The following is a 57,671-nucleotide window of genomic DNA, read 5'->3' on the forward strand; positions in this document are numbered from 1 at the left end:
AGGGCAGCAAAGCGTTCGGCGATGCGTTGAGCGGCAGCGAGATTCGGCGTGGAAGCGGGCATGGTCGGCTGTGTCTTCGAAGAAATGACCCAGGCACGCGAGACACGTGACTGGACATATCCAAGACGAAAGCCGGGGGCTGGTGTTTAGGGCTCGATGACTTTCAGGGGCAGCGCTAAAGCGTGGGCAGCCGCCGGAGCGAGCCAGGGATCGACGCAGGAGAACGGCCCGGTTTCGGCGGGACCCGACGCGGCCGATTCGCCGCCATCGGAGCTGACGGGATGTCGGCAACGCAGCGGCTGCTGTCATTCGGTTCTGCATCTCGCATGCCTGCTCACGCTGCAGAGCTGCCTTCCAGCTTGCGGCCGGTAGTTCCCTACGGCCGGGCGCAGGCGCGGCCAGCATTTCCTCCAAGCAAGCGTTGTGCACTCTCCAGCGAATATGCGCTGCGGCGACTAGTATTGCCTCCGCCGCGCCGTAAGAGCCAGAACTCGCCAGCCGGTGAGTCTTCAAGAACATCAAGGAGGTCTCGTGGGCAGAAAGTCAAGAGAGAAGCGCGAGCGTCGACTTGCCAAGAACGCGGAGGATCCTGATTTCCGACTTCGCCAGATGACCAGCTTGGGCGACCGGTTTGGCGAACGCAGACAGGTGCAGGACACCTTCCTCGCCCAAGTGAGGGAGGCCCGCGCCCTCTTCTGCCAGTACGACGCCGCAGACGTAGCGCGTGCGATCGGCGTGTCCGAGCTCTGGCCGGCAAATGCCGGCAGTCACGTCAAACATGCGTTCGCCTGGTGCGTGTTCCTGGACACCCCGCTCGAAGGACGCGGCGGTAGAAGAATCGAGAGCTATGCCGACTTTCAACAGTTTGCCGAAATACTTTATGCAGCCTGGCCCCACTTTCCTACCCTTGAAGACTTCTCTCCTGAGGCGGATTGGGGACAGACCAAGGTGAGCCTCGGCGGCCGGTTCGTACCGATCTTCTACGGCAGCAGCATCGAGCGAGTGCCGGACTTCATGGAGGCCTTTCGAATCACCTACGCCGATGTGCCAGACGCCTTGGCCCAGATGGACTTGGTCGTCGCGCTGCAGGCACTGATCATTGAAGCCATTCCACACCTCACGCAGTCCCCTGTTGTCGATGCGGAACCTGGCCATGTCGAGCTTCCCCCGGAAGATTTCTGGCTTTCTTGCAGGGACGTGCTGCAGAACATCGGTCAACAGAGCGCTTCCTGGCGCCAGCGCGCCGGAACCTCTCTCGACGGGGAAGTCGGTGGCTACAAGGCGCCACTGACCTGGGAATCGTTCGGCAACGCAGCATTCACTGGCGATGCCGTTCCCTTCTTGGGCGTCAGCGTCGGAGGGACCTGGTACCCGATAGCGGTACGAAGCGTTCCGGGGACGGTCGTCGACCACTGGGCAAAGAAGAACACGTCGGGCGTCAGCCTTCAGGTACACCAGAGGCTAGGACAGTTTGTATTCGAGCGCTTTGGCGGCACGCTGCCAGGACCGGTGATGCTGATTCTCGGCGGCGAGATATGCAAAGAGCTGCCCATCAGTAGCGTGACCTCCGCACCGACAGGTGTGTACCTTATTTGCGCTTGCGATCACGAACTGCTCGACAAGCAGTCGGCGGTTGCCGCCGCCGTTCTGGCCAAGGCCCGGCAGGCAAAGAACATTCGCTTCAAGATCGTTGGAGGTCCAGAGGTCCTGCTTTCGGAGGATGGGGTCAACGGCCCGTCAGCCGACGATCTCCACATCATCCTCGCGCCTACTTTGGCGGCCACCTCCGCAGGGCTCCTCAACCTTCCGGACGAACCGTTGCGCCTCCTACCGCTTGCGGATCTCATCACCATCTTCGACAGCCTCACGGATCTGGAGGATCTGCAGCGCTATTGGGTTTTTTGCGATGGGCAGCGGTCGGCCCTGACTCCGTTCTCTCGCGGTCCTGCCGATCTATTCGCTTCGTTCAAAGACACCGACGAAGTTCTGGTTGATGGCGCCGTCGAGCCCACGATGATCAGCCTCGACCCGAGTTGGGGCACCTCTTGGCGCTTCAAGGTGCTCGCTAAATTTTGGGCACGGGCTCCTCGCGTCTTTCCCGATCAAACACCTAGCTGGCAATTGAGCGAAGGGACCGAAGGCGTCATCGAAATGAGTTCGCGCGGCCGCGAGGTCATCGCCTACTCCACTCTCGTCGGCGATTGCACCGTTCAAGCCTTGCTGGAAATCAAGGACGACCTGGACTTGGAAGACGGGCGCATGGTCGACCTGTTCATCCAGATCCTCGCCGACAGCTCTTTCAGGTGCCGTGGGCTGCTTGCTGCCGCGCCACTGTTCCAGCTGGACCATGTTCTGTTCGTCTGCGAAAGCAGCGCGTCCAGCACCATCGTTGGCGATGGCGAAGCAGACTCGGGCACTGCTAAGAGGGCGCTCACGGTCGTAAGTGCTGCCGAAGGAAGCTTCGGCCGAGCCGCAGTCATTCACCTTGATGTCGATGTCCGTGCGGTGCTCGCAGGATTGACCGACGCTACCGACGGGAGTTTCGAGGTGCAGTGCCTTGCGGAAGCGATTCGCAAGAGCCACGACGCCCTGGGCATGGCGCTGCCGGAGCGGCTGGAGGGAACAGTTCTTTCAACGGCAGGTAAGCTCGCTCGATACACGCTGCGAGTTGCCACTCGGCGCGTCGACGTCCCCGACCACCCATCGGTGATCATGCCGAGGATGTCGGACTACAAACTGGCTCGCAAGCAACTCGCTGAGGTGATCCGAGACCTGGGCTTGGCACCTGGCCGATACGCGCTGTCAGAGGCCAAAGAGAAAATTGACCTGGCCGGCGCCCAATTCAGGCTTCGCATCGAAGGGCAGCTCGCTCAGCTCGACCGGCTTCAGCTGATTCGAGCTTGCATCGAACAGCACGATGCGCTTCTAGCCACCGAGCGAGGGCGGATTGAAAGAGCCCGCCAGAGCCTGTCTCACGAGGTGGACTACGACCGAGTTGACGCTGTTGAAGAAGCGCGCAAGCAGTACGGCACTTTAGCTCGTCACTATCGATACCTGTTGGAGAAGGCCGTCAGCAGCCAGGCATCTGGACCCGGCAAAGCCACTCCCGATGTGTTGCGCGAACTGGTGGGCAAAGTTGACTGGCTCATGTCGCTTGCAGGAGCAAGCGACATCCTCCACAACGGGGTCGACGTTGCAGGCATCACCATCAACGATTCGTTCATCCCGGGGGTCTTCTACTCCGACGGTTCCAACGACCGGGAGATTCGGTTCGCGCGTGAGTACGCCAAGACACGACTTGGTCTAGGCGAAAACCGCAAGGACGAAGTCGAGGGTGAGTCGGAGGCACTGTTGGAGTCAGCCGATTTCAACAACGCTTTTGAGACCGACCTTGCATTCAACCTGTCGGACCTGTTCACGTCCATATCCGTGCTGGCCCAAGCCCAGCACCACGGTTTCGCCGAGGAGCTGTCGCTTTCCTACGGCGCCAGCTCAGACAAACTGGCAGAGAAGCTTGCCTCCGAGATCAAGGACCTTGGACAGGAGAAGGCAGAGCGCATCGTTGCCTTCCTGACCCTCTCAGAGACCGGGCTTCTGCGGCTCGCCGGCCGGGACATCCAAGAGGAGGAGGTGCCCTACTGGGAGCATAGCAAGCGTGTTCACCGATACGCCATCCGTCCACTGGTGCAGGTCGGTGATGAATTGCGCTGGGGCGCGGAGGCGGCAAGTCGCTGCATGTTCAATTGGATGTCGTCGGTGCGCGATGGCTACCTGCCCGCCGATTTCGGTTGGCCCAACATCGAACCCGCCGTTCGGCAGGTGAAGGCAAGCATCGAGAAGCGGCTTGAGCTCCGCGGTGAAGAGATTTTCCGCCGGCATACCCCGTATGTCGCGCGGGGCATCGACTTCTACCGGAAGTTTCGAGCCGAAGGATTCGAAGATGTTGGCGACTTCGACGTTCTCGCGTATTGGCCCGACCACAATCTCTTGGTCGCGGTCGAGTGCAAGTACAACCAGCCGGCCTACACAATGAAGGACGGTCGCCGGATTCGCGACAAGATCTTTGGGCGCAAGGAGGACGACAAGGGTCAGATCGGAAAGGTGCTCCGCAGAGGAGCCTTCTTGAAGCAGCACCGGACCCGGATGCTTGAGCTCCTAGGGTGGCCGAAGCCCGCCAATGCTTCGGAGGGCTATGTCGAGCTATACGTCAGCAGGGACATCTACTACTGGATGGTTCACCCGCCGTACTCGGTGCCGACCCACTTTGTGAGAATTTCGACGTTGGATTCTTGGCTAAAGACCGAGCTCTTCACGGTCGCCTGCCTTGAGCCTGGCAAATCAAGCAACCCCATCGTGCCCTGACCACAAAGGCTGCTTCCATATGACTCGTCGATTCAACATGGCGACGCTCAAGGCACTCGCGCAGGCTCCAACTGACGACGCCACCAACTGGCTCGTCGGCGCGGAAGATTCGGTCGCGTTCCTCAAGGCGAATGCGCAGGGCGAGGAAATCGTCATCTACGCGAGCGGGCCGGCCGTCCTGATGCACGGCGTGCTCGCGCCCGTTAAGCAGGTGACGCCTGCGGACCAGGAAGATCTGATGCGCGGCTTTGTCCAGACTGACGAGAGCTGGGTAATCCAGAAGAGCTACGGAGGCGGTGAAGGGCACAAGGTCTACCTTGAGCCGCCGCTGAGGCACGCGGGCAAGTCACTCTCTGGCGGCGAGAAGCTGATCTTCCGCCGATCGTTCGAAGGCGTGCAGAAGGGCGAAAGCCCTGTCGAGTTGAACCAGAAGCTGGTGCACTCGCTCGGCCTGCACTTCGTGCCCGAGCGCAATGCCTACAGCCGGCTCGATGAGCGCGGCGACATCGAAGACGTGATCCGCGTCCTGCGTGCCGAGCTCGAAAACGGCCGCGAAACCCTCACGGCCGTAACAATCCTCGCCAGAGATCTTTCGACGTACATGACGCTGGCGGATATGGCGCTGGTGTTCCTGTTCGACTTCACACGCTTTGCCCCGGGCAGCTTCAACGGCTGGGGCGATCACGACCGAATTGACCGAAGGGCTCCTGACCTCTTCTATCACGGTGGTGGCATCGCCAATGCCAGCTACGTGAACGGCCGGATGATTGTCCGCTCCGCCATCCCGCTGCAGCAGCTGATCGACGATTGGAAAGAAGAGTCGAACCCGACCAAGCGCGAGTACGCGACTTTCAAGATCTTCGACCGCAAGAACGGCGTCGAGGTCGAAACGTCCTGCGCTCCCGAGTTCCTCTCCAACTACTTCCAGGAATCAGACCTTCCATGGGAGATATCGCCGGCCTTCTTCCGGCCGGATGTCCTGCACCGCTTCAAGTCCGACCCCGAGAAGTACACCCTTGATGACCGCACGATCAGCTGTCGAAACGCGTGGTATCTGAAGGGCTACGACATCAACGAAGCGGGACAAGTGCATGCGTATATTGGCGATCTCGCACGCCTGCCGATTGAAGAGCAGCGTTACTGGCAATCGTTCAATGAATGGCCAAAGGGCCCGATCTCAAAGCGCGCGCACGAAAACGACATCATGGGCGAGTTCAGCTCGGAGTACGACCCGCTCCACCTCCTGAAATACAAGATCGGAAAGCTCAACGACACGCCGCCCACATGGTGGCTGCCACGGAGTTCCGAGCATCTCGATGCCTCCCGCTATCCGGCAACCGATTCGACGTTTGAGTGGGCCAACGAGATCATGGCTCTTGACCAACTGGTCGTCGAAGGGTTCCAGCTCAAGCCACTGCGCAAGGTTCTCGAAGACAAGGGCGCGAAAGCAGAATCCAGCTGGGCGTCGCTCCGGGTTCTGGGCGCGATTCTGGTCGCCGCCGGAATGACCGAGGACCAGGCCAAGACCACGCTCTCGCCGCTTTCAAGGCTGCACGGACTGCGGAGCACGCTGAGGGCTCACAGCTCGGTCACTGAGAAGGACAAAGAGGAAAGGCTAGCGCGGTCCACCCACGGGACGCTGCGCGCTCACTTTAAGTGGTTAGCCGGGGGGTGCGACAAGGCTTTCGACGCGGCCCTGCTCGCTCTAGATGTGGGAGATCTCAATACCTGAAAGTCCGCGCATTGCTGCGCCTGCCCGGAGGCGCGGCTGCGAACAAGTGGGAGCGCTTCGTATCCTCCAGCTTTGGCCACTCGCGGCCGGCTGGCGGTGGGCCGCCCGGTCGAGTCCCCGCTAGTGGGGGTGATCGTCGAATGACCCGTGACAGCCGATGCCGACGTTCAACGAGCTAGGCCTGAGTGACTCAGATCAGCCTAGTCCGGCCCGTCCTGACTCAGTCAACTTGGACCGGCACAGGTGGTGTCGGGACAGAACATGCTGGTAACTTGTGTCTGGTCCCATTGGACGGCGCCGAAAGGGGACGAACCCGATCTATTGTCCTTTGCGTTCGTGACGGATGTACCGCCTCAGGAGCTAGCCGATGCGGGCCACGACAGGTGCATCATCCCGATCCGCCGGTAAAACGTGATGAAGTAGCTCAAACCTGATCCGAAGGACTTGGCTGCGCAATACGCGATCCTTGATGATAGGGAACGCCCGTATTACGAGCATCGCTTGGCAGCCTGAGCAGACTTATGTTGTTGCGCTGTGCGGTCGATAACTTCTATTTTTCACTCAAGGGGAGCTTTTGCATCGTATGTCTACTCTTCCTCATTGGAGGCAGTACCAAGAGGACGTGGCGTCCTTCTTTCGTCAGTTTGGGTTTGACGCAGGGACGGATGTAGCCCTGAAGGGCGTCCGGACGTCTCACGACGTTGACGTTGTTGTTCGTTCTAAGCATGTCGGATTTCCGTTGTTCTGGCTCATCGAATGCAAAGATTGGAAGTCGGCAGTACCGAAGGGGCACGTATTGCAGCTAAGAACAATCGTTGAAGACGTTGGTGCTGACCGCGGAATCATGATGTCTGAGTCAAGCTTCCAGAGTGGTGCGGTTGAGGCGGCGTACAGCTCAAATATTCAACTTTCGTCGTTAGCGCAGTTGAAGCTAATTACCGCCGACGCGATGGAGTCACAGAAGCTCTCCCATCTCTACGCCCGTTATGGAGCGGCGAAGGAGCTGTTCTGGGAGATTCCAAAATATGCGCGAATCGCGCACCTCCTGCGTACGGACGCCTTTAGAAAGGATGAGGTTCCTGGACTGGCGATTTTGAACTTTGCAGATGAAGTCCTTGCGAAGGCCCATCGATCGGCTTATCCGATTTCTGCAGTTCTCTTGAATGGGCTGGAGACCTTCAACAACAATTCGGAGGTCTTGACCAAGTTGGAGTCGCTCATGGGCAGCCTCGAAGCTAGGCTCACTTGGTGCATGACGGAACGTCAGAACTGGCCCAAAGATGAGGACGAAGCGTATGAGCAAGCCTTCGCTGCTATGAAGACCTCGCTGGGCCGTCCCTGAATCGCGACCGAGAATTCGAGCTATGTGCGTAGGCGCTGGCCACGATTGACCAGCACGCTTGCCAGCGCTAACTACTGCACCGGTACTGACCGGAGGACTTCTATGCAGCGACAGCGGTCGCCGGAAGCACAAACCCAGCGACTGCGGCCAGCCTGACGCAGCCGTTCAAGCCAGACTATCCAAAAACGCATCCATCGCGGCCAGCGCCTGATCGGCATCTCGTCCTTGCCTGCTCGCGGCAGTTCGCAGGCCATCCAGGTGCGCAGCCAGGTCCTGCAGCACCGGCAGCCGGAACACGTCCTTCAGCGCCACGTCTGCATGGCCGTCTTGCTGCAGGCGCGCGACGAGTTGCACGGCCAGCAGCGAATGGCCGCCAAGCGAGAAGAAATGATCACGGCGGCCCACGCGAGGGCGACCCAGCAGGTCTTGCCAGAGCGTGGCCAGCGCCTGTTCGGTGTCGCCTTCGGGTGCCTCGTGGGCAGCGGCGTCGAGCGCAGCGCCGGGTTCGGGCAAGGCGTGGCGGTCGACCTTGCCGTTGGCGTTCAGCGGGAGCGTGGGCAGTTGCACCAGGGCCGAGGGCAGCATGTATTCGGGCAGCACGCGGGCCAGAGCCGTGCGCAGCATCGCGTCGCCCAGCGGCTCGCCGCCATGCGCGATGTAGGCCACCAGGCGCAGGCCGGTGGGGCCTGTGCGGGCCATGACCACTGCGGCGCGCACGCCGGGTTGGGCCAGCAGTTGGGCTTCGATCTCGCCCAGCTCGATGCGGAAGCCGCGCAGCTTGACCTGTTGGTCGCTGCGGCCGAGGTAGGCGAGCCGGCCATCGGCGCTGGCGCGCACCAGGTCGCCGGTGCGGTAGAGGCGCGCGCCATGGTGGCCAGAGGGATCGGCGATGAAACGCTCGGCGCTGAGGCCGGGGCGCTGCAGGTAGCCGCGGGCCAGGCCCACGCCGCCGATGTACAGCTCGCCGGCGGCGCCCAGCGGCACGGGCTGCAGGTCCGCATCGAGCACCTGCAGTGTGGTGCCGGCAATGGCGTGGCCGATGCCGGGTTCGCCACCCGGCGGCACGGCCTCGGCGCTGGACCAGATCGTCGTTTCGGTCGGCCCGTAGAGGTTCCACAGCGACACGCCCAGCGCCTGCAGCGAAGCGACCAGGTCCGGCGGCAGCGCCTCGCCGCCGCACAAGGCTCTCAGCCTGGCCTGGCCACTCGCGGGCCAGCCGGCGGCCAGCAGCAGGCGCCAGCCCGAAGGCGTGGCCTGGACCACGGTGGCGCCGCTGGCTTCCACCAGCTGCGCCAGCGCGCGGCCATCGCTCAAGGTGTCGGCATCGGCCAGCACGACTTGCGCGCCGCTGATCAGCGGCAGCCAGAGTTCCAGCGCGGCAATGTCGAAGGACAGCGCGGTCAGCGCCAGCACCACGTCCTGCGGCCCCAGGCCGGGTGCCTCGTCGCGCATGCTGAGCAGGAAGTGCGACAGCGCGTGATGCCGCACCATCACGCCCTTGGGCTGGCCGGTGGAGCCGGAGGTGTAGAGCACGTAGGCGAGTTGCTCGCCATGCACAGTCTGAGCCGGCGCTTGAGCGGGACCGTGCGTGAGGTCCAGGTCCTGCAGCATCAAGACGGGCAGGTTCGCGCCCGGTGGTGCCGGCTGAGTGGCCAGCAGCAGCGCGGCGCCGCTGTCGCGCAGCATCAGCGCCAGGCGCTCGGGCGGCAGGCCAGGGTCCAGCGGCAGGTAGGCGGCGCCGGTCTTCACGATCGCGAGCAGGCCCACGACCATCTCGATGGACCGCGGCAAGGCAATGGCCACCAGTGTTTCGCGGCCGGCGCCGCGGGCGGCCAGCGCATGGGCCAGCCGGTTGGCTTGGGCCTCCAGCTCGGCGTAGCGCAGGCTGCGGCCAGCGCAGCGCAGCGCGATGGCCTCTGGCGTGGCCGCGGCTTGGCGGGTGATCAGCGTGTGCAGCGGCGGCGCATCGGCGAAGCGGCGCGGGTTGTGGGCGGCGGCTTGCCAGGCCTGTTCGTCAGCATGCGGCAACGGCAGTTCGGCGAGGCGGCTTTCGGGTGCTTCGGCCAAGGCGCGCAGCACCGCCTCGGCATGCTCGGCAAGCCGGGCGATGGTGGCGCGCTCGAACAGCTCTTGCGGGTAACCGAAGTCCAGCCGAACACTGCCGTTTTCGTCCTCCACCGCGGTCACGCTCAGTTCGAACACGGCGGGCTTGTCCAGCGCCAGGTCCAGCGGCTGCACTGCCAGGCCGGGCAGCACAGGACGCGCCCCGGCATCGGCGCGCAGGTGGTTGAACATCACCTGGCACAGCGGGCTGCTGCCCAACTGGCGCTCGGGCTGCAAGGCCTCGACGAGTTGCTCGAACGGCAGGTCCTGGTGCGCCTGCGCGCCCAGCGCGGCCTCGCGCACCTGGGCGAACAGCTCGTGCAGGCGCATCCGGCCATCCAGCTGGCTGCGCAGCACCTGCGTGTTGACGAACAGGCCGACCAGGCCTTCGGTTTGCGCGCGGTGGCGGTTCGCGATGGGCACACCGACGCGGATGTCGCGCTGGCCGGTGTAGCGGTAGAGCAGCGCCTGCAGCCCGGCCAGCAAGGCCATGAACAGCGTGCCGCCCTGCTGCTGCGCCAGGCGGCGCAAGCCCTGCACCAGCGCCGGTGGCAGCGGGTGTTCCAGGCGCGCCAGCCGGTGGGCAGCTTCCGCGCGGCGAGGATGGTCCGCCGGCAGTTGCAGCACCGGGTGTTCGCTGCCCAGCTGCTGGTGCCAGTAGGCCAGTTGGCGCGCGGTTTCGCCCGCGGCCAGCCAGCGGGTTTGCCAGGCGGCGTAGTCGGCATAGGCGATGGGCAAAGCCGGCAGCGCACCCTGCCCCGCATACAGTTGGCCGAACTCGCGCAGCAGCAGTTGCATGGACCAGCCGTCTGACACGATGTGGTGCATGCCCAGCACCAGCAGGTGGTCCCCTGGCCCCAGGCGGACCAGCGCCACGCGCAGCAGCGGGCCACGCGCCAGGTCGTAAGGCGTGAGCAGCAGGCGCTGCAGCGTGGCCTGCACGCTGGCGGCACCTGGCTCCTCGCCTACGTGGTCGATCAGGGGCACCTCAATCGCCATCTCAGGCTGGATCACCTGTTGCGCCAGGCAGTCTTCACCTGCCTCAAACACGGTGCGCAGCGAAGCGTGCCGGGCCACCAGGGACTGGAACGCCTGGCGCACCGCCGCCGTGGCCAGCACGCCTTGCAGGCGCAGCACTTCGGCCATGTGCGCGGTCGTGGCCTGCGGGTCCAGCTGCCACAGGAACCATTGCCGCTGCTGGGCATGCGACAGCGGCGCACTCACCAGTTGCAGCGCCGGAATGCCGGCGGCCACCGGCGCCGCATCGCCGCGCAGGCCCGCGGCGAGCTGCGCCGCCAGCCTGGCCTGCTGCTCGGGGGTCAGGCTGGCGCGGCGGTTTGCGATGTTGTCCAAGGTGCTCATGCGAAAAGGCGTTTCTTCAGGAAAGGTCCGCGCCGATCTGTTCGATCAGGCGCAGCTCCACCAGCGCGGCCAGGCCGGCAACAGTGGGTTCGGTGAACAGCTCGGCCGGATGCAGCGTGACGCCAAAGCGCTGGCGCACCTGGGTCAGCAGTTGCAGGGCGGTGAGCGAATCGCCGCCCAGCTCGAACAGGCTGTCGCGCCGGCCAATGCCGTGGAAGCCCAGGGTCTCGCCCCATAGCGCCGCCAACGCCTGCTCCAGCTCGCCTTCGGGCGCTGCAAACGGCACAGCAAGCGCGGGGCGCGCATGAGCCGCCGAGCGACGCGGTGCGGCGACAGGCAGCGCGTCGCCGAAGTCCAGCGAGCGCGCCGCGGCCTGCTTGGCGGCCAGGCCTTGCGGCGAGACCAGCACCGCCGCCGGCGCCCCCGCCAGCACGCGCTCGAAGGCCTCGGCGCCTTGCGCGGGCGAGAGGCTGGCGGCGGCATCCGGGTGGCGGTGCGCGGCCATGCCGACCTCGCGCCAGCTGTCCCACAGCAGCGACCAGGCCGGCCAGCCGCGCTCGCGGCGCAGCCACTGGGCATGGGCATCGAGGCAGGCGTTGGCGGCTGCGTAATCGGCATCGCCGAAGGCGCCGACCACCGCGGCCATCGAGCTGCAGTGGGCGACAAAGTCCGGCGCCGGCCCGTCCCAGGCTTGCGCCAGCGCGCGGGCACCACCGAGCTTGGGTGCCATCACGGCGGCCACCGCTTCGGGGTCGCGCTGGGCCATCACACCCCCGCCGGCCAGGCCGGCGGCATGGATCACGCCGTGCACGGTGCCGAAGCGCTGCCGCACCGCCTGCAGCGCGCCGCGCAGCTGGGCCGCATCGCTCACGTCGACTTGCAGCGCCAGCCATTCGCCGCCCTCGCCTGCCAGCGTTTCGAGCGCCTGCAGGCGCAGGCGCAGCGCGGCGGGGGTGGCCGGATTGGCCAACAGTGCCGGCCAGCCGCTCTGCGCCGGCAAGGCCGTGCGGCCCAGCAGCACCAGCCTGGCCTGCCAGTGGCGCGCCAGGTGCGTGGCCAGCACCAGGCCAATGCCGCCCAGGCCGCCGGTGATCAGGTACACGCCGCCACGCCGCAGCGGTGGCGCGGCCTTGGGGCGAGAGACCGCGACCGCCTGCTGCACCCAGCGGTGCGGGCCGCGCAGCGCCAGCTGTGGCAGCGCCGCGGGCGACTGCAGCTCGGCCAGCACCTGCGCGGCCAGCTGGACTTGCGCGCGTGCGTCACCGGCCGGGTCCAGCGCGTCGATCAGCTGGCATTCGATGTCCGGCCACTCCTGTGGCAGCGCCGCGCACGGGCCACGCAGCGCGGCCTTCGCGGGGTGCAACGGCTCGGTGCCGGTGATGTCGTCCAGCTGGCTGGCCAGCACGGTGATGCGCAGCTTCGCAGCCCGCACCGCCGGGCCGGCGCGGTGCAGCGCCCGCACCAGCGCGAGCAGGCTGTACAGCCCGTTTTGCAAGACGGCTTCGTCCTGCGCGTCGTCTGCGGCTGGCAGGCTGCCGGTGTGCACGATGTGTTGCAGCGGTCCGTGGGCAGCGGCGGCGTGTTGCAGCAGGCTGGCCAGCGTGTCAGCATCGCCTTCGAACGGCGTGACGCGCTGCACGGCATGACCTGCCTCGCTGAGCATCGCGGCGAGGGTTTCGTCGAACGCGCTGTGCTGGCCCAGCAGCAGCACCGGGCCAGCGGTCCGGGCCACCGGTGCGGACTGCGGCTCGGCGCGTTGCCAGCGCATCACCTCGAACCAGTCGTCCAGCGGGCGAGGGCCGGCGGTGACTGGCGAGAGCGACGCGACCGGACCGGCCTCGACCCAGTGGCGCTGCCGCTCGAACGGATAGCCGGGCAGCGGCACGCGGCGTGGCCTGGCCTCGGCGAGCCGGCAGGCGTCCCAGTCCAGCGGCGCACCCGCTTGCCACAGCCGTGCCAGCGTGCCGGCAAGGTGGGCTTCGGCCTGCGCCTGTTCGCGTGGATGCGGCTGCGAGGCCAGCAGCGCGGCGGCTTCGCCGGCACGGGCATGGCGGCGCGCCAGGCCGGTCAGCACTTCGCCGGGGCCAACCTCCAGCAACAGCCGGCCCGGCGCGGCGAGCAAGCTGTCCAGCCCATCGGCAAAGCGCACGGTGCCGCGCAGATGGCGCACCCAGTAGGCCGGGCTGGTGGCCTCTTCGGCGGTGATGAAACGGCCGCTGAGGTTGGAGATGAAAGGCAGGCGCGGCGGGTGCAGCGAGACCCGCGCCAGCGCGGCCTCGAAGGCCGGCAGCGCAGGTTCGACCATCGCCGAATGGAAGGCATGCGAGACCTGCAGCCGCCGCACGGCCACACCTCTTGCCTGCAACAACTGCTCGGCCGCGGCAATGCATGCCACCGGCCCGGCCAGCACGCACAGGCCTTCGGCATTCACCGCCGCCAGGCTGCAGCCCTGCGCCAGCACTTCGGGCGGCAGCGCGGATTCGGCCAGCGCCACCGCGCTCATCGCGCCGGTGGGCAAGGCCTGCATCAGCCTGCCGCGTTCGGCGATCAGCGCCAAAGCGTCTTCCAGGCTGAACACGCCCGCCAGGCAGGCGGCCACGTATTCGCCCACGCTGTGGCCCAGCATGGCCGTGGGCTGCAGGCCCCAGCTCATCCACAGCCTGGCCATGGCGTATTCGACGACAAACAGCGCTGGCTGGGTCAGCGCGGTCTGGGCCAGGGTCTCGGCGGCCACGCGCTCGTCGCTGGCGGACGGGAACAGGCAGTCGCGCAGGTCCAGGCCCAGGCGCGGGCGCAATTGCTCGGCGCATTGGTCCACCAGGCTGCGAAACAGGGGGGCATGCGCATACAGCGCGCGGCCCATCTGCAGATGCTGCGCGCCCTGGCCTGGGAACAGGAAGACCAGCTCGGGCGACTGCGCGCCGACCTGGCTGGCGGCCAGCCATTGGCCCTGCTCTGGCCTGGCGCCGGGCGGCACCAGGCGCACGCTCCGGTGGGCCAGCGCGCGGCGGCCGGCCTGCAGCGTGAACGCAGCGTCAGCCGCGGCCGGTACGCCGGGTGCGGCCAGGCAGGCGTCCAGCTCGGCCTGGGCCTGTTGCAGCGCGGTGGCGCTGCGGGCCGACAACGGCAGCAGTTGCCAGCCTTCGGAACGCGCTGCGTGCACGGGAGGTGGCGCTTCCTCCAGCACCACGTGCGCATTGGTGCCGCCCATGCCAAATGAGCTGACGCCCGCGCGGCGCGGCGTGGTGCCGGCCGGCCAGGGCCGGGTGCGGGCGTTGACCTCGAAGCCACCAGCGGCAAAGTCGATCTGCGGGTTGGGCCGCTCGAAATGCAGGCTGGCCGGCAGCGTGGCATGGCGCAGCGCGAGCACGGTCTTGATCAGGCCGGCGACGCCGGCGGCGGCGTCCAGGTGGCCGATGTTGGTCTTCAGCGAGCCGATGGCGCAGGGCGCGGCGCGGGCCGGCTGGCCTTCGCTGTTCGCGGCAAAGGCCTGGGCCAGCGCGGCCAGCTCGATCGGGTCGCCCATGGGCGTGCCGGTGCCATGTGCCTCGACGTAGCCGATGCTGGCCGGCGCCACGCCCGCCACGCGCTGCGCGGCAACGATGGCGCGTGCCTGGCCTTCCACGCTGGGCGCCGTGTAGCCGACCTTGCCGGCGCCGTCGTTGTTGATGGCCGAGCCCTTGATCACGGCGTGCACCGTGTCGCCATCGGCCAGCGCCTCGGCCAGGCGCTTGAGCACGACCACGCCCACACCGCTGCCGCTGAGCGTGCCGGCGGCTTGCGCGTCGAAGGCACGGCAACAGCCATCGGGCGAGCGGATGCCGCCGGGCTGATAGAGGTAGCCCTGTCCCTGCGTCAGGTTCAGCGACACGCCGCCGGCCAGCGCCAGATCGGCCTCGAAATTCAGCAACGCCTGGCAGGCCAGGTGCACGGCCACCAGCGAGGTGGAGCAGGCCGTTTGCACCGAGATGGCTGGGCCGCGCAGGTCCAGCGTGTAGGCGGTGCGCAGTGCGAGCGCATCCTTGTCGTTGCCGTTCAGCAGCGCGGGCAATGCGGCCTCGTCGGCCAACGCGCCGGCCGGCAGCAGCTGGCGCCAGACGTACTGGTTGGCGCTGCTGCCGGCGTAAACGCCCGTGCGCACCGGGCGCGACGGGCCGTCGTAGCCGGCGTGCTGCAGCGCGTGCGCGGCGGTTTCGAGGAACACACGCTGCTGCGGGTCCAGGCGCTGGGCCTCGCCGGCAGCCAGGCCGAAGTAGCCGGCGTCGAACAGCGCCATGCCTTCCAGCACCACGCCGGCCTTCACATAGGCCGGGTCGGCCAGCAAGGCCTCGGGCACGCCTTGCGCGCGCAAGGCCTCGTCGCTGAAGCGCTGCACCGACTCGACGCCGTCCCGCAGGTTCTGCCAGAAGGTGGCCAGGTCCGGCGCGCCGGGGAAACGCCCGGCCAGGCCGACGATGGCGATGTCCATCTCGCCCATCTGGCCCACGTCAATGGACTCGCTCATCGCAGCGCTCCTGCTGCGGCGGCACGGCGGCGGCGCATCAAGGCCTCGCGCTGGCGGGCCGCGTCGCCAACCGCGGTCTGCAGCGCGCTGCTGGCGGCGGGTTGCTCGCGCGCGACCAGGTGCCCCGCCAGCGCGGCGATGGTGGTGTGGGCAAACAGCTCGACCAGTGGCACCTGCAAGCCAAGCTGCTGCTTCAGCGCGGCCTGCAGCGCGACCAGGCGCAGCGAGTGGCCGCCGAGGTCGAAGAAGTTGGCGTCCCGGCCCAGCTGGGCCACCGGCAGGTTCAGCACCTCGGCCCAGACCTTGGCGAGCGCGGCCTCGCCTGGCTGCAGCGGCGCGCCGCCGGTGCCCTCCCCGCTTGGTGCCTGTGGTTCGGGCAAGGCCTTGCGGTCGATCTTGCCGTTGGCATTCAGTGGCAAACGCGGCAGCGTGACGAAGCGCGCCGGCAGCATGTAGGCCGGCAGCACACGGGCCAGCGCGGCCTGGTGGGCGGCAACGGCGTCGCCCGCCATCTCGGGCGCGAGGTAGGCGACCAGGCGCTCCGGCGCGGCGCCGGCGGGCGCTCCGGCGGCCGGCAGTGCCACCACCACGGCTTCGCGCACGCCAGGCTGGCTCAGCAGCTGCGCCTCGATCTCGCCCAGTTCGATGCGCTGGCCACGCAGCTTGAGCTGGTGGTCCAGCCGGCCGAGGTATTCGAGCTGGCCGTTCTCACGGTGTCGCACCAGGTCGCCCGTGCGGTAGAGGCGCTCGCCGTCTGCGGCCAGCGGGTCGGCAATGAAACGCTCGGCGCTGAGCGCCGGCTTGCCGAGGTAGCCACGGGCCAGGCCTACGCCGCCGAGGAACAGCTCGCCCGGAGCGCCGGGGGCGACCGGGTTCAGGTCGGCGTCCAGCACACGCAGCCGCAGGCCGGCGATGGGTGCGCCAATCGGCACGGCGCGGGCCAACGCCGCGTCCTCGGGCCGGCAGGTCCACTGGGTGACGTCGATGGCGGCCTCGGTCGGGCCGTAGAGGTTGTGCAGGCGGGCTTGCGGCAGGCAGGCGGCCAGGCGGCGCTGCAGTTCGACCGGCAAGGCTTCGCCGCTGCAGACGATGTCGCGAACGCCGGTGCAACTGCGCGCCACCGCCTCGTCAGCGAGGAAGGCCTGCAGCATCGAGGGCACGAAGTGCAGCGTCTTCACCGCGTGCCGGCGAATCGCCTCGGCCAGCCGGGCCGGCTCGCGATGCGCCTCGGGCGCGGCCAACGCCAGGCGCGCGCCGATGGTCAAGGGCCAGAAGAATTCCCAGACCGAGACGTCGAAACCGATGGGGGTTTTCTGCAGCACGGTTTCGCCCGCCGCCAGCGGGTAAGCCTGCTGCATCCAGGCCAGCCGGTTGTGCAGCGCGCCGTGCACATTGGCCGCGCCCTTGGGCCGGCCGGTGGAGCCGGAGGTGTAGAGCACGTAGGCCAGTTGCGCCGCGTGCACCGGCAGCGCGGGATCGTGCGTGGGGCCTGTGGCGGCCAGCGTGGCGCTCACCGCCCGTTGCGGGAACGCAGCCAGCGCCGGCGGGCTTTGGCCGGGCAGCGTGAGCACCAGGGCCACGCCGCTGTCTTTGGCCATGTAGGCCAGGCGCTCGGCCGGCAATGTCGGGTCCAGCGGCACAAAGGCGGCGCCGGCTTTCAGCACCGCCAGCAGCGCGATCACCAGTTCCAGCGAACGCGGCATCGCCACGCCGACCCGCTGCTCGGGCTGCAGGCCGCCTGCGAGCAGCGCATGGGCGAGCTGGTTGGCGCGGGCCTCCAGTGCGTCGTAGCGCAGCGACTGTGCTTCGCCGCCCTCGCCTGCCATCACCAGTGCGATCGCGGCTGGCGTGGCGCGGGCCTGCGCAGCAATTTGCTGGTGCACCGGCTGCGTGCCGGGCATGGCCGGGCCGCCGTCGCCCCAGCGGGCAAGCTGGGCCAGCTGCGGCTCGTCGACCAGGTGCAGCGCGCCGTAGCGTTGTTCGGGCGCGTGCAGCAGCTGGCCTAGCACCGCCTCGAAGGCGCCGGCCAGCCACTGCGCGGTGGCGGGCTCGAACAGAGCACTGCTGTACTCCAGCCGGCCCTGCACGCCGTCTGCCCCGATGTAGAAATCCAGCGACAGGTCAAACTTGGCACCGCTGTCGTCGAACTCGATGAAACCGGCCTGCAAACCGTCCAGCGCCAGCGTGGCGGACTGCGCCATCTGCACGCCCAGCATCACCTGGAACAGCGGACTGCGGCCCGGCTCGCGGCGCTCGCTACGCTGCGCGGCCAGCAGCTCGAACGGCAGGTCGGCATGGGCCAGCGCGTCCAACGCATCGGCGCGCACGCGGCGGCAGATGTCGCGCAGGCTGGCCGCGGGGCTGAGCCGCACGCGGTGCACCAGCGTGTTGACGAAAAAGCCCATCAGGCCTTGCAAGGCCTCGTCGTCACGGCCGGCATGCGGCACGCCGATGGCGAAGTCCTGCTGCCCGCTCCAGCGGCCCAGCAACAGCTGCCAGGCGGTGAGCAGCACGACAAACGGCGTGCAGCGCTCGGCGCGGCAGAACTCGCGCAGCGCCAGGCACAGCGGCGTAGGCAATGCAAAGCCCAGCGCGCGGCCTTCGAAGCGCGGCAAGGCGGGGCGTGCATGGTCGGTGGGCAGCGCCAGCGCCGGCACTTCGGCGCCCAGGTAGGCGTTCCAGTGCGCCAGCCGCGCGGCCAGCGCTTCGCCTTGCAGGGCTTCGCGTTGCTGCGTGGCGTGCTCGGTGTATTGCAAGGGCAGCGGCGGCAGCGCCACGGCGCCTGGCTGCTGGCGGGCCTGCCGGTAAGCCTCGGCCAGGTCCGTGGCCAGCACGGGATTGGAGCCGGCGTCCGAGGCAATGTGGTGCAGGCAGAAGACCAGCACATGGCGGGTCTCGTGCAGCTGGACCAGCCGCGCCTGCATCACCGGCGCCTGGGCCAGGTCGAAGACATGCAGTGCCAGCTCGCGCACCGAAGCCTGCAGCGCGGCCTGCTGCGCCCCGCCGGCCAGCGCACGCAAGTCCTGCCGCTGCAGCGTGAAGGCCAGCGAGGGCTGCACCCATTGCAGCACCCGGCCGCCATGCTCGGCAAAGCGGGTGCGCAGCACGGCATGCCGGTCGACCACGGCCTGGAAGGCGCGGGCCAGCGCATCGGCGTCCAGCACACCGTCCAGCGTGAAGACGCGCGGCAGGTTGTAGGCCGTCTGCCCCGGCGCGAGCTGCTGCAGCAACCACAGCTGCTGCTGGCCGAAGGACAGGGGATGGGCGTGGGGCGGCAGGGTCATGTCGAAGGCACTTGGGGTGGGAACTCAGGCGGGCTGCAGGGCCTGGGCGCGCTGCAGCAGCTCGTCCGCGTCCTCGCGCGCCTGCAGCGCCGCGGCCAGCGCGGCGGCGCTCGGGTGGTCGAAAACCCAGGCCGGCGGCACTTCCACTGCGAGCTGCTTGCGCAGGCGGGCCACCAGGCGGATCACCAGCAGCGAGTGGCCGCCGTGGTCGAAGAAATCGTCTTCCACGCCCAACGCACCGCGGCCCAGCAGCTCGCCCATGCCGGCGGCCAGCAAGGCCTCGACGGCATCGCGCGGTGCACGCTGCGGCGAGGCAGGTGCGGCTTCGGCTTGGCGCGCGATCGCGGCCAGCGCCTGGCGATCCAGCTTGCCGTTGGCCAGGCGCGGCAGCGTGGCCAGCAGGTGGCACTGGGCCGGCAGCAGCGCTGCGGGCAACGCGGCGGCCAGCGCCTCGCGCAGGCCGTTGGCCGTGACACCGGTTTCAGCGACGACGAAGGCAGCCAGCACGGTCTGGCCCGTGGCGTCGGCCAGGCCCAGCACGGCGGCCTGGCGCACACCGGCTTGCGCGCGCAACGCAGCTTCGGTCTCGGCCGGCTCCACCCGGAAGCCGCGGATCTTCAGCTGGTCGTCTGCCCGGCCGAGCAGGCGCAGGCCGCCTTCGGGCAGCAGGCAGGCCAGGTCGCCGCTGCGGTAGAGGCGCTGGCCGAGCTGAAGCGGGTCGGTGATGAACACGCTGTCGGGCCCGTCCAGCAGGTTCAGCTCGGGGCGGTTCAGGTAGCCGTCGCAGAGCTGCGCGCCGCCGATGAACAGCTCGCCGACCGCACCGATGGGCACCGGCCGGCGCTGGCGGTCCAGCACCCGCACGACGCTGCCGGCCAGCACCTGGCTCAGCGGCAGGCGCTCGGGCCAGGGCGCGCCGGGCGGGCAGGCATGCACCATCACGCCGACTGTCGCCTCGGTCGGCCCGTAGTGGTTGGCAATCCGCGTGGCCGGCGAGAGCGCAGCGATGCGCGCCAGCAGCGCACGCGGCGCCGGCTCGCCGCCGAGCACGATGCGCGCCGGCAGCAGTGGCTGCTCGCCTTCCAGCAAGGCCTGCAGGTGCGAAGGCACGATCTTCAGCGCGGTGATGCGACCGGTTGCCAGGAAACGCGCGAAGTGCGCGGCGTCCTGCATCTGCTCTGGCGTTGCGATGACCAGGCAGCCGCCGTGGCACAAGGCACCAAACAGCGCCGTGTTGCCCAGGTCCGCCGCGACCGTCCCGGTGAGCGCCCAGCGTTGCGGGCCGGCCAGGTCCAGCGCCTGCGCCACGCCGGCCACGTAATGCCACAAGGCGCCGTGCGAAATCATCACGCCCTTGGGCCGGCCGGTGGAGCCGGAGGTGTAGAGCACGTAGGCCAGGTCTTGAGGTTGACGACCCGGCGGCAGGGCCGCAGCGGATGTGGGGCCGGCCATCAGCGCGGCCCAGCTCGTCACCGGACAGTCGGCACCGGGCTGCGGCGTGTCGCTGACCAACAGTGCCGGGCGGGCCTCGGCCAGCACCGCAGCGCGGCGCGCGGCCGGCCATTCTGGGTCCAGCGGCAGGTAGGCCGCACCGGCTTGCCAGGCGGCCAGCATCGCGACGAGCAACGCTGGCGAGCGCGGCAGCATCAGCGCGACGATTGAGGTCTCCCTTGTTTGAGACAGTTTTGGATCCGTTCGCCCTGAGCCTGTCGAAGGGCTTGCGTCGAGGCACCCGCCGGCTTCGACAGGCTCAGCCCGAACGGGGGGCTGTGTCACGAATCTTGAAGGTCTCAATGGGCGCTGCTCGCCGGGCGCGGCAGGCTGCATGGCCTGCACCATCGCGGCAGCGGCCTGGCGCACCTGCGCAGCCAGTTCGGCGTAGCTGAGTTGGCCACCATCGGCCTCAATCGCCGGTGCGTCCGGCGTGTGCTCGGCCCAATGCATCCACAGTGCGTCCACACCCTGCGCGCAAGGCACAGCGGGCGGGCCTTGCAGCGCGGCGTGGGCCTGTTGATCCGCCACGCTCAGCGGGTTCAGCTCGGCCAGCGCTGTGGCCGGCTCAGCGAGCAAGGCAGCGATCCAGGCCTGGCATTGCGCCAGCAGCACCTGCGCATCGCACGCCGCCTGCGCCCGCACCGTCAACTTCGCACCGGCTGGCGACCACAGCACCTGCTGGCCCAGCGTGCTGCCAGGCCAGTCGCCTTGCAGCGCGAGCACACGCCAGCCGCTGGCCAGGGCCGGCAGCGTGTGGCCGGCAAAACCCGCGGCGAGATGCACCTGCGATGGCGGCGCCTGCACCGGCCAGTATTCCTGCGCGGCGAGGTGGGCGGCAGCGTCGGCCTGCCAGCGCAGCAGCCAGCCGGCAAATGACTCGTCTGCCCTCGCGTCCAGCCGCAGCGGCAGCGGCTTGTCGAACAGGCCGACGGCCCCCTGCATCACGTCGTAGTCGTCGCGGCAGTCGTGTTGCCAGTGCGCAAGCCGCGGCTCGAAGCCTGCCAGCCGCACCAGCAGCGACCACCAGGCGGCCTGCAGCCAATCGCAGTGCGACATGCCGGCCGACCCGGCAGCGGCGGCGATGGCGTCAGATTGCGTGGCGCTCAGCGTGGCGACCGCGGCGTGTTCTGCCGAGGCATCACCGCGCTGGGCCGGATGTGCTGCGGGCCAGGTTTCGGTGCCGGCCAGCGCCTGCTGCCAATAGGCGCGGCCTGGCGCGGCGTCTTCGCCTTCGGTCAGCGCCTGGCGCCACTCGGCATAGGCGGGGTACTGGAACAGGCTGTCGACTTCCGGCGCGAGCGCGCCAGCGCAAACGTCCGCCAGCTGCTGCGCCAGCGCAAGCAGGCTGCCCGCATCGGCCCACAGCGGGTGCGCGGCCAACAGCAGCCGGCCTGCGGCCAAGCCCACGCGCAGGCCTTCGCCGGGCTGCGCTGCGGGCTGCAGCAGCGCGGGTAGGTCCACCTGTTGCAGACGTGGCAGGGCCGACAGCGCGCATTGCGCATGCGCTGGCCACAGCGCATTCAACGCGGCTTGCAGCGCATCGGCGCGCAGCGTGGCGGGCACTTCAAGCTGCAGCACGCGCCAGGGCAAGGCCGCGTCGGCAGGCAAGGCCTGCAGCGCGGCGCGCATCGCGCGCTGCTCGGGGCTGGGTGCGGCTTCGGTGGGCCAGGCGGCCAGGTGGCGATCGGCCATGGTTCAGTCCTCCACCTTCGCCGACGCCAGTGGCGCCAGGGCTGTGCGCTCGAACATCGCGCCCATCGCGACGACGATCTTGCGCGGGCCCTGGTAAGGGTCGCGTGCGTGGGCGGCCAGCATGTTGTCCAGCATCACCACGTCGCCCTGGCGCCAGTCGAAGCGCACCGCGCAGGCCTCGTAGGCCTGGCCGATCTGGGCCATGGTCGCGTCCGGAATGGGCTCGCCGTCACCGAAACAGACCTGGCGCGGCATGCGCGCTGCGCCCACTGTTTCCAGCAGGTCGGCGCGCACCTCGGGCGCCAGGCAGCTGGTGTGGTGCAGCTGCACCTGGTTGAAGAAGACGCGCTCGCCGGTCACCGGGTGCTGGATGACCGCGGGGCCGCGGCTGCGGGTCTGCAATGCGTCGTCATCGAACCAGCGCCAGGCGATGCCGGCAGCCGCCAGCCGGGCCTCGACGACCGCGCGGTCATCCGTCTTGAAGAAGTCGCGCCAGGGCACGTCCAGGCCCGGCACGAAGGTGCGCACGTACAGCAGCTCGCGCCGCTCGAACTCGGCCACCAGCTCGGCGGGCAGGCGGCGCAGCATCTCGCGCCCGTCGACGATGGGCGTGGCGCCGCCGACCGGCGATGGCAGCTCGCAGAAGAACCACTGCTTGCGCGGCCAGCGCTCCAGGTGCGCGCTCTCGTTGTGGAAGAGGATCATCTCGTCCTCGGGGTACGGCGTGGAGCGGTAGGTGTTGCGCCCGCCCTCCTTCTTCGGCAGGTCGCCATAGCTGCCGTAGAGCTGAGGCTCGATGGCCTCGGCGAAGCGCTCGAAGTCCTGCGGCGTGTGCAGGCCGGTGTTGCGGAACAGCAGGCCACCGTGGCGCGCCAGCAAGGCCTCGACCTCATCCGCATGGCCGCGCGCCCAGGCGGCGAGGTCCAGGCCCGGTTGCTGCGCTTGCAGCACCAGCGGGAAGTTGCGGCCGGGCTGCAGCGGGCGGGCCTGCAATGCACCGCCGACCAGTTGCAACGGCGCCGCGGCGCGCGGGCCTTTCAGCGCCTGCAGCGCGGCGAGCTTGGCGGAGGTGTCGAGCTTGCGCGGCGGCGTGGCGGTTGGCGAAGCATGGTCAGCGGTCATGGGCAGGCGCTCCGGAGAAGGCATCAAGGTGTGCAGCGGCTGGCCGGGCTGCTGCACGATGGCCTGCAGCAACTGCTGCCAGGCCTGGGCATGGCGGGCCACGGTTTCGCGCTCGTACAGCGCGGTGGCGTAGACCCAGTCGACCTGCAGCGCGCCGCCGTCCTGGCGCACGAAGACGGCGAGGTCGAACTTGGATTCGTTGAGCTGCTGCGGCAGCACCTCGATGCGCGCGCCCGGCAGCTCGAAGCGCACCTCGGGCGTGTTCTGCAGCACGAACAGCATCTGCACCAGCGGGTTGCGGTCGCGCTGGCGGGGCACGCCGGCCAGCTCGACGATCTCGTCGAACGGCGTCGCCTGGTGGTCCAGCGCCTGCAGCGCCGCACGCTGGCTGGCTTGCAGCCAGTCGGTGAACGAGGGCCAGGCTTCATTGCCGGTGGCGGCGGGCAGCCGCGAACGCAGCGGCACCACGTTGACGAAAAAGCCGATCAGCGGCTCCAGGTCCGGGTGCCGGCGGCCGGCCACATCGGTGCCGATCACCAGGTCGTCCTGGCCACACAGGCGATGCGTGAGCGCGAGGAAGGCGGCCAGCAGCACCTGGAACAGCGAGGCCTCGTGGGCGCGGGCGAGGCGCTGCAGACCGTCGGTCAACTCGGCGTCCAGGCAGGTGGACACCGCGGCGCCGACCTGCGAGGCGCGGGCGGGCCTTGCCTGGTCCGCCGGCAAGGCGCTGAGCGCGGGCGCGCCGGCCAGCTGGCCGCGCCAGAAGCGCGCGCTGGCCTGGCCTTCGGGTGCGGCCAGGCTGGCGGCGTACCAGGTGGCGTAGTCCACATACTGCACCGCGAGCGGCGGCAGCGCGGGTGGCCGAGGCGCCAGCAGCGCTGCGTAGTTCTGGCCGAGTTCCTGCGCGAAGACGGCAATGGACCAACCGTCGAACACGATGTGGTGCACCGAGAGCATCAGCACGTGATGCTGCGGCGCCAGGCGCACCAGCGCGGCCTGCATCAGCGGCCCGCGGTCGAGCGAAAACGGTTCGCGGATGAAGGCATCGAAGCCGGCCTGGAAACGCGCCTCGCGCTCGGCTCCGGGCAGCGCTGACAGGTCGGTCAAAGGCAGCGGGATCTGCAGCGCTGCGTGCACCTGGGCCACCGGTGCGCCGTCGCCGTCTTCGGTGAAAACCGTGCGCAGCGTTTCGTGGCGCGCGACGATGGCGTTGATGGCCCGGGCCAGCACGAGGGAATCGAGTGCGCCATGCCAGGCGAGTGCGGCCGACATGTTGTAGGCGGCGCGGCCCAGCGCATCGTCCGCGCTGCCGAGGCGGTCCACCAGCCACAGCCGGCGCTGCATCGGCGACAGCGGCAAGGCCGCATCGCGCGGCACTGGCACGATGAGCTGGCTGGCCGCGGGCTCGGCCTGCTGCGCGCCCATGTGGGCAGCCAGCGCTGCGAGGGTGGGTGCCTTGAAGAACTCGCTGGGGTGCAGCGCCAGGCCGTGGCTTTTGTGCAGGCGGGACAGCAGCTGGATCGCGACCAGCGAGTCGCCGCCCAGCTCGAAGAAGTTGTCGTGCAAGCCGATGGGCGCGAGGCCCAGCCGCTCGGACCAGGCCGCCGCCAAGACCTGCTCCAGCGCGCTGGCCGGGGCGACAAAAGGCGTGGCCAGGGCCGGCCGGGGGTGGCGTTCGGCAGCGGGCGCGGCGGCCGGTGCCTCGGTCTCGTCCAGGCCTTCGAGCAGGCTGCTGTCCAGCGGGCCGAGGCGGCGGGAAAGATCGGTGGTGGCAATGACGACCTGCGGCACGGCCGGGCCGTTGACGATGCGCTCGAAGGCCAGTGCGCCTTCCGGGCCGCTCATGCCCAGGCCTTCGGGCAGCACCAGCCCGCGGGCCATGCCCAGGTCGCGCCAGGCATCCCAGTTGACCGAGATCACCGGGTAGCCGCCTTCCCGGTGGCGCGCGGTGGCCAAGGCGTCCAGGTAGAGGTTGGCCGCGGCGTAGTCGCTCATGCCCAGGCCGCCGGCCAGGCTGGCGATGGAGGAGCAGAGCAGCACGAAGTCCGGGGCCTGCGCGGCCGGTGCTTCGTCCAGCGCGGCCAGCAGCGCGCGGCTGCCCAGGCGCTTGGCGGCCCACACCGCCTGGGCCTGCGCCAGGCTGCGGTGGGCGATCATGCCGCCGCCCGCATCGCCGGCCGCGTGCACCACGCCATGCAGCGCGCCGAAGTGCTGGCGCGCCTGCGCGATGGCCTGGCGCACCGCGGCAGCGTCGGCCACGTCCACGGCCAGCGTCAGCACCTGCGCGCCTGCGGCCTCCAGGGCCAGCAGCGCGGCCAGGCGTTCGCGCAAAGGCGCGGGCTGGGCAGCGTCCGCGGCGATGGCGGGCCAATGCGCACGCGGCGGCAGTGCGCTGCGGCCCAGCAGCACCAGCCTGGCCTGCCAGTGCTGCGCCAGGTGCTGCGCCAGCGCCAGGCCCACCCCTCCCAGGCCGCCGGTGATCAGATAGACGCCTTGCCGGCGCAGGCGCGGGCTGGCGGCCGGCGTGAGCGCCAGCGGTGCCCAGGTCTTGTGCCAGCGATGCGGGCCGCGCAGCGCGAGCGGCGAGGCCGTGTCGGCAGACAGCGCTTCGGCCAGCACGGCGGCGGCAAGCTGGCGCTCGGCGGCGCTTTCGGGCGCGGGCGGCAGCAGGTCCAGCACACGCACCTGCAGGCCTGGCGATTCCTGGCCCATGACCTTGGCCAGGCCTTGCAGCATGCTGCGCTCGGGCCACAAGGGCTCGCTGCCGGTGAGGTCCTCCATGCCCTGGCCCACCAGCGTCAACGCCAATCGGCGCGACGCACCTGGCTCGGCCGCGTCCAGTGCCTGGGCCAGCGCCAGCAGGCCGGCGTAGTGTTGGGCCAGCCAGCCGTCCTCGCCGCCTTCAGGGAGGGTCCCCAGGCCGGCGAGGTGCAGCACCTGGCCGGCAGGGCCGTGCGTGGCGATGGCTTCCGTCAACAACCGGGCCAGCGCCTCGCGGCTGTCGAAAGGCAAGGTCCATTGCTGCGGGCCGTGGCGCTGGAAGCTGGCGCCGGGTTGCGCCCACAGCGCTGCCCTGCCCTGTTGCCGCGCCTGTTCGAACACGGCAGTGGCCATGCTGCAGTGCAGTTCACCGAGCACCAGCACCCAGTCGACCGGCCGCGCGCCATCGGGCCGCGGCAGGCGGGACCAGGCGGGCGCATGGAAGACTTCGGCGGGCGCAGCGGCGGTAGCGCCGCTAGAGCGCTCGACCCAATGGCGGCGGCGCTGGAAGGCATAGCCCGGCAGCGGCACGCGGCGGCGGCTGTGGCCCGCGTGATGCGCCTGCCAGTCGATCGCCACGCCGGCTGTCCACAGCGTGGCCAGGGCCTGCGCCAGTTGCTGCGCATGGCGCTCGGGCTGCTGGGCGCGGGCCTGGCTGGCGACGATGGCAGCAGCACTTTCGGCTTGCGCATGCTGGCGCGCCAGCGCGGTCAGTGTTTCGCCCGGGCCGATTTCCAGCAGCACACGGCCCGGCACGCGCAGTGCCTCATTCAGCCCGTCGGCAAAGCGCACCGTGCCGCGCAGGTGCGCTGCCCAATACGCCGGGTCCTGTGCCTGTTCCGCGGTGATCGCCTGGCCGGTCACGTTCGAGATGAACGGCCAGCGCGGCGCCTGGCGCGGCACGGCTGCGACCAGCGCCTGCAGCGCCGGCAGCAGCGGGTCCGTCATGGCCGAGTGCGAGGCCACCGCCACATGCAGGCGGCGCGGCGAATGGCCCAGCGCCAGCAGCCGCTGCTCCAGCGTGGCGACTGCGGCTTCGGGCCCGGAGAACACGCACACCTGTTCGGCGTTGACCGCCGCCAGGTCGCAGCCACTGTCCTGCAGCAGCGGGGCCAGCGCCTCGGGCGCAAGTGTGACGGCGCTCATCGCCCCTGCGGGCAGGCTGTGCAGCAGCCGGCCACGGGCGGCCACCAGGCGCAGCGCGTCGTCGCGCGTGAACACCCCCGCGACGCAGGCGGCCACGTATTCGCCCAGGCTGTGGCCCAGCATCGCGGCCGGCCGCACACCGCGGCGCAGCCACCACTGGGCGAGTGCATGGTCGATGACAAACAGCGCAGGCTGGGCGATGTCCATGCGCGCCAGCAGCCGGTTGGCCTCGGCCTCGTGGCCGGGCGCGGGGAACAGCAGCGTGCGCAGGTCCAGCCCCAGCTCGGGCTGCAGCAGCGCGCAGCAGGCGTCGATCTCGGCGCGGAATGCCGCGTCTGCCTGGTACAGCGCCTGGCCCATGCCGGCATGCTGGGTGCCGCCACCGGGGAACAGGAAGACGAGCTCGGGCGGCTGCTCGCCGGCGGTGCGGACTTGCAGTTGCGGCGCAGCCCAGCCTGCCGCCGCCTGCCCCCGCTCACGTGCCACCACGGCGCCACGCTGCGCAAACGCGCGCCGGCCGGTCTGCAGCGTGAAGGCCACGTCGGCCAGCGCCAGGCCTGGCGTTTGCTGCAGCTCGGTGGCGAGCCGAAGCCCGGCCTGGCGAACGGCAGTGGCGCTCTGCGCAGCCAGCGGCAGCACCTGCCACGCACCGTCGTCTGGCTCGGTCACCACGGCCGGCGCTTCTTCCAGCACCACATGCGCATTGGTGCCGCCAATGCCAAACGAGCTGACGCCTGCGCGGCGCGGCGTGTCACCGGCCGGCCAGGGCCTGGCCTGGGTGTTGACGTAGAACGGGCTGCGCGCGAAATCGATGCGCGGATTGGGCTGCGTGAAATGCAGGCTGGGTGGCAGCGTGGCGTGCTGCAGCGCCAGCGCCGCGCGGATCAACCCGGCCACGCCGGCGGCAGCATCCAGGTGGCCGATCTGGGTCTTGACCGAGCCGAGGGCGCAGAAGCCGCTGTCGGCGGTGCCCACGCGGAAAGCCTCGGTCAGCGCGGCGACTTCGATCGGGTCGCCCAGCACGGTGCCGGTGCCGTGGGCCTCGACATAGCCGATGCTGCGCGGCGAGACACCCGCCAGCGCCAGCGCGGCCTGGATCACCGCGGACTGGCCGGCAATGCTGGGCGCGGTGAAGCCGATCTTGTCGGCGCCGTCGTTGTTGACGGCCGTGGCCTTGATGACGGCGTGCACCGTGTCGCCGTCGCGCAGTGCTTCGTCCAGGCGCTTCAACACCACGATGCCGGCGCCGCTGCCGATCACGGTGCCGGCGGCCTGCGCGTCGAAGGCGCGGCAGTGCCCGTCGGGCGACAGGATGGCGCCGGGCTGGTGCTGGTAGCCGCCTTCGGCCAGCAGGTTCAGCCAGACACCGCCGGCGAGCGCCGTGTCGCACTCCTGGCTCAGCAGCGCCTGGCAGGCCATGTGCACGGCCACCAGCGAGGTGGAGCATTCGGTCTGCACGCTGACGGCCGGGCCGCGCAGGTCCAGCTTGTAGGCCACGCGGGTGCACAGCGAGCCGGAGGAGTTGCCGCTCATCAGGCCCAGCAGGTCCGAGATGCCGGCGCCCGGGGCCAGGCCGGCGCCCGGCAGCAGGTGCTGAATCAGGTACAGGTTTGGGCCTTCACCGGCATAGACGCCCACCGAAGCGGCACGCGCCTCGCCATGGTGGCCGGCGTGTTCCAGCGCCTCCCAGGCGCATTCGAGGAACAGGCGCTGCTGCGGGTCCAGCTGCGCGGCCTCGCGTGGCGAGTAGCCGAACAGCGCAGCGTCGAACTGGTCCACGCCGGGCAGCGGCAGGCCGGCCTTGACGAAGTCGGGATCGGCCAGCTGTGCTTCGCTGACACCTTGCGCGCGCAGCGTGGCGTCGCTCAAGGGCGTGAGCGCCTCGGCACCGTCACGGATCAGGCGCCAGTAGCTGGCCAGGTCCGGCGCGCCGGGGAAGCGGCCGGCCATGCCGATGATCGCGATGTCGGTGCCGGCCACGTCGGCGTCGTGCAAAGGGGAAGCGGAGGCGCTGTTCATCACGAGGTCCTGGGTCTGGCCGACTGGCGTTGGCGCTGCGCTGCGCGTTGGCGTTGGGCGCGGGCCTGTGGGTCATCGGCGACGGATGCGAGGCTGGCCGCCATCGCGGCGGGCTCGCCGAGGTGGCGCGCCAGCGCGGCCACGGTGGGATGGCTGAACAGCGCCATCAGCGTGAGGGCCGGCGCCAGGCGCTGGGTCAACTGGCCGTGCAGGCGCATCAGCAGCAGGGAGTTGCCGCCGAGGTCGAAGAAGTTGTCGTGCAGGCCGACACGCGCCAGGCCCAGCACCTCGGCCCAGGCCGCCGCCAGGGCTTGCTGCAGCTCGCCTTGCGGCAGCGCCACGTCTTCCGACTGCGGGCGCGCAGGCAGGCGCCGCTCGGCCAGCACGCGCCGGTCGCGCTTGCCGCCGGCCGTCAGCGGCAGCTGTGGCAGCACCGCCAGCAGGCTGGGCACCATGGGTTCGGGCAGTTGCGCTCGCAACGCCTGGCGCAGCGTGTCGGCCGCCAGCGTGGCACCGGCCGCCGGCACCACGGCGGCCACCAGCACCGACCCCTGCGGGCCTGCCTGCAGACCCGCGAGCGCCTCGCGCACACCGGGCAGCGCACACAGCGCCGCCTCGACTTCGCCGAGCTCGATGCGCCAGCCGCGCAGCTTGACCTGGTCGTCCACGCGGCCCAGGCACAGCAGCTGGCCGTCCGGTCGCAGGCAGGCGCGGTCGCCGGTGCGGTAGAGCCGGCCGCCGGCGGCGTCGAATGGATTGGCGACAAAGCGCTCGGCGCTCAGCGCGGCGCGGCCGAGGTAGCCCCGCGCAAGGATCTCGCCGCCGAGGTAGAGCTCGCCGGGCACGCCGGGCGGCAGCGGCTGCAGGCTGTCGCCCAGCACCCAGGCCTGGCGCGCACCAACGGGGGTGCCGATTGGCAAGCCACGCGTCGCATCGTCGGCCGCCTCGTTGAAGTCTGCCGCGGCAACCCATGCGGTCGGCGTGATGACGGCCTCGGTCGGGCCGTAGGCGTTGAGCACCTGCTGCGGCCGCAGCACTCGGCGGGCCAGCGCCAGGTCTTGCGAGGTCCAGGCTTCGCCGCCGCACAGCAGCAGGCGCAGCGGTGGCGCGGCCGGCGGCGCAGCCTGGTCTTGCAGCAACTGGCGCAGGTAGGCCGGCGGCAGGTCGGCCACCGTGATGGCGTGGCGCGTGCAAAGCGCCGCCAGGTCCTGGGCCTGCGAGGGCCATTCGGGCGGGCAGACCAGGCGCGCGCCGGCCCACAGCGGCATCAGCCACTGCTCGATGGCCGCGTCCACATGCGAGGGCGCGAACTGCAGGCAAACGTCATCGGCGGTGAGGCTGCAGCGCTGCGCCATCGCGGCCAGGTGCAAAGCCAGCGCGCCATGGCTCACGGCGACCGCCTTGGGCTTGCCGGTGGTGCCGGAGGTGTAGAGCAGGTAGGCCAGTTGCGCAGGATGCGAGGCTGGCATGACTGCGGCAGGCGGGCTGGGCTCAACAGGTGTGTCCAGGCAAAGCAGTCGCGTGCCGGGCAATGCCAGCGGCTGCAGGCCGGGCGCCAACGCGGCTTCGGTCAACAGCCAACGGGCGGCGCTGTCCTGCAGCAGCTCGGCCTGGCGCGCGGCCGGCAGCGTGGGCTCCAGCGGCAGGTAGACACCGCCGGCCTGCAGCACTGCGAGCAGTGCGACGACCTGCCAAGGCGAGCGCGACAGCGCCACGGCCACCGGGGTCTCGCGCGGCAGACCCAAGGCCCGCAACTGGCCGGCCAGGCGGTCGACCCGGCGCTGCAGTTCGGCATACGTGACCGGCTCGCCGGCCTCGCTGTGCCAGGCCGCGGCTTCGGGCTGCTGGCGGGCCCGCTGGGCGATGGCGGCGGGCACCAGCAGGTCGGCAACGGCGGCCGTCTGTTGCACGATGGTCGGCGAAACGGTGGCGTCGGCCAGGCGGCGGTCGGAAGCGCCCAGCGCGGCGTCCAGCACCTCGTCGATGAGCCGCAGGTAGCGCGCAGCCCAGCCGGCGACGGTGGCCGGTACGAACAGATCGGCCGCATGGTGGAACTCGAGCTGCCAGCCACCTTCGGCGGTTTCGTTCACGTCCAGGCTCAGCTCGAAGGCGGCTGCCAGGTCCGGCAGGCGGCTGGCCTGCACCGTGAGGCCGGTGAAGCCCGGTTGCGGCAGCGCGGGCTGCAGGTTGAACATGACCTGGAACAGGGGGCTGTGGGCCGGGTCGCGCTGCGGCTGCAGGGCTTGCACCAGCGCTTCGAACGGCAAGGCCTGGTGGGCCAGCGCGCCCAGCGATGCCGCCCTCACCCGTTCCAGCAGCTGCGCCACGCACAGGCCGCCATGCAGCTCGGTGCGCAGCACGACGGTGTTGACGAACATGCCGATGGGCGCTTCGAGCGCGGGCTGCGGCCGGTTCGCCACCGGCACGCCAACGCGCAGGTCCTGCAGGCCGGTGTGTTCGTGCAGCAGCCACTGGTAGGCGGCCAGCAGCAGCATGAAGGGCGTGAAGCGGCCGACCTGGGCTGCGGCGCGCAGGCGCGCTGCCTGCTCCGCGGGCAGCGGCAGGGCATGGCAGGCCGAGCGCAGCGGCACGCCGGGGCGGCGCGCGTGGTCGGCCGGCAGGCGCAGCAGCGGCTGCTCGTCGCCCAGCTGTTCGCGCCACCAGGCGAGCTGGCGCGCAGCTTCGGGGCCGGCCAGCCAGTCGCGCTGCCAGACGGCATGGTCGGCCACCTGCAGCGGCAGCGCTGGCAAGTTGGCGCTGGCCTGGCCCTGGACCGTTGCGCTGTAGTGATGCGCAAGCTCGTCCAGCAGCACGGCCATGGACGCACCGTCGGCCGCGACGTGGTGCAGCACCAGCGCCAACGTGTGGCGGTCGGCCGCATGGCGGATCAGCGCCACGCGCCACAGCGGGCCGCGGGCCAGGTCGAAGGGCTGGCGGTGCAGCGCTTCGATGGCCTGCGCAGCTGCCTCTGGTGGCTGGCCGGCGAGGTCGATCAGCGGCAGGCTCAGCGCCTGAGCCGCTTGGATGCGCTGCAGGCCGGCTGCGGAGTCGAAGACCGTGCGCAAGGCTTCGTGGCGCTGGGCCAGCGCGTTCAGCGCGGTTTGCAGGGCGGTTGCCTGCAGCATGCCGTCCAGCCTGAGCGTGCCACCCAGGTGATAGGCCGGGCTGGCCGGGTCCAGCTGCCAAAGGAAACATTGGCGCGCCTGGGCCGGCGACAGCGGCAGCGGCCCTTCCCGCAGCGCGGCGGGCAAAGTGGCGATGCGCTGCAGCGCGTGCTGCACGCCACCGGCCTGCAGCCGGGCGATCTCGGCCGCCTGCCCGGCCAACACAGGGTGGGCGAACACGGCTTGCGGCGAAAACGCCAGCGACCAATGTTCGGCCACGCGGGCGGCGAGCTGGGCGGCCCGCACCGACTGGCCGCCGCAGCTGAAGAAATTCGATTCCCGTGAGACTGGGACGGGGGATTCGCCGCCAATGTTCAGCACTTGCCGCCACAGCCCGGCCAGCTCGGTTTCCACGCCGGGCAGCGGTGCCGTGCCAGCAGGCTGCGAGTCGTCGCCCCCACGCACGAAACGGCCGTGGGCATGGATGGCATAGGCATCGGCACTGCCGTCCTGCCAGGCCTGGCGGCAGGCGCTGCGCTGCAGCTTGCCGCTGGTGGTGCGAGGCAGGCCACCCGGATTCAGCAACAACAGCACCGCCGGCGCTTCGCCGCACTGGGCGCTGACGGCAGCCGCCAGCGCGGCGACCAGGGCTTGCGGTGGCACCAGCTTCTGCATGCCGCGCGAGACTTCGACCGCCAGGCCGATGCCCTCGCCTTCACCGTCCGCCAGCTCGACCGGGAAGGCCGCGACACGGCCCTTGCGCACCGCTTCCACTTCGGCTTCGACCGCGGCCTCGATGTCCTGCGGGTAGACGTTGTGCCCGCGCACGATGATCAGGTCCTTCAGCCGGCCGGCGAGGTAGAGCTGCCCGCCGTGCACAAAGCCCAGGTCGCCGGTGCGCAGCCAGCGCTGGCCGGCCTGCTGCACGAAGGCGGCCGCAGTGGCCTCCGGCCGGCCCCAGTAGCCCTGGGCGATGCTGGCGCCGCTGGCCCAGACCTCGCCCACCTGGCCAGGTGCAGCAGGCTCACCGGTGACGCCCTGAGCGATCTGCAGCGTGTGTCCGGGCGCCACCGCGCCACAGGCCACCAGTTGCGGTCCTTGCGCTGCGGCGCGGGCATGGCCTTGCGCCAATGCATCGGCATCGAAGACGGGGGCGTGCAGGCCATCGCCGCGCCGGCCGCCGGTGAGCATCAGCGTGGCTTCGGCCAGGCCGTAGCAGGGGTAGATGGCCGCGGCGTCGAAACCCGCGGCGGCGAAGCGCTGGGCGAAACGCTGCATGGTGTCCGCGCGCACCGGCTCGGCGCCGGTGTAGGCCACGCGCCAGTGCGAAAGGTCCAGCGTGGCCAGCTGTGCGTCCTTCACGCGCTCCAGGCACAGGCGGTAGGCGAAGTCCGGCCCGCCACTGATGGTGATCCGGTGGCGGCCCATCATCTCCAGCCAGCGAATGGGACGCTCCAGGAAAAACGCGGGCGAGGCCAGCACGCAAGGGATGCCGCTGAAGAAGGGCTGCAGCAAGCCGCCGATCAAGCCCATGTCGTGGAACAGCGGCGACCAGACGAACATCGCGTCGCCAGGCACCACACCCATGCAGGCCTGGATCACCTGCTCGTTGGCCATCAGGTTGGCATGGCCGACCATCACGCCCTTGGGCGCGGCGGTGGAGCCCGAGGTGTACTGCAGGAAGGCCAGGTCATCGGGCGCCGGGCTGTGCGGGCGCCAGGCGTCGGCGGAGGTCTGGTCCACGCTGTCCACCGCCACCGGCTGCAGCCCGCCCAGCGCGGCGCAGCCTGCCTGCAGCGCGGCCAGGGTCAGCACGCCTGCGGCCTGCGCGTCGGCCGCAATGCCGGCCAGGCGTGCCATGTGCTGCGGCCGGTGAGGTTCCGGCGGGAATACCGGCACCGCCACCATGCCGGCGTAGAAGCAGGCGAACATGGCGCAGGCGTAATGCTGGTCGTTGTCCAGCGCCACCAGCAGTCGCGCGCCGGGCGCAAACGAGGCTTGCAGACAGGCTGCCAGGGCGCGAACCCGGGCCTCGAACTGCCGGTAGCTGAAGGCCTGCTCTTGCACTGCACCTTGCGCATCGGCGGCGACCACGGTCAGCGCGGTGTCACCGGGCCGGCGCTCGGCGAGCTGACGCAGATGGTCGACGAGATTGGCGGCCGGCACGGCGGTGAAGGTCATGCGGCGTCCTGCAGCATCAAGGGAAAGGAAGGCGATGCGGCAAGCGCAGCCACATGGCCGTGCGGCACCGGCAGCGGCCAGACCGACAGCGCCGGCCAGTGCGGCGGCAGTTCGAGTTCATAAGGCGCGGCTGGGTGGGCCGGCACAGCCGGCACCGAGCAGGCACCCAGGTGCTCGCCAATGCCCAGGCCCATGGCCTTCAGCACGGCTTCCTTGGCTGCCCAGGTGGCAGGCAATGTGGGCCGGGCGACCGGGTCTTGCAGCCGCTCGCGTGGGGACAGCAGTTGCGGCGCGAGCTCGGTCCAGTCGGCCACTGCGTCACAGCATTCGATGTCCACACCCAGGCAGTCCACATGGCCAAGGGCGACCAAGGCATGGCGGCCGGCATGGGCGACGTTGAAGGCAGGCGTTGCCACACCTGCGCCTTGCAGCTGCGGCTTGCCATGCGGCCCGGCCTCGAAGCACAGGCTGCGCGGGTCGCGCCCGCAGGCATGTGCCAGCAGCCGGCGCAAGGCCGCTCGCGTGGCGGCAAAGCGCAGGCGGTCCGCATGGCACCAGAAGGCCTGGGCGCGGCGACGTTCGCCGTCGTCCAGCAGCTGCCAGTCCGCTTCGGCCAGCGGCGCCTGCAGGTCCAGCGTCAGCAGGTGCACCTGCACGTCGCGCTGCAGCGGCTCAGGCAAAGGCAGGCGTTGCATGGTCGGCGCCTGGCGCGAAGCGAGCCAGCGAACGGGTGAGGCAGGCCAGCGTTTGCGCTTCCTGCTGGCGAATGAAGAAGTGCCCACCGTCGAACCAGTCCACGCTGGCCGGGCCGGTGCTGACCTGCCGCCAGGCTTGGACCGCGTCGGCGCTGATGTCGTCCTGCCGGCCGGCCAGCACCTGCAGCGGCAATGACAGGCACGGCAAGGGCTGCGCTGCCTGCTGCAGTGCCAGCTCGAAGCTCTGGCAGACGGCGTAGTCGGCCGCCAGCACGTCCAATGTCATGCGCCGCAGTTCGGCATGGGCGAAGACTTCTTCGGGCGTGCCGCCCTGCCGGCGCAGGTCGGCCATCAGCGCTTCGTCGCCCTGCAGGTTTTGGAAGCGCGCCGGGTCGCGCGCGCCGGGCGCCGGGCTGGCGGAGACGACCAGCGCCAGCGGCATCGGCGCGCCGGCGTGCTGCTGGCGCAAGGCCATGCCGTAAGCCAGCAGCGCACCCATGCTGTGGCCCAGCAGCACGTAGCGGCCGCGCATGGCGGCCTGCTGCTCGGCGCAGAGCTGCGCCACCAGCGTTTCGAAATCGGTGGCAGCGGACTCGTCCAGGCGAGAACCGCGCCCGGGCAGTTCCACCGGCTGCACGCGCAGCCAGGGCGGCAGCTGGCGGCGCCAGCGCAGGTACATGGTGGCGCTGGCGCCTGCGCAAGGCAGGCACAGCAGGTCAACGCCGGAAGCCGGCATGGCGGGCATGCTCACTGCAGAGAGACGGGCGCCTGGGCGGCTTCGCCCTGGCCGGCCTCGGCCTGCTCTGCCATCCATTGCCGCAGCGACAGTGGCCGCATGTCGACCCAGGCCTGCTCGACAAACGCGAGCACGGTCTTCTTGTCGCCCTTCACGCCTTCGATGGCCTTCCAGCCACCGGGCACGGCCTTCCATTCAGGCCAGATCGAATACTGTTCTTCGTGGTTGACCAGGACGATGAAGGTCTCGTCCTCTCGGTCAAAGCAGCTGGTTGACATCGGCGTCCTCGCGCGGTTGAAGGGAGCGAAGACGCATGGGCAAGGCCGCGAGGCCTGCGCATGCGCCGTCGTTCTTCAAGACGCGCCGGGCGGCGATTTGTTTAGGCCGGCAACGTGAGACCGGCGGTGCGGGTTCAGCGTTCTTCGCTGTCCGGCAAGTCGATGTCGTTGACGGGTGGCACCAGACCGGTCATCAGCCAGACCTTGCTGGCCCGCTCGTAGGCGGCCCGATGGCCGGGAGCCTCGTTCAACCAGGCCACAAGCGCGGCCTGCTCGACAGCCGGCAGATCGGGCATTTCATGCTGCCGCTGCACCCAGGCCCAGGCGGCCTGCCAGACGGCATCATGCGGTGGCTGCATGTCGTGATCCATGCAGCGCGTTTTACCTCACAACACGCAATGTTTCAGACGCAGCGCATTTCGCTGCACCTGTTTGTGCGACACATGCACCTCGCCCGGCCAAAACGGCGCTGTTCAGTCCGCCATGCCGGTCCTGAGCACCGGGCAGCTCATCAGCACCTGCATCGCATCCTTGATCATGAAGTTGACCAGCGTGGCCGAGCAGTCGAGCTTCTTGCCGATGTCGCGCTGCGTCATGCCACTGAGGCGGTACAGCTCGAACGCATGGCGGGTGCGAGCAGGCAGCGTGTCCAGCGCCTGGTCGACCGCGGCCAGCATGCGCCTGTCCTGCACCAGCTGGTCCGGCGTGAAACCGCCCGCCACGGGCGGCAGTTCGCCATCGTCGGAGTAGATGCGGTAAGTCGATTCGACTTTTTGCCGGCGGTAGTGGTCCAACGCCACGTTGCGCACCACCTGGCTGCAGAACGCCTGCGGCTTGCCCACGACCTCGATGCTGGCCCGCTCGACGACCTTCAGGTAGGCCTCCTGCACGACCTCTTCGGCCAGGTCGAGAGTGCCGACGATGCGCTGGGCCAGCATGCGCAAATGCAAGCGGCTGCCAATGAAGACTTCGGCCAGGGAACTGCTGGGCAAGCAAGACATGCTGTGGGCGCCTCCACACGCCTGACCGGGCGAGATTGCCCAAGGTCACCTGTTTGTCATATTGAATGAGAATGATTATTATTCATTAAGATAATGGTGCGATCAAAGCACGCGTTGTCTGAAAGGACAAGCAAGCGACAGAACATGCAACGCGGCCGAAGGCGAAAGTGCGCCCAGGCGAGCCGTAGGCACCGGCCTGGCGCCTGACGCAGCGCGCATCCACAGCCCAGCGCGACCGTCCGGCATCCCGGGATCTGCGTGAGCAACCTGCCGCGCGGGCAAAGGCCCCGCCTGCGCTGGCACAGGAGACCCTGCACAGGTGAGCATCAGCCGGCAGCGGCGGCCACAGACAGCGCCAGCAATCGCGTCCGCTTTTTCGTACTTTTTCGTACCGCCAAGAAAAAAAGCACTTGGCGTTGCCGCCAAGTGCTTGATTTCCCTACCGAATTTGGTAGGCGCGATTGGATTCGAACCAACGACCCCCACCATGTCAAGGTGGTGCTCTAACCAACTGAGCTACGCGCCTGCTGAGCCTCGCAGTATATGCCGGTTTTCGGGAAGTTGGCAAGCTGCCCTGAAAAAACTTCCAACTACTTTCGACGGACCTGGCGCACGCCGGAGACGGCAGCCACCTGCCTCAGCACCTGCTGAAGGCGCGCGGCGTCGCTCACCTCCACGGTGAAGACCATGCGCAGGCTTCTGCCGCTGGCTTCCTTGAGGGTGCTGCTGTGCACGCCGGTCACGTTCATCTTCTCTTTCGAGAAGACTTCGGTGATGTCGCGCAGCAGCCCGGGGCGCTCGGCCGAGTCGATGGACACGTCCACCGGGTAGGCGGCAACGCGGTCCTTGGGCGTCGCGCCCCAGGCAACGGCGATCTCGCGCTCGGGCATGCGCTGGGCCATGTAGCGGAAGTTCGAGCAGTCCAGCCGATGAATCGCCACGCCCTTGCCGCGGGTCACGAAGCCGCCGATGGCGTCCGGCGGCGCCGGGCGGCAGCAGCGCGCAAGGTTGGTCAGCAGGCTTTCGACGCCAACCACCAGCACGCCGCCGCGCGCGCCCTGCCCGTCTGCCTTCGGCCGGCGCAGCACCGGCATTTCGTTGTCCGGCGGCGGCGGAGGCGGCGGGCGCAGCAACTGCTCGATGTTGCGCAGCGAGTATTCGTCCTTGCCGACCAGCTCGAACAGCGCGTCCGCGTCCTTGAAGCCAAGCTGATCGGCCAACTCCGCGAGCTTCAGCGAGGTGCGACCTTCGCGCTGCAGCAGCTTTTCGACCAGCTCGCGGCCACGCGCGATGGTGCCGGCCTGCGCTTGCGTGTTGAACCAGGCGCGCACCTTTGCGCGGGCGCGTGGGCTGCGCAGGAAGCCGAGCTCGCTGTTGAGCCAGTCAAGCGACGGGCCGCCTTCCTTGGCGGCGATGATGTCCACCGTCTGGCCGTTGGCCAGCGGCGTGGACAGCGGCACCATCACGCCGTCGACCCGCGCGCCGCGGCAGCGGTGGCCCAGGTCGGTGTGCAGTGCGTAGGCGAAGTCCACCGGCGTGGCGCCGGCCGTCAGCTCAATCACTGTGGCCTGCGGTGTGAAGACGTAGATGCGGTCATCGAAGCGCCCTTCAGGGCTTTGCTCGGCATGGCCGGCAAAGTCGCGCTCCCAGGCCAGCAACTGGCGCAGCACGGCCTTGCGGGCCTCGGCCACACGCTCTTCGAATTCGCCTGCCGCCGCCACGCCGGCATAGCCTTTGGCGCCAGCCTCCTTGTAGGCCCAATGCGCGGCCACGCCGTATTCGGCATGCTCATGCATGGCCTGGGTGCGGATCTGCACTTCGATCGGCCGGTCGTCGTCGCCCAGCACCACGGTGTGCAGCGAGCGGTAGCCGTTGGGCTTGGGTTTGGCGATGTAGTCGTCGTATTCGGCGGCGACCGCGCGGTAGCGTTCCTGCACCCGGCTCAACGCGGCGTAGCAAGCCGGCACGTCGGCCACGACGACACGCAGCGCGCGCACGTCCATCACGCGGTCGAACGGCAGTTGCTTGCCCTGCATCTTTTTCCAGATGCTGTAGATGTGCTTGGGCCGACCGTAGACCACCGCCGGCACGCCGTGCGACTGCAGGTCCGCGCCCATCTGCTTGCGCACCACTTCCACGCCGGCTTCGCGCTCCACGCGCTTCTCGGCCAGCAGCCTGGCAATGCGCTTGTATTCCTCGGGCTGCAGGAAGCGGAAGGCCAGGTCTTCCAGCTCCCACTTGAACTGCCAGATGCCCAGCCGGTTGGCCAGCGGGGCGAAGACCTGGGCCGACTCGGCCGCCAGCGCCTGCGGGCAACCCTGCTTGCTGGCCGCGTACCAGCGCAGCGTCTGCAAGCGCGAGGCCAGGCGCAGCAGCACCACGCGCAAGTCCTTCGAGAAGGCCAGCAGCATCTTGCGCACGCGCTCGGTCTGCTCGGCCTGGCGCGCCGTGCCCATGACCTGGGCCTCGCGCGCGGCGCGCTGCACCTGCACCAGCTTGCGCGTCAGCGTGACCAGGCTTGCATAGGAGGCGCCGAAGGCCTTCTCAACCACTTCCTCGGGCCGCTGCAGATAGTCGGCCGCATAAACCAGGTAGGCCGCGGCCTGAAGCGATGGGGCGCCGCCAATGCCGGCCAGCAGCGCGGCCATGCCTTCGGCGTGATCAAACGCGTCTTCGCCGGTGTCCAGCGCCCGGCCGGCCAAGAGCGGCTCGGCAAAGGCGCGGGCTCTTGCAAGGCCACTGGCGCCGTCTTCGACTGGCCGCACGCCGGGCGGCGAAGCCAGCTCGCCGGCCAGCGAAACAATGGGGGCGGTGGCGCCGTCCGGCCCGAGCTGACTTCTCATGCGCTCACTTTCATTCGGCGTTCAATCGCCCAGCAGGAAGGCGCGCACCACCTCGACCTGGTCATGCTGTACCAGCATCGGCGCATGGCCCACGCCGGCGAATTCGTGCAGCGTGGCACGCGGGCCGCGCCGTGTCATCTCGGCGGCCGTCTCAGGCGCCAGCAGATCCGACTCTGCGCCGCGCAACAACAACGTCGGGCAGGCAATGCGGTCGTAGGCGGCCCAGAGCATGGCTTCTCCGGCGGTGGTGGCCTGCGGCGTGACGGTGCGGAAAGGCTGCGCCAGCGCCAGGTCGTAGTGCGGCTTGAAGCCGTCACCATCAGGCTTCAATTGCGGCGCGCTGAGTGCCAGCCACTGCTCGCGGGTATGCGGGCCGAAGCCTTGGGAGATCGCCCACAGCGCGTCTGCCGCTTCGTCCAGGTTGGCCCAGTGCGAAGGCTGGCCCAGGTACTGGCCAATGCGCTGCAGCGAGGCCCATTCGATCTTCGGGCCGACGTCGTTCAGCACCAGCTTCTCGAAGTGGCAGCCCGGCAGGCCGGCCAGGCTCATGCCGATCAAGCCACCCATCGAAGTGCCCACCCAGCTGAGCTGCTGCGCATCCAGCCGGGCCAGCAGCGTGACCATGTCGGCCACATAGGCGGGGATCTGGTAGCCGGCCGGGTCGGCCAGCCAATCGGAGCGGCCACGGCCAACCACGTCCGGGCAGACCACGCGGAATTCGCCGGCCATGGCTTGTGCCAGCGTGTCGAAGTCCCGGCCCTGGCGCGTGAGGCCGTGGGCACAGACCAGCACGCGCGGGTTGTCGGCCTCACCCCATTCCACATAGGCCATGCGGTGCAGCCCGCGGGCGTCCAGGCACTGGACTTCGCGTTCACGCGGCAGGTGCAAAGGCTTGTTCATGGAGGGCTCGGATTTTGGGTGGGGCACCAGATAATCGACTGTAGCAACCCCCGGCGGAGAACGACGGCCAGCGCCTGAGTTTCCTTGTCCGCCGCGTGGCACCCGGCTCTTTCGTTCATCGGAGAAACGCACATGCTCAAAGGAAAAACCGCCATCGTCACCGGCTCGACGAGTGGCATTGGCCTCGGCATCGCCAAGGCCCTGGCCGCGCAAGGCGCGAACATCCTGCTCAACGGCTTCGGCGAATACGAATCGGCCAAGGCCGAAGTCGCTGCGCTGGGCGTGAAGGTGGCCTACCACGGCGCCGACATGAGCAAGCCGGACGAGATCGCCGCGATGGTCCAGGCCTGCGAGGCCGAACTCGGCCCGGTGGACATCCTGGTCAACAACGCTGGCATCCAGTTCGTCGCGCCGGTGGAGGATTTCCCCGTCGAGCGCTGGGACGCCATCATCGCCATCAACCTCAGCGCCACCTTCCACGGCACGCGCCTGGTGCTGCCCGGCATGAGGCAGCGCAACTGGGGCCGCATCCTGAACGTGGCGTCCACGCACGGCCTGGTGGCCTCGGCGCAGAAGTCCGCCTACGTGGCAGCCAAGCACGGCGTGGTCGGCTTCACCAAGGCGGCGGCGCTGGAGACCGCAACAACCGGCGTCACCGTCAACGCCATCTGCCCCGGCTGGGTGCTGACACCGCTGGTGCAAAAGCAGGTCGAGGACCGCGCCAAGGCCCAGGGCGTCAGCGTGGAAGAAGCGAAGAAGACCTTGCTGGCCGAGAAGCAGCCTTCGCTGCAGTTCACTACGCCGGAAGAGCTGGGCGCGCTGGCGGTCTTCCTCTGCTCGCCAGCGGCCGACAACATGCGCGGCACCGCCATCAACATGGACGGCGGCTGGCTGGCGCAGTGAGCCAGCGCTGGCGGGCGGTGAGGCTTACTTCAGCTGCACGCTGCCGGTGACGGTGGCCGTGACGCTTTCCTTGCCGGCCTGCACTGCCAGCGATTCGCCGTCTGCCGCGGACGACAGCATGGCCTTCGGCGCGGCGGCCGCGCGGTACATCGGCTGCGGCACCCCGCCGCCGTCGCTGCTGGTGCTGACTTCGCGCAGCGTGTAGCTGCCGTAGCCGAACAGCTTGGCCTGCTCGCTGGCGCGCGCCTTGAAGCGGGTGATGGCCTCGGCGCTGACCGCCGCTTCCACCGTCTCGCGGGCTTCGCGCGACAGGCTGTAGCCGACCTGCGAGATCGTCATCGTGCCGATGCGGCCGGACAAGGCGCCGATGGCCGCCATGTCGCGCCCTTCGACGAGCAGCTCGCTGCGGCCCTGCCAGCCGCTGATCGCACCCTTGCTGTTGTAGCGCGGGTAGATCGAGAAACCGGTGGTCTGCACTTCGACCTGGCCGGGCTTGGCGCCCTTGCGAGCCTCGGCCAACGCGGCGTCCACCGCCTGCTTCAGCTGGGACTGCACGCCGACTGCGTCAGCGCCCTCGCGTTGCACCGCAAAGCTCAGCCGCATCCAGTCCTGCGGGACTTCGGTGGTGGCCGTGGCGCTCAGCGTCAGCACGCCGGACGGCGGCGGCGCATCGGCGAAAGCCGGCGCGGCGGCCACGCAAAGGCTGGCGGCCAGGACGGCGGCGGAGATGAAAAAGCGGGATGAGACGGGATGTTGCATGTGCTTCATCATCCCTCAACGGGGCATGGGTCCGCGCCGCCGACCGCAGTTTCAGGGCCGGTCACAACCGGGGCAACATTTGTAACAACGCGTCAGCATCCCGTTTTGACCCTGATCCGCCCGTCAGAATCGCCGCTGTTACAAATTGGGAGTCGCTCATGAGCACCCACGCCAACACCCGCCCGGACCGAATCGTCGTTGTAGATGACGATGCCCGCATTCGCGACCTGCTGCGCCGCTACCTCACGCAGGAAGGTTTCGACGTGCTGCTGGCCGAAGATGCCAAAGCCCTGAACCGCCTGCAAACCCGGGAAACCATCGACCTGATCGTGCTGGACCTGATGCTGCCCGGCGAAGACGGCTTGTCCATCTGCCGCCGGCTGCGTGCCGCCGGCGACCCGACGCCCATCATCATGCTGACCGCCAAGGTCGAGGACGTGGACCGCATCGTCGGCCTGGAAGTGGGCGCGGACGACTACCTGCCCAAGCCCTTCAACCCACGCGAGCTGCTGGCCCGCATCCATGCCGTGCTGCGCCGCCGCCCGGCGCAGGAAGCGCCCGGCGCGCCGGCCAAGGAACAGCAGGTCGTCAGCTTCGGGCCGTTTGAATTCGACCTCTCGCTGCGCCGCCTGACCAAGGACGGCGACCAGATCACGCTGACCACCGGCGAGTTCTCGATGCTCAAGGCGCTGGTGCGCCACCCGCGCCAGCCGCTCTCGCGCGACAAGCTGGCCCAGCTGGCCCGCGGCCGAGAATTCGAGCCCTTCGACCGCAGCCTGGACGTGCAGATTTCCCGCCTGCGCAAGATGCTGGAGCCCGACCCGTCGAACCCTCGCTACATCCAGACCGTCTGGGGCGTGGGCTACGTGTTCGTGCCCAGCGAAATGGTCTGAGCACTGAGCCGGTGAAGTGCCATCCGTGGGAAGCGTGACGCTGCCTGACGCACCGCAAGGCGGCGCCCCCTCCGAACGTCCGGCCGAAACGCCAGAGGCGCGTGCGGCGCGCCGCGCTGCGCGCAGCCGCAGCCAGCGCAGTGCCAGCGCCGGCAGCACCAGCGGCAGCAAGAAGCGCCGCCCGCGCCGGCTCGGCCCGCTGAAAGCGCCTCTGTCGCTGAACCTGTTCTGGCGCACTTTCGTGCTGCTGGCGCTGCTGCTTTCCTTCGGCATCCTGGCCTGGGTGCAGACGCTGCGCCAGCTCGAATTCGAGCCACGCGCGGTGCAGGCTGCGCAGCAGATCGGCAGCCTGGTCAACCTCTCCCGCGCCGCGCTGCGCTACTCGGACGGCATCAACCGCATCGCGGTGGTCAAGACCATGCGCGAGGAAGAGGCTGTGAAGATCGTGCCGCGCGAGCCGGGCGACAAGTGGGAAGCCTTCGAGACCGACCGCTTCACCCGCCGCGTGGCCGACGACCTGCGCGCCCGGCTGGGCCCCAGCACCGTGGTCGCCCGCACCGTCAACGGTCTGCCTGCGCTGTGGGTTGGCTTCGAGATCGATCAGGACCCGTACTGGATGCAGGCCGAATACGCCCGCGTCGAACCGCTGACGCCGGGCACCTGGATTGTCTGGGTCAGCATCGCGCTGATCGCCACGGTTTTGGGCTCGGTGACCATTGCGCGCTTGATCAACCGGCCGCTGAAGGACCTGTCGTTTGCCGCCAGCCGCATCCGCGAAGGCGAGTACGACTCGCGGCTGGACGAAAGCACCATCACCACCGAGATCCGCGCGGTCAACATCGGTTTCAACCGCATGGCGCGCGAGCTGGCCAAGGTAGAGGAAGAACGTGCGGTGATGCTGGCCGGCATTTCGCACGACCTGCGCACGCCGCTGGCACGGCTGCGGCTGGAAGCCGAGATCAGCGTGGCCGACGACGAGGCCCGGCGCAACATGGCGCTGGACATCGACCAGCTCGACGCGATCATCGACAAGTTCATGGACTATGCCCGGCCGGACGATCCGCACCCGGTGCCTGTGGACCTGAGCAGCGTGATCGAGCGCGAGGCCGCAGCCTTCCGCGACCAGTCGCAGATCCGCTTCTCGCTGCGCCTGCCGCCCACGCTGGGCGTGCTGGGCGACGACACCGAACTGGGCCGCGTGTTCGCCAACCTGTTCGAGAACGCGCGCCGCTACGGCCGCACGATCGAGACCGGCGTGGCCAAGGTCAAGGTCAGCCATGTGCTGGCCGGCGACACGGTGATCATCACCGTGCGCGACTACGGCCAGGGCGTGCCGCCCGAAAAGCTGGACCAGCTGACCACGCCTTTCTTCCGCGGCGACGCCGCCCGCACCGCCGCCACCGGCGCCGGCCTGGGCCTGGCCATCGTCAAGAAGGCGCTGCAGCGCATCGACGCCTCACTCGAACTGGCCAACGCGCGCGACGGCGGCCTGATGGCGCACATCAGGCTCCGGCGAGCTTGATCAGTTCGCGACAGCAGCCAACAGGCAGACCGCGCGGGTCTCGATGGCCAGTCCCTCGCCCACCGGCCCCATCTTCTCGGCAGTCTTGGCCTTGACGTTGACCCGGCTGGCGTCGATGCCCAGCACCTCGGCAATGCGCGCAACCATTGCGCCGATGTGCGGCGCCATCTTCGGCGCCTGGGCGACGATGGTGCTGTCCAGGTTCACCACTTGCCAGCCGGCGGCCTGCACACGGCGGTAGGCCTCGGCCAGCAGCACGGTCGAATCGGCACCTTTGAACTCGACGGCGGTGTCGGGGAAGTGCCTGCCGATGTCGCCCAACGCGGCGGCGCCCAGCAGCGCGTCGGTGATCGCATGCAGCAGGGCATCGGCGTCGGAATGGCCCAGCAGGCCATGCGTGTGCGGGATGGTGATGCCGCCCAACACCAGCGGCCTGCCGGTGACGAGTTGGTGCGTGTCCCAGCCTTCGCCGATCCGGAGTGCGGGCAGCGTCATGCCGGCGTTTCCATGCGCTGGGCAATGCGCCACAAGACGCCGCTGGGGTCGAACAGCACCATGTCGACCAGGCCCCAGGGGCGTTCCTCCGGCGGCTCGACGCGTACACCGTAGCGCGCCGCCACGCCGTTCTGCTGCAAGCCGCGCCAGAAGCCGTCCAGGTCGTCCAGCGTCAGGTGCATCATGAAATTGGCGGCGTGCTGCGGCTCGTAGAAGTCCTGCAGCAGGAAGCCGGTGCCGCCCAGCTTGAAGCCCGCCAGGTTGCCGTGCTCGAACTCCTTCGTGAAGCCGATGTCGGCATAGAAGCGCAGCGACAGCGCGAAGTCCTTGGCCGGCACGAAGGCCCGCATCTCGGGGCCTGGCCTGACCGATGCCAGCAACCGCTCGGCCAGCGCAAAGTCGCCGGGCCAGGTGACCTTGAAGTTCTCGTAGTCGCCCCGCACCAGCAGCGGCTGGTGGCCCAGGGCCTCGACGGCGCTGGCCTCGTCGGTGATCTGCGCCGGGTCTGCCGCGGCCAGCGCCGGGGCCAGCAGGCCCAGGCGGAACATCTGCGGCGTCTGTGCGGCCCACTTGCCGTCGCGCGGCACGGTGGCCTGCACGCGGCCCCGTGCTTCGGGGTGCACGTCACCGTCCGCATCGGCCTTCAGTGTGTCGGCCAACGGCAATGCCAGCAGTCCGCCCACTTCGTCGTCGTGGCAGGTGTCGATCAGCCGGTCCACCCACTCGGCGCGAATCAGGCAGCGCGCCGCGTCGTGCACCAGCACCCAGTCGTGCGGCTGCACGCCGCGCATCTTCAGCTCGGCCAGGCCATTGGCCACGGTTTCGGCGCGGGTCGCACCGCCCACCTTGGCGGTCCAGAGTCGGTCGCCCACCAGGCCTGGAAACTCGTCATCGAACTGCTCGTCGTCCGGCGCCAGCACCACCAGCGTGGCCTCGATGCGGGCCACGCCGGCCAAGGCGGCCAGCGTGTGGGCCACCAGCGGCCGGCCTGCCACCGGTTCGTATTGCTTGGGGTTGTGGCTGCCAGCGCGGCGGCCAGCGCCAGCGCAGGGCACCAGCGCAAAGCAACGCGGCACGCTGCCGATGGTCATTGAATTCATAGACCCGATTCTAGGGAAAGGCTGCACAGGGAAGTCCCTGGCCTGGCATGTCATGCCAATGCAAGTGCACCCGCAGCAGGCCTGAACAGAATGCGCTCCCGCCTGGTGCCCGCTTGTTGCGACTGGTTGCCATCGGCGGGCATTCCCTGAGGCGGCATGTCATCTCGGTACAAGTCCGCCCCAGGCACGGTGCCAAGAATCCGCTGCGTTCCCCCACAAGATGCCCTGCGAAGGAGACACGAATGAACCGTTCCCTGAACCGCCAGACCCTGCGCCCGCTGCGCCTGCTCACGCTTGCCGGCAGCGCGCTGCTCGCCGCCCACACCGCCCAGGCGCAGACCAGCTTCAGCATGACCTACACCAACGGCGCCAGCTACAACATCGCCGGCAAGGAACCCACCGCCTCGGGCAAGTACCCGGTCTACGTGCACATTGGCGGCACCGGCGAGTCCTACAACAGCGCCTGGGCCAGCGCCGCCGTGAATGCCGCGGCCGCCAAGGGCTTTGTCGCCGCCACGGTGCAGTACGACAACGCGACCTTCGGCAACTGCAGCATCATCGGCGGCCGGGCCAAGGGCATCTTCGACGCGAACAGCGTCAACAGCGCCATCGCCAAGCTGTGCTCGCGTGCCAAGGCGGACTGCTCCAAAGGCGTCGTCACCGGCGGCCTGAGCCAGGGCTCCATCATCTCGGTGCTCTCGCGCAACTACGACAGCCGCGTGCGCGCCTCCTTCGGCCAGGGCACCGGCTCGACCTACACCGCGGCCTACAACCTGTCGTCCTGCATTGCCGACGGCAATCACACCCAGACCGGCGACCGGCTGCGCATCATCAACGGCGAGCGCGACATGTTCGTCGGCGGCACCGAGGCCATTGCCCGCTCGCAGGCCCAGCTCGTCACCGGGTTGACCTGCAGTGGCCAGCAGTCCTGTTTTCGCCAGAATGGCAGCGGCTGGTACATCGTGAAGGACTACGAAGTGTTGGACCTCTATGCCGACCATTGCTTCATGGGCTATGGCGGCCTGTACGGCACGCAGTGCAGCGGCCTGCTGGTCGACAGCGGCTACCAGAACGGATCCGCCGCCTGGCAGCTGAATGCCACGCTGAACTGGCTCAAGACCTTCGTCAACTGAGCAAACTGCGCACGCATGGCCCTGCGAACGTCTTTCGGCCTGACTGCCGCAGCCATCGCGGCTGCGGCAGCCTCAGGGCTGGCCTGGCTGGCTGGCGACGAAGCTGCGCCCGAAGCGCCGCGCTTCGTGGTGGCTGCGCCGCGGCCGGTGCAGGCCGCGCTGCCGCAGAAGCCTGCGCGCGGCGAAACACCACCTTCGCCGGCTGCGCCACCCGCACCACAACCCGTCGACTTGCCCATCGAGCCCAATCGCCTCAGCACCGTGCACCCACAGGCCGCCGCGCAGTTCCTGCGCCAGGTTCGCGTGCTGCCGTCAGAGCGTGGCGGCTTCGAGGTCAAGGCCGTCGCGCCCGAGACGGTCTACGCCCGGCTGGGCCTGCTGCCAGGCGACCGCGTCTACACGCTGGACACCGAGTCCAATCTCGACGTGGACGAGACCTCGATGATCTCGCTGATGCTGGTCACGACCGTCGAGCTGGATGTCGTGCGGGACGGCCAGCCGCTGCGCCTGCGGCTGGCCTTGAACGAGGATGCGCAAGGTGGTGGTGAACCCTGAAACTGAAGCGGCGCCAGCCGTCGCCGAGCTGCCCCGCGGGCGGGCGCGGTTGCTGGGCGACGGCATCCTGTACGCCGCGGCCGGCCTGGTCAGCGCCAGCCAGCGCCATGCAGCCACCATCGTGCTGGCACTTGGCGACCGGCCGATGACGATCTGGACCGCGCGCGGCACGGTGCAGGGCGAACTGCTGGTGGTGCGGCCGCTGGTGCGCAAGCGGCTGCTGGCGCGTGGGGTGCCGCTGGTGCTGATCGACCTGGAGCCCAACCACCCGCAATACCGCGCCTTCCATGGCGTCAACCCGTGGCCGGGTGTCGCCGCGCTGGACCTGGCCCGCCACGCCGAGTTCCGCCACATCGCGCAGGCCTTCTACCAGGGCCAACTGCACGGCAGCGAGCTGGACCAGTCGGCGCGCTGGGCCATCGAACGGGTCGCCAGCGAATTTCCGCCGCCACCGCCGCTGGACCTGCGGGTGCAGCAGATGATGACGCTGATGGACGAGAACCCCTGCTGCTCGCTGGACGAGGTGGCCTGCGCGGTGGGCCTCTCGCCGCACCGCGCGTCGCAGCTGTTCTCGAAATGCATGGGCTTGCCGCTGCGGCGCTACAGCCTGTCCAACAAGATCCGACGTGCAGCGCGGTTCATGGGCAGTGGCAGGCGCCTGACCGACGTGGCGCTGGAGGCCGGCTTTGTCGACTCGGCGCATTTCGCCAAGGTCTGGACCCAGACCTACGGCGCATCGCCCTCGCACTTCTTCCCAGCGCAGCGCACCGCCATGGACGACCAGGCCTTGCCGGACTGGATCGACTGGCACCTGGCCCGCCGTCCGCCCGGCGTTGGCAACCCCGAAAAAGTCCTGCGCGCCGCAGCGGTTGCAGGGGCGATGCCGGAGTAGGCACCCCGCCAGCCTCTCCAAGCCAGGGGCCGGCAGCGAAGAACGCAGCGCTTCCCTAGAATCGGGCGCTTGAACGCCACGGCTGCAGTCGCACCCGGGGCGCTTTGCTTTTTTCGCACCATGCAACTGCCTGTCATCGCCCCCGGGAAACGATTCACCCTGCCCCGCCCTCCCGGCTCGGCCGACGCGCTGCTGCTGGCCCGCGTGGCCCAGGCCCGCGCCGCCGAAGGCCGGCGCCTGGGCATCATCACCGCCGACCCCAGCGACGCCCAGCGCCTGGCCGACGAGCTGCCGTTTTTCGCGCCTGGCCTGCGCGTGGCCGTGTTCCCCGACTGGGAAACCCTGCCCTACGACACCTTCAGCCCGCACCAGGACCTGATCTCCGAACGGCTGGCCACGCTGTGGCGCATCCACCGCGGCGAGGTCGACGTGGTGCTGCTGCCCGCCACGACCGCGCTCACGCGGCTGGCGCCGCCCTCCTTCCTCGCGGCCACCACCTTCCAGTTCAAGCAGAAGGAAAAGCTGGACGAAGCCGGGCTGAAGCGGCAGCTCACGCTGGCCGGCTACGACCATGTCAGCCAGGTCGTGTCGCCAGGCGAATACGCCGTGCGCGGGGGCCTGATCGACCTGTTTCCCATGGGCTCGCTGGTGCCGTACCGGGTGGACCTGTTCGACAACGAGATCGACTCGATCCGCACCTTCGACCCGGACAGCCAGCGCAGCCTGTACCCGGTGCCTTCGGTGCAGCTGCTGCCGGGCCGCGAGTTCCCGATGGACGAGGCGGCCCGCACCCGCTTTCGCCAACGCTGGCGCGAGCTGCTGGAAGGCGACCCGACCAAATCGCGCATCTACAAGGACATTGCGCAAGGCATTGCCACCGCCGGCATCGAGTACTACCTGCCGCTGTTCTTCGAAGAGACGGCGACCATCTTCGACTACCTGGACGGCGGCTCACCCGCGGCGCTCGTGCTGCACGGTGAAGTGGACGAGGCGCTGCAGCGCTTCTGGACCGACACCCGCGACCGCCACCGCTTCCTGCAGCACGACCCGGACCGGCCCATCCTCACGCCCGAAACCATCTTCCTGAAGGTGGACGACTTCTTCGCGCTGGCCGGCGCCCACGCCACGCTGGTGATGCGCGGCACCGAGCCGGTCGAATGGGCCCGGCCGCTGCCGGACGTGAGTGCCGACCGCGGCGCCACCGACCCGCTGGCCGCGCTGGAAAAACACATTGCCAGCACGCCGCACCGCGTGCTGCTGGTGGCAGAGAGCGACGGCCGGCGCGAGAGCCTGCTGGAGCTGCTGCGCGACCAGCGCATCGACGTGCCCGCTGTGGCCACGCTGGCCGAGTTCGAGGCCGGCAGCGAGAAGGTGGCCATCACCGCGGCGCCATTGGCCGCTGGTTTCTTCTGGCATGAGCCAGGCGATGGCAAGGCCATCCAGTTCCTGACCGAGACCGAGCTGTTCGCCAGCGCGCCCACCACGCGCCGCCGCCGCAAGCAGGAGCAGACCAGCAACGTCGAAGCGCTGATCAAAGACCTGTCCGAGCTGAAGATCGGCGATCCGGTGGTGCACTCGGCGCACGGCATCGGCCGCTACCTGGGGCTGATCCACATCGACCTGGGCGAGGGGCCGAGCGAGTTCCTGCACCTCGAATACGCGGACAAGGCCACGCTCTACGTGCCGGTCGCCCAGCTGCACCTGATCAGCCGCTACACCGGCGTGTCCGCCGAAGAAGCGCCGCTGCACAAGCTGGGCTCGGCCCAGTGGGACAAGGCCAAGCGAAAGGCGGCCGAGCAGGTGCGCGACACGGCCGCCGAATTGCTGAACCTCTATGCGCTGCGCGCCGCGCGCGAAGGCATGGCGCACCGCTTCTCGCCGCATGACTACGAGGCCTTCGCCGCCAGCTTCGGCTTCGAGGAGACTGCCGACCAGCGCGCGGCCATCCATGCGGTGATCCAGGATATGGTCAGCCCCAAGCCGATGGACCGGCTGGTCTGCGGCGACGTAGGCTTCGGCAAGACCGAAGTCGCGCTGCGCGCCGCCTTCGTCTCGGTGATCGGCGGCAAGCAGGTGGCCCTGCTGGCACCCACCACGCTGCTGGCCGAACAGCACTACCAGACCATCGTCGACCGCTTCGGCAAGTGGCCGGTGAAGGTGGCCGAGCTGAGCCGTTTCCGCACCGCCAAGGAGATCAAGGCGGCGCTGGAGGGGATAGAGAACGGGACCATCGACATCGTCGTCGGCACCCACAAGCTGTTCAGCAAGGACGTGAAGTTCAAGCGCCTGGGCCTGCTGGTGATCGACGAGGAACACCGTTTCGGCGTGCGCCACAAGGAAGCCATCAAGGCCATGCGCGCCGAGGTGGACGTGCTGACGCTGACGGCCACGCCGATCCCCCGCACGCTGGGCATGGCACTCGAAGGCCTGCGCGACCTGAGCGTGATCGCCACCGCACCTCAGCGCCGCCTGGCCATCAAGACCTTTGTGCGCAACGAGGGCAAGAGCACCATCCGCGAGGCGGTGCTGCGCGAACTCAAGCGCGGCGGCCAGGTCTATTTCCTGCACAACGAGGTCGAGACCATCGAGAACCGGCGCCAGGCGCTGGAAGAGCTGATTCCCGAGGCGCGCATTGCGGTGGCGCACGGCCAGATGCCGGAGCGCGACCTGGAGCGCGTGATGCGCGAGTTCACCAGCCAGCGCCACAACGTGCTGCTGTGCTCGACCATCATCGAGACCGGCATCGACGTGCCTTCGGCCAACACCATCGTCATCAGCCGGGCCGACAAGTTCGGCCTGGCGCAGCTGCACCAGCTGCGCGGCCGCGTGGGCCGCAGCCACCACCAGGCCTACGCCTACCTGCTGGTGCCGGACGTGGAAGGCCTGACCAAGCAGGCCGCGCAGCGCCTCGAAGCGATCCAGGAAATGGAAGAGCTGGGCTCGGGCTTCTACCTGGCCATGCACGACCTGGAGATCCGCGGTGCCGGCGAGGTGCTGGGCGACAACCAGAGCGGCAACATGATGGAGGTCGGCTTCCAGCTCTACAACGAAATGCTGAGCGAAGCCGTGCGGGCGCTGAAGAACAACGAAGTGCCCGACCTGCTGAGCCCGCAGAGCGCCGTGTTCGGCGCCACCACCGAGATCAACCTGCACAGCCCCGCGCTGCTGCCGGACGCCTACTGCGGCGACGTGCACACCCGGCTGAACCTCTACAAGCGCCTGGCCAGCGCCGAGAAGGCCGACCAGCTGGACCGCCTGCTCGAAGAGGTGACCGACCGTTTCGGCAAGCTGCCGACCCAGGGCCAGACGCTGTTCGACACGCACCGGCTGCGGCTGCTGGCCAAGCCTTACGGCGTGCTGAAGATCGACGCCAGCCCGAAGCTGATGAACATCACCTTCCGGCCCAACCCGCCGATCGACGGCATGAAGATCATCGAGCTGGTGCAGAAGAACCGGCACATCAAGCTGGTGGGCAATGACAAGCTGCGCATTGACCGCGAGCTGACCGAAGCCCGCGACCGCGCGCAGTACATGCGCGAACTGCTGCGCCAGCTGGGCACGCCGACGCCACAGCCGCGCTGACTCGCGCTGCGGCGCCGAACGGTCAGGCGGGCGTGTCCGGGGTACCGCGAACGCTGGTCTGGATGCCTGGGTCCGGCGCGGCAGGCGGCGGGGCATCTCGCAGCACCATGGACGGCGCGCGCCAGATCGGCTGACCGGCCTCGCGAAGCTGGCGCAGGACGACGTAGAGCAGCGCACTGCGCACCTTGTAGGCGTTGCGCGGCGAATTCACGAAGCCGCTCACATTGAAGACCAGGCTGCCGTCGGCAACAGCGTCGATGAAGACGCTGGGCTCCGGCTGTTCCAGCACGTCGGGGTGTTCGACGAAGGCCGCGAGCAACAGCTCGGTGACCTTGTCCGGATCGGTGCTGGACAGCGGCATCGGCAGCTTGATCTGCACCAGGCCCAGCGGGCTGTGGCGCGTCACATTGCGCACCACCTTCGTGATGAACTCCGAGTTCGGCACGATGACAGTGGAGCGGTCGCCCATCTCGATCTCGGTGGCGCGCACGCTGATGCGCCGGATGTCGCCCTCCACGCCGCCCAGCGCCACCCAGTCGCCCACCTTCACCGGCTGCTCGGCCAGCAGGATCAGGCCGGAGACGAAGTTCGACACCACCGCCTGCAGGCCAAAGCCGATGCCCACCGACAGCGCGCTGGCGATCCAGGCCACCTTCTCCAGTGCCAGCCCCACGGCCGACAGCGACAGCGCGATGGCGATCACCGTGCCGATGAAGCCCAGCAGCGTGGTCACCGAGGTGCGCATGCCGGCGTCCAGCGAAGTGGCCGGCAGGAACTGCTCGGTGGTCCAACGCTTGAGTGCACGCAGCACGGTGGACGCCAGCAGGAAGACCAGCACCGCCTGCAGCACCGCCGTCGGCTTGACCTGCAGCTCGCCGATGGTGATGCCCATCAACAATTGATTGCTTCGCTGGAACAGCTCGCGCGGGCCCTCGCCAAACGGCGCCAGCACCAGCACCAGGGCCACCAGCACGATGGTCAGCCGCAGCGCGGCCGACAGCACCAGCGCCACCTGCAGCCTGCGGCCACCGGCTGCCGCCAGGCGCGCATCGGCCGGGTCGCCGCAGTCATCGGCTTCGGCCTGCTGCTTCTCCGCCTCGGGCACCAGCCAGTCGTTGGCCAGGTCGTCGATCACGGCTGTCAGCACATAGGCGCTGAGCGCGAGGATCAGCACCCAGGCGACCTGGCGCACCACGAAGGCACCCAGCGCGATGTAGCCCATCAGCATGCCCGCCAGGCTGAGCACCAGCAACAGCCACAGCGCACCAGCGCAGAAGGTCAGCCACAGCGGCTTGGACGGTGCGTTGCCGCCCTGCTCGCCTGCCGGATCGTTGCCCGACAGCCGGTGCAGCCGGCCACCGCGGCGCAACGCGCTGGCCATCAGCATGCCGAGCAGCAGCGCGTAGCCAGTGTTGATCGCCACGACGGTGGCCAGGTCCGATTGCGCCAGGCCTGCCACTTGCTGCGCAAACCAGCCGAAGAAGGTGATCAGGCCAAGCATCAAGGGGTAGGCGCGCAGCCCGCGGGCGACGGTGTCCGGCACGGGAAGCATGCGCCAGGAGGCACGCTTGGGCGACAGCACCGCCTGGCTGATGCCCGCGATGTAGGCGGAGAAACAACTGGCGCCGACGAGGCTGCCGAAGAAGGCGCGCAAACCGGCGCTGCCACCGGGCCCGGCGTCCAGCAGCACGGCCACGGCAAAAGCCAGCACACCGGGCACCAGCATCGCCAGCAAGGCATACACCAGCGCGAACGACGAGCGCCGCACGCGCCCGCGCGGCACATGTTCGACCTCGAAGCGTGTCAGCACGCGCACCAGCCAGAGCCGCAGGACAACCGCGCCCGCCACCAGCAGCACCAGTGCCAGCATCGTCCAGCCAGGCGTGGCGGCTGCAGCGGCGGCCACCTGGGTGAGCACGCCGCTCAACCGGCTGCCGTCCCGCGCCAGGCTGGTGCCCAGGTCCTGCCAATAGCCTTGCGACAGCAGCGAGTCAGTGCGCTCGAAGAGATGGGCCTGGAAACGGGTGCGCGCCAGGTCGGCGGCCTTGTCGGCCAACTGTTCGCTCTCGACCGCCAGCAGCCGCGCAAGCTTCACCCGCGCATCCAGCTCCGACACCGATTGCTCGACGCTGCGACGCTGCTTGGCAACGTCCGGCGCCTCGCCACCCTCGGCCGGCACGGGGCCCAGCTCGGCCAGCCGCGCCTGGGCGCTGGCCAGCTCAGGCGCCTGATCGATGGCGATCTGCTGGGCGCCTTGCTGCAGCGTCAACAGGTTCTTGCGCAGGCCGGTGAGCTCACCGTCAGCGAGCTTGTCCGCATCCAGCTGGCGCGAGATCCTGTCCAGTGCCAGACGTGTCGCGTCCAGCGAGGTGTCCGCATTCTGCGTCGGCCCCTGGGCATGGACCCAGCCTGCGGCCAGCAACGCGCCGCACAGCACAAACAAACTCAGCACACCGGCCCAGCCGCGTCCTGCCACCTGGGCCTGCCATCGATTCTTCAAATCTTCACTCCTGCGGCGCACCAGCGCGCGCTTCACCTCAAACACGGTGCCGGATAATGCCGGGCCGCGGCCGATCCGGTTGTCGGACCAGACCTCAAATTCAACCATGACCGCCACCGAAGTCGCCCCCGGTTTGTTGCTGCGCGCCGGCGCCCAGTCCTCTTTTGCCCTGGCCGACTACCGGCTCGCGGCCTTCGACATGGACTCCACGCTGATCAACATCGAGTGCGTGGACGAGATTGCCGCCGCAGTCGGCCGCAAGGCCGAGGTGGCCGCCATCACCGAGGCCGCGATGCGTGGCGAGATCACCGACTACAAGGCCAGCCTGCGCCAGCGCGTGGCACTGCTGAAGGGCGTGAAACGGGCCGACCTGCAGCGCGTGCTGGACGAGCGCTTGCAGCTCAACCCCGGCGTGGCGAGCTTCGTGGCTGCGCTGCAGAAGGCCGGTCTTCGCACGCTGCTGGTTTCCGGCGGTTTCACCTTTTTCTCCAACGTTGTGCGCGGCCGGCTGAAGCTGGACTTCGCGCGGGCCAACGTGCTGGAGATGGACGGCGAGCAACTCACCGGCCGCATGGTCGACCAGCCCTGGGGCGACATCGTCGACGGCGAGCAGAAGCGTCGCACGGTGCTGGACGTGTGCGACCTGATGGGCATCGCGCCATCGCAGGCCATTGCCGTGGGCGACGGCGCCAACGACTTGCCGATGATGGAAGCCGTGGGCCTGTCGGTCGCCTTCCATGCCAAGCCCGCGGTGCGCGAACGCGCAGTGCTGAGCCTGACCGAAGGCGGCATGGACCGCCTGCTGGCCGTCCTCAAGTAACCGGCACTTCTTCCGAGGGCTGCCGCTCGCGGGCATAACGCGCGGGCGACAGGCCCACATGGCGGGTGAAGGCCACGCTGAACGTGCTGGCCGAGCTGTAGCCCACGCGCTGAGCCACCTCGGCAACGCCCGCCGCGCTGCGCCGCAGCAGGTCTTTGGCAAGCGCCATGCGCCAGGCCAGCAGATAGGCCATGGGCGCCACGCCCACCGCGCGGCTGAAGCGCTCGAAGAACGCCGAGCGCGACAGTGCCGCAAGCTTGGCCAGTTGCACCACCGTCCAGGCCTGAGTGGGATGCTCGTGCATGCCGCGGATGGCCGAGGCAAGCCGGCAGTCGGCCAGGCCGCGCAGCAGGCCGGGCGACGCACCAGTGTCTGCCGAAGACCTCAGCGCTTCGATCAGCAGCACTTCCAGCAGCCTCGCCAGCACCACCTCGCGCGCGGGCCGCTGCGCACGGCATTCGTCGCCCACCAGCTGCACCAGCGTGGACAGCCTGGGCTCGCCGCGCACATGCACCAGCTCAGGCAGCAGCGACACCAACAAGGCGGCATCCGGCGAACCGAAGCTGCAGTAGCCGATGAGGTGGCGAACATCGGGCTCGCCGCCTGGCCTGCCCAGCCTGAACTCGCCCTGGCCCAGTTGCACCGGCGGCGGATCGTCTCCCTCCCAGGTCGGCGGCTCGATGCTGGACATGGCGAAGCCGTGCGCCGAGGGAATCAGCACGAAGTCACCGGCCTGCAAGGTGATCGCCGCCTGCGCCTGGACCGAGAGCTGGCAAGCGCCTTCGAGCACGGCGCAATAGAACGGCCTGCCGGCCTCCGTGCGGCGAACACGCCAGGGCCCCGCGCCACTGACGACCTTGGAGAACGGCGTGCCGGGCTGCAGCAAAGCGACGACCTCGGACAGGGGATCGACCATGAACAGGACTCTCGGAATTGATTGGCGGACTGTTGAATGTAGCAAGTCCGGCGATGGCGACACATCATCTCGCCATCGTCCACCCCTCGCTCATGTCCCGAAGGAGTTCCCATGAAAACGATCCTGATCACCGGCTGCTCATCCGGTTTCGGCCTTGAAATCGCCCGCCACTTCCTGGCCCAGGGCTGGCAGGTCATTGCCACGATGCGCACGCCCCGCGAAGACGTGCTGCCGCCGTCCGAGCGGCTGCGCGTGCTCGCACTGGACGTCACCGACCCGGCAAGCATCCACCATGCGGTGGCGGCAGCCGGGCCGATCGACGTGCTGGTCAACAACGCTGGCATCGGCGTGCTGTCGGCCCTGGAAGCCACCGCGATGGCCACCGCCCGCGAGGTCTTCGAAACCAACACCCTGGGCACGATTGCGATGACCCAGGCCTTCCTGCCGCAGTTCCGGCTGCGCAAGTCCGGTGTGATCGTCAACGTCACATCCAGCGTGACCTTGAAATCGCTGCCCCTGCTGTCGGTCTACACCGCGAGCAAGGCGGCTGTGAACGCGTTCACCGAATCCCTGGCGCTGGAGCTGCAGCCGTTCAACGTGCGGGCCTGCCTGGTGCTGCCGGGCCGCGCACCCAGCACGCGCTTTGGCGAAAACGCCCAGTCGCGCATGCAAGGCGTGTCGGAAGCCTATGCCGAGTTCACGCAGCAGGTGTTCGCCAGCGTGCGCAGCATGTCCACGCCCGTCACGCACGCTGAGGACGTGGCCGAAGCGGTGTGGCGCGCGGCGACCGATCCGTCGACGCCGATGCGCCTGCCCGCCGGTGCCGATGCCGTCGCGTTGACCGAGGCCGGCTAAGACCTGAAGCTCAACTGGTCAGCTGGGCCCAGGTCTTCTCCAAACGCTTCGCCGACACCGGCTGCGGCGTGCGCAGCTCCTGTGCA

Annotated in this window: 31 protein-coding genes, 1 tRNA gene and 1 pseudogene (1 of these 33 running past the window's edge); 13 read left to right on the top strand and 20 right to left on the bottom strand. The window is 69.2% G+C overall.

The features are described from left to right. Window positions 1-609 precede the first annotated feature (609 nt). From AC3WR5_RS25190 to AC3WR5_RS25205, 4 genes and pseudogenes are all read left to right on the top strand, one after another. Complete coding sequence (locus tag AC3WR5_RS25190; RefSeq protein WP_492488033.1) at window positions 610-4,362, top strand: hypothetical protein; 3,753 nt, start codon at window positions 610-612, stop codon at window positions 4,360-4,362. Window positions 4,363-4,399: 37 nt separating this feature from the next. Next, entirely contained in the window at window positions 4,400-6,094 is a 1,695-nt protein-coding gene (locus AC3WR5_RS25195; protein WP_492488035.1) for a hypothetical protein, read from the top strand. A 252-nt stretch (window positions 6,095-6,346) separates the two neighbouring features. Then, a pseudogene (locus tag AC3WR5_RS25200) lies at window positions 6,347-6,607 on the top strand (SOS response-associated peptidase family protein); the annotation flags it as partial. A 70-nt stretch (window positions 6,608-6,677) separates the two neighbouring features. Next, the gene (locus AC3WR5_RS25205; RefSeq protein ID WP_492488037.1) at window positions 6,678-7,436 is read left to right on the top strand and encodes a restriction endonuclease; all 759 of its coding nucleotides are present in this window, start codon (window positions 6,678-6,680) and stop codon (window positions 7,434-7,436) included. A 165-nt stretch (window positions 7,437-7,601) separates the two neighbouring features. On the opposite strand, the gene AC3WR5_RS25210 is transcribed toward AC3WR5_RS25205, so the two are convergent. The 14 genes from AC3WR5_RS25210 to AC3WR5_RS25275 form a co-directional block, all read right to left on the bottom strand. Then, entirely contained in the window at window positions 7,602-10,901 is a 3,300-nt protein-coding gene (locus AC3WR5_RS25210; RefSeq protein WP_492488038.1) for an amino acid adenylation domain-containing protein, read from the bottom strand. A gap of 16 nt (window positions 10,902-10,917) precedes the next feature. Continuing rightward, entirely contained in the window at window positions 10,918-15,405 is a 4,488-nt protein-coding gene (locus AC3WR5_RS25215; protein WP_492488040.1) for a type I polyketide synthase, read from the bottom strand. Next, a complete protein-coding gene (locus tag AC3WR5_RS25220) occupies window positions 15,402-18,689 on the bottom strand; it encodes an amino acid adenylation domain-containing protein (RefSeq protein ID WP_492488041.1) in 3,288 nt (1,095 codons plus the stop codon). The genes AC3WR5_RS25215 and AC3WR5_RS25220 overlap by 4 nt, the downstream gene beginning before the upstream one ends. 24 nt (window positions 18,690-18,713) lie before the next feature. Beyond that, a complete protein-coding gene (locus AC3WR5_RS25225; RefSeq protein WP_492488043.1) occupies window positions 18,714-21,875 on the bottom strand; it encodes an amino acid adenylation domain-containing protein in 3,162 nt (1,053 codons plus the stop codon). A gap of 3 nt (window positions 21,876-21,878) precedes the next feature. After that, window positions 21,879-28,922 carry an SDR family NAD(P)-dependent oxidoreductase gene (locus tag AC3WR5_RS25230; protein WP_492488044.1) on the bottom strand — a complete coding sequence of 2,348 codons (7,044 nt, stop codon included), beginning with the start codon at window positions 28,920-28,922 and terminating at the stop codon, window positions 21,879-21,881. Continuing rightward, window positions 28,922-34,207, bottom strand: a complete 5,286-nt coding sequence (locus AC3WR5_RS25235) for an amino acid adenylation domain-containing protein (protein ID WP_492488046.1) — start codon at window positions 34,205-34,207, stop codon at window positions 28,922-28,924. Before AC3WR5_RS25235 ends, AC3WR5_RS25230 begins: the two co-directional genes overlap by 1 nt. Further along, window positions 34,204-34,902, bottom strand: coding sequence for a 4'-phosphopantetheinyl transferase family protein (locus AC3WR5_RS25240; RefSeq protein WP_492488047.1), 699 nt, complete (start codon window positions 34,900-34,902; stop codon window positions 34,204-34,206). The genes AC3WR5_RS25235 and AC3WR5_RS25240 overlap by 4 nt, the downstream gene beginning before the upstream one ends. Further along, complete coding sequence (locus AC3WR5_RS25245; protein ID WP_492488049.1) at window positions 34,880-35,647, bottom strand: thioesterase II family protein; 768 nt, start codon at window positions 35,645-35,647, stop codon at window positions 34,880-34,882. Before AC3WR5_RS25245 ends, AC3WR5_RS25240 begins: the two co-directional genes overlap by 23 nt. Before the next feature lie 2 nt (window positions 35,648-35,649). Then, window positions 35,650-35,916 carry an MbtH family protein gene (locus AC3WR5_RS25250; RefSeq protein WP_141289948.1) on the bottom strand — a complete coding sequence of 89 codons (267 nt, stop codon included), beginning with the start codon at window positions 35,914-35,916 and terminating at the stop codon, window positions 35,650-35,652. A gap of 134 nt (window positions 35,917-36,050) precedes the next feature. Then, window positions 36,051-36,275, bottom strand: a complete 225-nt coding sequence (locus AC3WR5_RS25255; RefSeq protein ID WP_492488051.1) for a FecR/PupR family sigma factor regulator — start codon at window positions 36,273-36,275, stop codon at window positions 36,051-36,053. 114 nt (window positions 36,276-36,389) lie between these two features. Further along, a complete protein-coding gene (locus AC3WR5_RS25260; RefSeq protein ID WP_231012875.1) occupies window positions 36,390-36,908 on the bottom strand; it encodes a sigma-70 family RNA polymerase sigma factor in 519 nt (172 codons plus the stop codon). A 458-nt stretch (window positions 36,909-37,366) separates the two neighbouring features. Continuing rightward, a tRNA-Val gene (locus tag AC3WR5_RS25265) sits at window positions 37,367-37,443 on the bottom strand. Window positions 37,444-37,507: 64 nt separating this feature from the next. Further along, on the bottom strand, window positions 37,508-39,760 hold the full coding sequence (locus tag AC3WR5_RS25270; protein ID WP_492488052.1) for a RelA/SpoT family protein: 2,253 nt from the start codon (window positions 39,758-39,760) through the stop codon (window positions 37,508-37,510). Window positions 39,761-39,781: 21 nt separating this feature from the next. After that, a complete protein-coding gene (locus AC3WR5_RS25275) occupies window positions 39,782-40,660 on the bottom strand; it encodes an alpha/beta fold hydrolase (protein ID WP_492488053.1) in 879 nt (292 codons plus the stop codon). Window positions 40,661-40,792: 132 nt separating this feature from the next. Here AC3WR5_RS25275 and AC3WR5_RS25280 point away from each other — a divergent pair, with 132 nt between their 5' ends. After that, window positions 40,793-41,563 carry a 3-hydroxybutyrate dehydrogenase gene (locus AC3WR5_RS25280; protein ID WP_492488055.1) on the top strand — a complete coding sequence of 257 codons (771 nt, stop codon included), beginning with the start codon at window positions 40,793-40,795 and terminating at the stop codon, window positions 41,561-41,563. Between the two features lie 24 nt (window positions 41,564-41,587). Here AC3WR5_RS25280 and AC3WR5_RS25285 read toward each other — a convergent pair whose 3' ends face one another. Beyond that, window positions 41,588-42,322, bottom strand: coding sequence for an SIMPL domain-containing protein (locus AC3WR5_RS25285; RefSeq protein ID WP_492488056.1), 735 nt, complete (start codon window positions 42,320-42,322; stop codon window positions 41,588-41,590). Window positions 42,323-42,480: 158 nt separating this feature from the next. Here AC3WR5_RS25285 and ompR point away from each other — a divergent pair, with 158 nt between their 5' ends. Together ompR and AC3WR5_RS25295 are read left to right on the top strand one after the other, a co-directional pair. Beyond that, complete coding sequence (gene ompR, locus AC3WR5_RS25290; RefSeq protein ID WP_141288276.1) at window positions 42,481-43,215, top strand: osmolarity response regulator transcription factor OmpR; 735 nt, start codon at window positions 42,481-42,483, stop codon at window positions 43,213-43,215. A gap of 217 nt (window positions 43,216-43,432) precedes the next feature. Further along, the gene (locus AC3WR5_RS25295; protein WP_141288280.1) at window positions 43,433-44,737 is read left to right on the top strand and encodes a sensor histidine kinase; all 1,305 of its coding nucleotides are present in this window, start codon (window positions 43,433-43,435) and stop codon (window positions 44,735-44,737) included. Here the strand turns inward: AC3WR5_RS25295 and ispF are convergent, their stop codons facing one another. Continuing rightward, on the bottom strand, window positions 44,738-45,232 hold the full coding sequence (ispF, locus tag AC3WR5_RS25300; protein ID WP_141288275.1) for a 2-C-methyl-D-erythritol 2,4-cyclodiphosphate synthase: 495 nt from the start codon (window positions 45,230-45,232) through the stop codon (window positions 44,738-44,740). After that, window positions 45,229-46,332, bottom strand: a complete 1,104-nt coding sequence (gene ispD, locus AC3WR5_RS25305; RefSeq protein ID WP_141288274.1) for a 2-C-methyl-D-erythritol 4-phosphate cytidylyltransferase — start codon at window positions 46,330-46,332, stop codon at window positions 45,229-45,231. Before ispD ends, ispF begins: the two co-directional genes overlap by 4 nt. A gap of 242 nt (window positions 46,333-46,574) precedes the next feature. Between ispD and AC3WR5_RS25310 the strand changes: the two genes are divergently transcribed. The 4 genes from AC3WR5_RS25310 (at window position 46,575) to mfd (ending at window position 52,494) form a co-directional block, all read left to right on the top strand. Continuing rightward, the gene (locus AC3WR5_RS25310; protein WP_492488057.1) at window positions 46,575-47,465 is read left to right on the top strand and encodes a hypothetical protein; all 891 of its coding nucleotides are present in this window, start codon (window positions 46,575-46,577) and stop codon (window positions 47,463-47,465) included. Between the two features lie 15 nt (window positions 47,466-47,480). Beyond that, window positions 47,481-48,020 (top strand): hypothetical protein, encoded by a 540-nt coding sequence (locus AC3WR5_RS25315; protein ID WP_492488059.1) that lies wholly within the window; start codon window positions 47,481-47,483, stop codon window positions 48,018-48,020. After that, window positions 48,010-48,912 carry a helix-turn-helix domain-containing protein gene (locus AC3WR5_RS25320; protein ID WP_492488060.1) on the top strand — a complete coding sequence of 301 codons (903 nt, stop codon included), beginning with the start codon at window positions 48,010-48,012 and terminating at the stop codon, window positions 48,910-48,912. Before AC3WR5_RS25315 ends, AC3WR5_RS25320 begins: the two co-directional genes overlap by 11 nt. A 120-nt stretch (window positions 48,913-49,032) precedes the next feature. Further along, window positions 49,033-52,494 (top strand): transcription-repair coupling factor, encoded by a 3,462-nt coding sequence (mfd, locus tag AC3WR5_RS25325; RefSeq protein WP_492488062.1) that lies wholly within the window; start codon window positions 49,033-49,035, stop codon window positions 52,492-52,494. Window positions 52,495-52,516: 22 nt separating this feature from the next. Here the strand turns inward: mfd and AC3WR5_RS25330 are convergent, their stop codons facing one another. Continuing rightward, complete coding sequence (locus AC3WR5_RS25330; RefSeq protein WP_343996249.1) at window positions 52,517-54,994, bottom strand: DUF3772 domain-containing protein; 2,478 nt, start codon at window positions 54,992-54,994, stop codon at window positions 52,517-52,519. 106 nt (window positions 54,995-55,100) lie between these two features. Here AC3WR5_RS25330 and serB point away from each other — a divergent pair, with 106 nt between their 5' ends. Next, window positions 55,101-55,814, top strand: coding sequence for a phosphoserine phosphatase SerB (gene serB / locus AC3WR5_RS25335; RefSeq protein ID WP_492488063.1), 714 nt, complete (start codon window positions 55,101-55,103; stop codon window positions 55,812-55,814). Here the strand turns inward: serB and AC3WR5_RS25340 are convergent. Continuing rightward, window positions 55,807-56,730, bottom strand: a complete 924-nt coding sequence (locus AC3WR5_RS25340) for an AraC family transcriptional regulator (RefSeq protein WP_141287376.1) — start codon at window positions 56,728-56,730, stop codon at window positions 55,807-55,809. The two genes, serB and AC3WR5_RS25340, sit on opposite strands and share 8 nt — an antisense overlap. A gap of 111 nt (window positions 56,731-56,841) precedes the next feature. Between AC3WR5_RS25340 and AC3WR5_RS25345 the strand changes: the two genes are divergently transcribed. Further along, entirely contained in the window at window positions 56,842-57,585 is a 744-nt protein-coding gene (locus AC3WR5_RS25345; RefSeq protein WP_141287377.1) for an SDR family oxidoreductase, read from the top strand. A gap of 10 nt (window positions 57,586-57,595) precedes the next feature. On the opposite strand, the gene hrpA is transcribed toward AC3WR5_RS25345, so the two are convergent. Then, window positions 57,596-57,671, bottom strand: the end of a protein-coding gene (hrpA, locus tag AC3WR5_RS25350; RefSeq protein WP_492488066.1) for an ATP-dependent RNA helicase HrpA. 3,983 nt of this gene lie beyond the right edge of the window; 76 of the gene's 4,059 nt are visible here — the last part of the coding sequence; the start codon falls outside the window, past its right edge — the gene reads right to left on this strand; it ends in the stop codon at window positions 57,596-57,598.

This window comes from Ideonella sp. FW305-24, assembly GCF_058788035.1.

What these genes read in the sequence shown, in the direction of transcription:
- AC3WR5_RS25275 (WP_492488053.1), bottom strand. Translation starts at nt 40,660, where the DNA reads ATGAACAAGCCTTTGCACCTGCCGCGTGAACGCGAAGTCCAGTGCCTG.
- AC3WR5_RS25195 (WP_492488035.1), top strand. Translation starts at nt 4,400, where the DNA reads ATGGCGACGCTCAAGGCACTCGCGCAGGCTCCAACTGACGACGCCACC.
- ispF (WP_141288275.1), bottom strand. Translation starts at nt 45,232, where the DNA reads ATGACGCTGCCCGCACTCCGGATCGGCGAAGGCTGGGACACGCACCAA.
- AC3WR5_RS25280 (WP_492488055.1), top strand. Translation starts at nt 40,793, where the DNA reads ATGCTCAAAGGAAAAACCGCCATCGTCACCGGCTCGACGAGTGGCATT.
- ompR (WP_141288276.1), top strand. Translation starts at nt 42,481, where the DNA reads ATGAGCACCCACGCCAACACCCGCCCGGACCGAATCGTCGTTGTAGAT.
- serB (WP_492488063.1), top strand. Translation starts at nt 55,101, where the DNA reads ATGACCGCCACCGAAGTCGCCCCCGGTTTGTTGCTGCGCGCCGGCGCC.
- AC3WR5_RS25245 (WP_492488049.1), bottom strand. Translation starts at nt 35,647, where the DNA reads ATGCCCGCCATGCCGGCTTCCGGCGTTGACCTGCTGTGCCTGCCTTGC.
- AC3WR5_RS25210 (WP_492488038.1), bottom strand. Translation starts at nt 10,901, where the DNA reads ATGAGCACCTTGGACAACATCGCAAACCGCCGCGCCAGCCTGACCCCC.
- AC3WR5_RS25235 (WP_492488046.1), bottom strand. Translation starts at nt 34,207, where the DNA reads ATGACCTTCACCGCCGTGCCGGCCGCCAATCTCGTCGACCATCTGCGT.
- AC3WR5_RS25285 (WP_492488056.1), bottom strand. Translation starts at nt 42,322, where the DNA reads ATGCAACATCCCGTCTCATCCCGCTTTTTCATCTCCGCCGCCGTCCTG.
- AC3WR5_RS25215 (WP_492488040.1), bottom strand. Translation starts at nt 15,405, where the DNA reads ATGAGCGAGTCCATTGACGTGGGCCAGATGGGCGAGATGGACATCGCC.
- AC3WR5_RS25345 (WP_141287377.1), top strand. Translation starts at nt 56,842, where the DNA reads ATGAAAACGATCCTGATCACCGGCTGCTCATCCGGTTTCGGCCTTGAA.
- AC3WR5_RS25240 (WP_492488047.1), bottom strand. Translation starts at nt 34,902, where the DNA reads ATGCAACGCCTGCCTTTGCCTGAGCCGCTGCAGCGCGACGTGCAGGTG.
- ispD (WP_141288274.1), bottom strand. Translation starts at nt 46,332, where the DNA reads ATGAATTCAATGACCATCGGCAGCGTGCCGCGTTGCTTTGCGCTGGTG.
- AC3WR5_RS25255 (WP_492488051.1), bottom strand. Translation starts at nt 36,275, where the DNA reads ATGCAGCCACCGCATGATGCCGTCTGGCAGGCCGCCTGGGCCTGGGTG.
- AC3WR5_RS25190 (WP_492488033.1), top strand. Translation starts at nt 610, where the DNA reads ATGACCAGCTTGGGCGACCGGTTTGGCGAACGCAGACAGGTGCAGGAC.
- AC3WR5_RS25225 (WP_492488043.1), bottom strand. Translation starts at nt 21,875, where the DNA reads ATGGCCGATCGCCACCTGGCCGCCTGGCCCACCGAAGCCGCACCCAGC.
- AC3WR5_RS25315 (WP_492488059.1), top strand. Translation starts at nt 47,481, where the DNA reads ATGGCCCTGCGAACGTCTTTCGGCCTGACTGCCGCAGCCATCGCGGCT.
- AC3WR5_RS25310 (WP_492488057.1), top strand. Translation starts at nt 46,575, where the DNA reads ATGAACCGTTCCCTGAACCGCCAGACCCTGCGCCCGCTGCGCCTGCTC.
- AC3WR5_RS25250 (WP_141289948.1), bottom strand. Translation starts at nt 35,916, where the DNA reads ATGTCAACCAGCTGCTTTGACCGAGAGGACGAGACCTTCATCGTCCTG.
- AC3WR5_RS25230 (WP_492488044.1), bottom strand. Translation starts at nt 28,922, where the DNA reads ATGAACAGCGCCTCCGCTTCCCCTTTGCACGACGCCGACGTGGCCGGC.
- AC3WR5_RS25270 (WP_492488052.1), bottom strand. Translation starts at nt 39,760, where the DNA reads ATGAGAAGTCAGCTCGGGCCGGACGGCGCCACCGCCCCCATTGTTTCG.
- AC3WR5_RS25205 (WP_492488037.1), top strand. Translation starts at nt 6,678, where the DNA reads ATGTCTACTCTTCCTCATTGGAGGCAGTACCAAGAGGACGTGGCGTCC.
- AC3WR5_RS25340 (WP_141287376.1), bottom strand. Translation starts at nt 56,730, where the DNA reads ATGGTCGATCCCCTGTCCGAGGTCGTCGCTTTGCTGCAGCCCGGCACG.
- mfd (WP_492488062.1), top strand. Translation starts at nt 49,033, where the DNA reads ATGCAACTGCCTGTCATCGCCCCCGGGAAACGATTCACCCTGCCCCGC.
- AC3WR5_RS25220 (WP_492488041.1), bottom strand. Translation starts at nt 18,689, where the DNA reads ATGACCCTGCCGCCCCACGCCCATCCCCTGTCCTTCGGCCAGCAGCAG.